This is a genomic window from Pseudomonas sp. GW823-FHT06B06 (assembly GCF_058795195.1).
The window spans coordinates 733-51,100 of the sequence record NZ_JBXAHO010000045.1; the positions used below are offsets into that span (position 1 = coordinate 733).

At 59.7% G+C, this 50,368-nt stretch carries 51 protein-coding genes and 1 pseudogene; 31 read left to right on the plus strand and 21 right to left on the minus strand.

Annotation, left to right across the window (positions count from 1 at the left end):
- Positions 1 to 484: 484 nt before the first annotated feature.
- The 3 genes from AC1Q8Q_RS27835 (at position 485) to AC1Q8Q_RS27845 (ending at position 2,931) form a co-directional block, all read left to right on the plus strand.
- A complete protein-coding gene (locus tag AC1Q8Q_RS27835; protein ID WP_492615771.1) occupies positions 485 to 1,144 on the plus strand; it encodes a phosphoribosyltransferase in 660 nt (219 codons plus the stop codon).
- Positions 1,145 to 1,269: 125 nt separating this feature from the next.
- Positions 1,270 to 1,839, plus strand: coding sequence for a YceI family protein (locus tag AC1Q8Q_RS27840; RefSeq protein WP_492615772.1), 570 nt, complete (start codon positions 1,270 to 1,272; stop codon positions 1,837 to 1,839).
- 39 nt (positions 1,840 to 1,878) lie between these two features.
- Positions 1,879 to 2,931: a T6SS phospholipase effector Tle1-like catalytic domain-containing protein gene (locus AC1Q8Q_RS27845; RefSeq protein WP_020796769.1), complete on the plus strand. Its 1,053-nt coding sequence runs from the start codon at positions 1,879 to 1,881 to the stop codon at positions 2,929 to 2,931.
- Positions 2,932 to 3,454: 523 nt separating this feature from the next.
- On the opposite strand, the gene paoC is transcribed toward AC1Q8Q_RS27845, so the two are convergent.
- From paoC to paoA, 3 genes are read right to left on the minus strand one after another with little or no spacing between them, the layout of a single operon-like run.
- Positions 3,455 to 5,653, minus strand: coding sequence for an aldehyde oxidoreductase molybdenum-binding subunit PaoC (paoC, locus tag AC1Q8Q_RS27850; RefSeq protein ID WP_492615773.1), 2,199 nt, complete (start codon positions 5,651 to 5,653; stop codon positions 3,455 to 3,457).
- The gene (locus tag AC1Q8Q_RS27855; RefSeq protein ID WP_020796767.1) at positions 5,650 to 6,606 is read right to left on the minus strand and encodes an FAD binding domain-containing protein; all 957 of its coding nucleotides are present in this window, start codon (positions 6,604 to 6,606) and stop codon (positions 5,650 to 5,652) included. The genes paoC and AC1Q8Q_RS27855 overlap by 4 nt, the downstream gene beginning before the upstream one ends.
- Positions 6,603 to 7,226: an aldehyde dehydrogenase iron-sulfur subunit PaoA gene (gene paoA, locus AC1Q8Q_RS27860; RefSeq protein WP_492615779.1), complete on the minus strand. Its 624-nt coding sequence runs from the start codon at positions 7,224 to 7,226 to the stop codon at positions 6,603 to 6,605. Before paoA ends, AC1Q8Q_RS27855 begins: the two co-directional genes overlap by 4 nt.
- 207 nt (positions 7,227 to 7,433) lie before the next feature.
- On the opposite strand from paoA, the pseudogene AC1Q8Q_RS27865 reads away from it, so the two are divergent.
- Positions 7,434 to 8,152, plus strand: a pseudogene (locus AC1Q8Q_RS27865) (GNAT family N-acetyltransferase).
- Positions 8,153 to 8,552: 400 nt separating this feature from the next.
- Here the strand turns inward: AC1Q8Q_RS27865 and AC1Q8Q_RS27870 are convergent.
- Together AC1Q8Q_RS27870 and AC1Q8Q_RS27875 are read right to left on the minus strand one after the other, a co-directional pair.
- Complete coding sequence (locus tag AC1Q8Q_RS27870) at positions 8,553 to 9,683, minus strand: DmpA family aminopeptidase (RefSeq protein ID WP_083349337.1); 1,131 nt, start codon at positions 9,681 to 9,683, stop codon at positions 8,553 to 8,555.
- Positions 9,684 to 9,848: 165 nt separating this feature from the next.
- Complete coding sequence (locus AC1Q8Q_RS27875; RefSeq protein ID WP_020796762.1) at positions 9,849 to 10,952, minus strand: extracellular solute-binding protein; 1,104 nt, start codon at positions 10,950 to 10,952, stop codon at positions 9,849 to 9,851.
- Between the two features lie 111 nt (positions 10,953 to 11,063).
- Between AC1Q8Q_RS27875 and AC1Q8Q_RS27880 the strand changes: the two genes are divergently transcribed.
- Complete coding sequence (locus AC1Q8Q_RS27880; protein ID WP_020796761.1) at positions 11,064 to 11,840, plus strand: helix-turn-helix transcriptional regulator; 777 nt, start codon at positions 11,064 to 11,066, stop codon at positions 11,838 to 11,840.
- Here AC1Q8Q_RS27880 and AC1Q8Q_RS27885 read toward each other — a convergent pair.
- On the minus strand, positions 11,824 to 12,765 hold the full coding sequence (locus AC1Q8Q_RS27885) for a class I SAM-dependent methyltransferase (protein ID WP_020796760.1): 942 nt from the start codon (positions 12,763 to 12,765) through the stop codon (positions 11,824 to 11,826). The two genes, AC1Q8Q_RS27880 and AC1Q8Q_RS27885, sit on opposite strands and share 17 nt — an antisense overlap.
- Positions 12,766 to 13,041: 276 nt before the next feature.
- Between AC1Q8Q_RS27885 and AC1Q8Q_RS27890 the strand changes: the two genes are divergently transcribed.
- From AC1Q8Q_RS27890 to AC1Q8Q_RS27915, 6 genes are all read left to right on the plus strand, one after another.
- The gene (locus tag AC1Q8Q_RS27890; RefSeq protein WP_492615774.1) at positions 13,042 to 16,608 is read left to right on the plus strand and encodes a hypothetical protein; all 3,567 of its coding nucleotides are present in this window, start codon (positions 13,042 to 13,044) and stop codon (positions 16,606 to 16,608) included.
- A gap of 221 nt (positions 16,609 to 16,829) precedes the next feature.
- The gene (locus AC1Q8Q_RS27895; protein ID WP_020796758.1) at positions 16,830 to 17,438 is read left to right on the plus strand and encodes a cytochrome b/b6 domain-containing protein; all 609 of its coding nucleotides are present in this window, start codon (positions 16,830 to 16,832) and stop codon (positions 17,436 to 17,438) included.
- Positions 17,435 to 18,220 carry a molybdopterin-dependent oxidoreductase gene (locus tag AC1Q8Q_RS27900; protein ID WP_020796757.1) on the plus strand — a complete coding sequence of 262 codons (786 nt, stop codon included), beginning with the start codon at positions 17,435 to 17,437 and terminating at the stop codon, positions 18,218 to 18,220. The genes AC1Q8Q_RS27895 and AC1Q8Q_RS27900 overlap by 4 nt, the downstream gene beginning before the upstream one ends.
- A gap of 52 nt (positions 18,221 to 18,272) precedes the next feature.
- Entirely contained in the window at positions 18,273 to 18,539 is a 267-nt protein-coding gene (locus AC1Q8Q_RS27905; protein ID WP_492615775.1) for a pentapeptide MXKDX repeat protein, read from the plus strand.
- A gap of 132 nt (positions 18,540 to 18,671) precedes the next feature.
- Positions 18,672 to 19,079, plus strand: coding sequence for a response regulator (locus AC1Q8Q_RS27910; protein WP_020796755.1), 408 nt, complete (start codon positions 18,672 to 18,674; stop codon positions 19,077 to 19,079).
- Positions 19,080 to 19,215: 136 nt separating this feature from the next.
- On the plus strand, positions 19,216 to 19,884 hold the full coding sequence (locus tag AC1Q8Q_RS27915; protein ID WP_492615776.1) for an HAD-IA family hydrolase: 669 nt from the start codon (positions 19,216 to 19,218) through the stop codon (positions 19,882 to 19,884).
- Positions 19,885 to 19,980: 96 nt separating this feature from the next.
- Here the strand turns inward: AC1Q8Q_RS27915 and AC1Q8Q_RS27920 are convergent, their stop codons facing one another.
- Positions 19,981 to 20,640 (minus strand): methyltransferase family protein, encoded by a 660-nt coding sequence (locus tag AC1Q8Q_RS27920; RefSeq protein ID WP_492615777.1) that lies wholly within the window; start codon positions 20,638 to 20,640, stop codon positions 19,981 to 19,983.
- A 65-nt stretch (positions 20,641 to 20,705) separates the two neighbouring features.
- The gene (locus tag AC1Q8Q_RS27925; protein ID WP_020796752.1) at positions 20,706 to 21,650 is read right to left on the minus strand and encodes a GlxA family transcriptional regulator; all 945 of its coding nucleotides are present in this window, start codon (positions 21,648 to 21,650) and stop codon (positions 20,706 to 20,708) included.
- Positions 21,651 to 21,773: 123 nt separating this feature from the next.
- Between AC1Q8Q_RS27925 and AC1Q8Q_RS27930 the strand changes: the two genes are divergently transcribed.
- Positions 21,774 to 22,565 carry an SDR family NAD(P)-dependent oxidoreductase gene (locus AC1Q8Q_RS27930; protein ID WP_033044187.1) on the plus strand — a complete coding sequence of 264 codons (792 nt, stop codon included), beginning with the start codon at positions 21,774 to 21,776 and terminating at the stop codon, positions 22,563 to 22,565.
- A gap of 86 nt (positions 22,566 to 22,651) precedes the next feature.
- On the opposite strand, the gene AC1Q8Q_RS27935 is transcribed toward AC1Q8Q_RS27930, so the two are convergent.
- Positions 22,652 to 22,972: a DUF2388 domain-containing protein gene (locus AC1Q8Q_RS27935; RefSeq protein ID WP_033044188.1), complete on the minus strand. Its 321-nt coding sequence runs from the start codon at positions 22,970 to 22,972 to the stop codon at positions 22,652 to 22,654.
- An 89-nt stretch (positions 22,973 to 23,061) separates the two neighbouring features.
- The gene (locus AC1Q8Q_RS27940; RefSeq protein ID WP_020796749.1) at positions 23,062 to 24,072 is read right to left on the minus strand and encodes a GlxA family transcriptional regulator; all 1,011 of its coding nucleotides are present in this window, start codon (positions 24,070 to 24,072) and stop codon (positions 23,062 to 23,064) included.
- 227 nt (positions 24,073 to 24,299) lie between these two features.
- Between AC1Q8Q_RS27940 and AC1Q8Q_RS27945 the strand changes: the two genes are divergently transcribed.
- The 3 genes from AC1Q8Q_RS27945 (at position 24,300) to AC1Q8Q_RS27955 (ending at position 27,981) form a co-directional block, all read left to right on the plus strand.
- Positions 24,300 to 25,238 carry a cyclase family protein gene (locus AC1Q8Q_RS27945; RefSeq protein ID WP_020796748.1) on the plus strand — a complete coding sequence of 313 codons (939 nt, stop codon included), beginning with the start codon at positions 24,300 to 24,302 and terminating at the stop codon, positions 25,236 to 25,238.
- A 159-nt stretch (positions 25,239 to 25,397) separates the two neighbouring features.
- Entirely contained in the window at positions 25,398 to 26,981 is a 1,584-nt protein-coding gene (locus tag AC1Q8Q_RS27950) for an aldehyde dehydrogenase (NADP(+)) (protein WP_168758495.1), read from the plus strand.
- 70 nt (positions 26,982 to 27,051) lie between these two features.
- Positions 27,052 to 27,981, plus strand: coding sequence for a LysR family transcriptional regulator (locus tag AC1Q8Q_RS27955; RefSeq protein ID WP_492615778.1), 930 nt, complete (start codon positions 27,052 to 27,054; stop codon positions 27,979 to 27,981).
- On the opposite strand, the gene AC1Q8Q_RS27960 is transcribed toward AC1Q8Q_RS27955, so the two are convergent.
- The 3 genes from AC1Q8Q_RS27960 to AC1Q8Q_RS27970 form a co-directional block, all read right to left on the minus strand.
- Positions 27,974 to 28,957 (minus strand): cyclase family protein, encoded by a 984-nt coding sequence (locus tag AC1Q8Q_RS27960; protein ID WP_020796745.1) that lies wholly within the window; start codon positions 28,955 to 28,957, stop codon positions 27,974 to 27,976. The genes AC1Q8Q_RS27955 and AC1Q8Q_RS27960 overlap by 8 nt on opposite strands.
- Before the next feature lie 152 nt (positions 28,958 to 29,109).
- Positions 29,110 to 29,424: an NIPSNAP family protein gene (locus AC1Q8Q_RS27965; protein WP_008054497.1), complete on the minus strand. Its 315-nt coding sequence runs from the start codon at positions 29,422 to 29,424 to the stop codon at positions 29,110 to 29,112.
- Positions 29,425 to 29,438: 14 nt separating this feature from the next.
- Positions 29,439 to 30,605 (minus strand): iron-containing alcohol dehydrogenase, encoded by a 1,167-nt coding sequence (locus tag AC1Q8Q_RS27970; RefSeq protein ID WP_492598722.1) that lies wholly within the window; start codon positions 30,603 to 30,605, stop codon positions 29,439 to 29,441.
- A gap of 156 nt (positions 30,606 to 30,761) precedes the next feature.
- Between AC1Q8Q_RS27970 and AC1Q8Q_RS27975 the strand changes: the two genes are divergently transcribed.
- The 5 genes from AC1Q8Q_RS27975 to AC1Q8Q_RS27995 all read left to right on the plus strand — a co-directional run bounded on the left by AC1Q8Q_RS27975 (position 30,762) and on the right by AC1Q8Q_RS27995 (position 34,974).
- Positions 30,762 to 31,550 carry an SDR family oxidoreductase gene (locus tag AC1Q8Q_RS27975; RefSeq protein WP_020796742.1) on the plus strand — a complete coding sequence of 263 codons (789 nt, stop codon included), beginning with the start codon at positions 30,762 to 30,764 and terminating at the stop codon, positions 31,548 to 31,550.
- 197 nt (positions 31,551 to 31,747) lie between these two features.
- On the plus strand, positions 31,748 to 33,061 hold the full coding sequence (locus AC1Q8Q_RS27980) for an MFS transporter (protein ID WP_492598721.1): 1,314 nt from the start codon (positions 31,748 to 31,750) through the stop codon (positions 33,059 to 33,061).
- Positions 33,061 to 34,167 (plus strand): NAD(P)/FAD-dependent oxidoreductase, encoded by a 1,107-nt coding sequence (locus AC1Q8Q_RS27985; protein WP_492598720.1) that lies wholly within the window; start codon positions 33,061 to 33,063, stop codon positions 34,165 to 34,167. The genes AC1Q8Q_RS27980 and AC1Q8Q_RS27985 overlap by 1 nt, the downstream gene beginning before the upstream one ends.
- A gap of 8 nt (positions 34,168 to 34,175) precedes the next feature.
- Positions 34,176 to 34,301 carry a hypothetical protein gene (locus AC1Q8Q_RS27990; RefSeq protein ID WP_492598719.1) on the plus strand — a complete coding sequence of 42 codons (126 nt, stop codon included), beginning with the start codon at positions 34,176 to 34,178 and terminating at the stop codon, positions 34,299 to 34,301.
- A 79-nt stretch (positions 34,302 to 34,380) separates the two neighbouring features.
- Positions 34,381 to 34,974, plus strand: coding sequence for a DinB family protein (locus tag AC1Q8Q_RS27995; protein ID WP_033044551.1), 594 nt, complete (start codon positions 34,381 to 34,383; stop codon positions 34,972 to 34,974).
- Here the strand turns inward: AC1Q8Q_RS27995 and AC1Q8Q_RS28000 are convergent.
- Positions 34,895 to 35,815: a LysR substrate-binding domain-containing protein gene (locus tag AC1Q8Q_RS28000; RefSeq protein WP_020796738.1), complete on the minus strand. Its 921-nt coding sequence runs from the start codon at positions 35,813 to 35,815 to the stop codon at positions 34,895 to 34,897. The two genes, AC1Q8Q_RS27995 and AC1Q8Q_RS28000, sit on opposite strands and share 80 nt — an antisense overlap.
- A gap of 179 nt (positions 35,816 to 35,994) precedes the next feature.
- The gene (locus AC1Q8Q_RS28005) at positions 35,995 to 36,897 is read right to left on the minus strand and encodes a LysR substrate-binding domain-containing protein (RefSeq protein ID WP_020796737.1); all 903 of its coding nucleotides are present in this window, start codon (positions 36,895 to 36,897) and stop codon (positions 35,995 to 35,997) included.
- A gap of 115 nt (positions 36,898 to 37,012) precedes the next feature.
- On the opposite strand from AC1Q8Q_RS28005, the gene AC1Q8Q_RS28010 reads away from it, so the two are divergent.
- Genes AC1Q8Q_RS28010 through AC1Q8Q_RS28020 form a run of 3 tightly spaced genes read left to right on the plus strand, consistent with a single transcriptional unit; the run spans position 37,013 to position 39,268 of the window.
- Entirely contained in the window at positions 37,013 to 38,029 is a 1,017-nt protein-coding gene (locus AC1Q8Q_RS28010) for an aldo/keto reductase (RefSeq protein WP_020796736.1), read from the plus strand.
- 2 nt (positions 38,030 to 38,031) lie between these two features.
- Positions 38,032 to 38,829 carry an SDR family NAD(P)-dependent oxidoreductase gene (locus tag AC1Q8Q_RS28015; protein ID WP_033044549.1) on the plus strand — a complete coding sequence of 266 codons (798 nt, stop codon included), beginning with the start codon at positions 38,032 to 38,034 and terminating at the stop codon, positions 38,827 to 38,829.
- A gap of 28 nt (positions 38,830 to 38,857) precedes the next feature.
- The gene (locus AC1Q8Q_RS28020) at positions 38,858 to 39,268 is read left to right on the plus strand and encodes an SRPBCC family protein (RefSeq protein WP_033044548.1); all 411 of its coding nucleotides are present in this window, start codon (positions 38,858 to 38,860) and stop codon (positions 39,266 to 39,268) included.
- 116 nt (positions 39,269 to 39,384) lie between these two features.
- Here AC1Q8Q_RS28020 and AC1Q8Q_RS28025 read toward each other — a convergent pair whose 3' ends face one another.
- Both AC1Q8Q_RS28025 and AC1Q8Q_RS28030 read right to left on the minus strand, forming a co-directional pair.
- The gene (locus AC1Q8Q_RS28025; RefSeq protein ID WP_020796733.1) at positions 39,385 to 40,779 is read right to left on the minus strand and encodes a sensor histidine kinase; all 1,395 of its coding nucleotides are present in this window, start codon (positions 40,777 to 40,779) and stop codon (positions 39,385 to 39,387) included.
- Positions 40,757 to 41,440, minus strand: a complete 684-nt coding sequence (locus tag AC1Q8Q_RS28030; protein ID WP_020796732.1) for a response regulator transcription factor — start codon at positions 41,438 to 41,440, stop codon at positions 40,757 to 40,759. The genes AC1Q8Q_RS28025 and AC1Q8Q_RS28030 overlap by 23 nt, the downstream gene beginning before the upstream one ends.
- 278 nt (positions 41,441 to 41,718) lie before the next feature.
- Here AC1Q8Q_RS28030 and AC1Q8Q_RS28035 point away from each other — a divergent pair, with 278 nt between their 5' ends.
- Positions 41,719 to 42,648, plus strand: coding sequence for a hypothetical protein (locus tag AC1Q8Q_RS28035; protein ID WP_042955307.1), 930 nt, complete (start codon positions 41,719 to 41,721; stop codon positions 42,646 to 42,648).
- A gap of 224 nt (positions 42,649 to 42,872) precedes the next feature.
- Here AC1Q8Q_RS28035 and AC1Q8Q_RS28040 read toward each other — a convergent pair whose 3' ends face one another.
- A complete protein-coding gene (locus AC1Q8Q_RS28040; RefSeq protein WP_020796730.1) occupies positions 42,873 to 43,484 on the minus strand; it encodes a glutathione S-transferase in 612 nt (203 codons plus the stop codon).
- Positions 43,485 to 43,848: 364 nt separating this feature from the next.
- Between AC1Q8Q_RS28040 and AC1Q8Q_RS28045 the strand changes: the two genes are divergently transcribed.
- The 3 genes from AC1Q8Q_RS28045 to AC1Q8Q_RS28055 all read left to right on the plus strand — a co-directional run bounded on the left by AC1Q8Q_RS28045 (position 43,849) and on the right by AC1Q8Q_RS28055 (position 46,469).
- Positions 43,849 to 44,253: a TraR/DksA family transcriptional regulator gene (locus AC1Q8Q_RS28045; protein ID WP_007935965.1), complete on the plus strand. Its 405-nt coding sequence runs from the start codon at positions 43,849 to 43,851 to the stop codon at positions 44,251 to 44,253.
- Between the two features lie 609 nt (positions 44,254 to 44,862).
- Positions 44,863 to 46,086, plus strand: a complete 1,224-nt coding sequence (locus AC1Q8Q_RS28050) for a methyl-accepting chemotaxis protein (RefSeq protein WP_492615780.1) — start codon at positions 44,863 to 44,865, stop codon at positions 46,084 to 46,086.
- Between the two features lie 173 nt (positions 46,087 to 46,259).
- Complete coding sequence (locus AC1Q8Q_RS28055) at positions 46,260 to 46,469, plus strand: hypothetical protein (RefSeq protein WP_432668313.1); 210 nt, start codon at positions 46,260 to 46,262, stop codon at positions 46,467 to 46,469.
- Between the two features lie 2 nt (positions 46,470 to 46,471).
- Here AC1Q8Q_RS28055 and AC1Q8Q_RS28060 read toward each other — a convergent pair whose 3' ends face one another.
- The 3 genes from AC1Q8Q_RS28060 to AC1Q8Q_RS28070 form a co-directional block, all read right to left on the minus strand.
- A complete protein-coding gene (locus tag AC1Q8Q_RS28060) occupies positions 46,472 to 46,711 on the minus strand; it encodes a DUF2789 domain-containing protein (protein ID WP_020796726.1) in 240 nt (79 codons plus the stop codon).
- Between the two features lie 140 nt (positions 46,712 to 46,851).
- A complete protein-coding gene (locus AC1Q8Q_RS28065; protein WP_008064250.1) occupies positions 46,852 to 47,082 on the minus strand; it encodes a hypothetical protein in 231 nt (76 codons plus the stop codon).
- A gap of 149 nt (positions 47,083 to 47,231) precedes the next feature.
- On the minus strand, positions 47,232 to 47,480 hold the full coding sequence (locus tag AC1Q8Q_RS28070) for a hypothetical protein (protein WP_080725390.1): 249 nt from the start codon (positions 47,478 to 47,480) through the stop codon (positions 47,232 to 47,234).
- 409 nt (positions 47,481 to 47,889) lie between these two features.
- On the opposite strand from AC1Q8Q_RS28070, the gene AC1Q8Q_RS28075 reads away from it, so the two are divergent.
- The 4 genes from AC1Q8Q_RS28075 to AC1Q8Q_RS28090 all read left to right on the plus strand — a co-directional run bounded on the left by AC1Q8Q_RS28075 (position 47,890) and on the right by AC1Q8Q_RS28090 (position 50,239).
- Complete coding sequence (locus tag AC1Q8Q_RS28075) at positions 47,890 to 48,360, plus strand: hypothetical protein (RefSeq protein WP_020796723.1); 471 nt, start codon at positions 47,890 to 47,892, stop codon at positions 48,358 to 48,360.
- On the plus strand, positions 48,360 to 48,563 hold the full coding sequence (locus AC1Q8Q_RS28080) for a hypothetical protein (RefSeq protein ID WP_020796722.1): 204 nt from the start codon (positions 48,360 to 48,362) through the stop codon (positions 48,561 to 48,563). The genes AC1Q8Q_RS28075 and AC1Q8Q_RS28080 overlap by 1 nt, the downstream gene beginning before the upstream one ends.
- A gap of 118 nt (positions 48,564 to 48,681) precedes the next feature.
- Positions 48,682 to 49,695: an ABC transporter substrate-binding protein gene (locus AC1Q8Q_RS28085; RefSeq protein ID WP_083349327.1), complete on the plus strand. Its 1,014-nt coding sequence runs from the start codon at positions 48,682 to 48,684 to the stop codon at positions 49,693 to 49,695.
- Between the two features lie 106 nt (positions 49,696 to 49,801).
- Entirely contained in the window at positions 49,802 to 50,239 is a 438-nt protein-coding gene (locus tag AC1Q8Q_RS28090; protein WP_033044544.1) for a DUF3995 domain-containing protein, read from the plus strand.
- Positions 50,240 to 50,368: the final 129 nt, after the last annotated feature.

Genomic DNA, 50,368 nt, shown 5'->3' on the forward strand with positions numbered 1-50,368 from the left:
GGCAAGCCTGGCTCCTACAGTGGATCGGTGCAGCCGTGAGAGATGGGTTGGCTGTGAGGCCGCCTTCGCCGGCAAGCCTGGCTCCTACAGTGGATCGGTGCAGCCGTGAGAGATGGGTCGGCTGTGAGGCCGCCTTCGCCGGCAAGCCTGGCTCCTACAGTGGATCGGTGCAGCCGTGAGAGATGGGTTGGCTGTGAGGCCGCCTTCGCCGGCAAGCCAGGCTCCTACAGTGGATCGGTGCAGCCGTGAGAGATGGGTTGGGTGTGAGGGCGCCTTCGCCGGCAAGCCTGGCTCCTACAGTGGATCGGTGCAGCCGTGAGAGATGGATCGGCTGTCAGGCCGTCTTCGCGAGCAGGCTCGCTCCCACAAGGAATTGCGGTTGAGCATTGTCCTCGTGTTCGAGCTTGCTGCCAGTCACCGTCGAACCGACAATTGATGATGTGATGCGAACCGACAGGTGTTGATCGCCCGGGGAGGTTTTCAAATGAATCAGTCATCGCAATCCATCCTGCGGGACCGCATCGACGCCGGTCGACGCCTGGTGGAGCCGTTGCTCCCCTATGCCCATCGCGCCGATGTAATCGTTTTGGCCTTGCCGCGGGGCGGGGTGCCGGTGGCCTATGAAGTGGCCACGGCGCTCGGCGTGCGCCTGGACCTGATGCTGGTGCGCAAGCTGGGTGTTCCGTCCCGCCCGGAGTACGCCATGGGCGCCATTGCCAGTGGCGGTATCGAAATTCGTAATGAACAGGCGTTGCGGGCTCACCCCATTGATAAGGCCGCGTTGGAGGCCGTGGTCGCCCGGGAAACCCGGGAGCTGTTGCGTCGCGAGCAGGTTTACCGAGGCACGCGGGCGCCGGTGCAGCTCAAGGACCAGGTGGTAATTCTGATCGACGACGGGTTGGCGACAGGGGCCTCGATGTTGGCGGCAGTGCAAGCGGTGCGTGTGCAGGCGCCGGCGCGCATCGTGGTGGCGGTGCCAGTGGGGCCGGTTGAAACGGTCCAGGCGTTGCGCCGTGAAGTGGATGAGTTGATCTGCCCGATCATACCCGACTGGTTCATGTCGATCGGGCATTGGTACATGGATTTTTCCCAGACGTCGGATGCCGAGGTCATCGGGTTGTTGCAACGGGCGTGGGCAATGTAGGGACGAGTGGTCGCAAATCGGTGCGGCCAGTGGAATAAACGGTCGTTCTTTGCTTTAGTCCTCCTGTTGCTGGCTTGCGTGTGTTCGACACTTGCCCATGAGGGCGCCCCGGCCCGGAGTGTTCCATGAACTCTCGATTCCTGCGTTTTTCGTCCCTGGTTGCCCTGCTTGCGTTGGGCGTTCCTGCGAAGGGTGGCGCTGTTGAATACTCGGATGTGAATGCCAAGGCCAGCACTATCAGGTTCACCTACAACCAGATGGGAACGCGAGCCTTCGGCACATTCAAGGAATTTGTCGGCACCCTTGATTTCGATACCGCCCGCCCCGAGGCAGCTCACGCCCATCTGACCATCGATCTGACCAGCATCGACGCCGGTAGTGAAGACGCCAATACCGAGCTGCTAAAGCCTGCCTGGTTTGACACCGAGCGCTATCCGCAGGCGACCTTCGAATCAACGCGCATCAAGGATTTCGGCAAAGACCGCTACCTGATTACCGGCAATCTGACGCTGCGAGGCCTGACGCGCAAGGTGGATGTGCCGGTCCTGCTCAAGGCCGAGGGCGGTGTCGGGATCTTCGTCGGCGAGCTGACGCTCAAGCGCAATGACTTCAAGATCGGGGAAGGTGAGTGGGCCGACAGTTTTGTTTCCAACGAAATCAATATCCAGTTTCGCATGGTCGCGCCACAGCGCTAGCGAGCGTGCAGGGGTAGTGAACAGTGACGGGAGATGAATATGCCAAAGAAAATCATCGTCGCATTCGACGGCACCTGGAACCTGCCTGATCAGGCTCCGGAGATCGATGGCGACGCCAGCACCAATGTGGTCAAGCTGCATGACGCGATCCTCCCCAGCCACAAGGACGGCACGCCGCAGAAGAAAATCTATGTCGCCGGCGTGGGCACCGACTGGTACGACAAGCTCGAAGGCGGGGCCTTCGGAGTGGGGCTGTCGAAGAAAATCAAGGAAGGTTATGTCGCCCTGGCCAAGCTGTACGAGGAGGGCGACCAGGTGTTCATTTTCGGCTTCAGTCGCGGTGCCTATTCCGCGCGTAGCCTGGTGGGGCTGATCCGCAACGTCGGCTTGCTGACGAAAAAGCACATCGATCGCATCGATGAGGCCTATACCTTGTACCGCACCCGCGATTCGAGCGCGGATACGGAAAACGCCCAGTTCTTTCGCCAGAATTATTCCCGGGAAATCGATATCCATTTCCTGGGTGTCTGGGACACGGTCGGCGCCTTGGGCGTGCCGTTCAAATCGGCCGAGTGGTTCAACCACAAGTACTACGAGTTTCACGACACCGAGCTAAGCGGGATTGTGCGCAATGCCTTCCATGCCGTCGCCATCGACGAGCATCGGGCCAACTACGAATGCACCTTATGGGACCCGATTGCCAAGCCAAATCAAGTGATGGAGCAGGTCTGGTTCTGTGGCGCGCATGCCAACGTGGGTGGCGGCTATGCCGATAACTCGCTGTCGGATATACCCTTGCGCTGGATGGCGAACAAGGCGATGGAGTGCGGACTGGAGCTCAATCCGAAAAAAATCCCCCGGCCGCCGAACGCGCTTCCGGAGATCACCGACTCCTATCAGGACTTCCTGGGTGGCACCTACCGACTGTTGAACGCGCGCTATTTCCGGCCGATCGGCAAGACATGTTTTGGCCAGGAATGCATCGATGACACCGTGCAGCAACGGGTGATCACAGTCAGCAATTATCGGCCGAAAAATCACGTGGATGTCTATCTGGCGGGGGCCTACAAACCCGTGAACAAGATCTGTTGATGGTGCGGTTGCGTGGCGCCCGGTCCACCTTGCATGGTCCGGGCGCCAAGCGCTTCAGTGCTCCACTGTCGGCACCGTAACCGTCTGCCCGAAGGCCGAACGTACGGTTGCGGTCGGGCTCGGTATCGGGAAGGCCGGAACCAGAAACCGGTGGCCAATCCTGTAAGCGCCGCTAGCAACAACGGCCAGCCGGTGACCATCAACGTGTTGGCCAACGACACCGACAGTGGCCAGCGATAGTCGTAGTACTGCCCCGGAAAGAAAAACGCATTGGCGCAGCCGTCAATAAATTTGCATGCGGCCATCGCAAACCTGATGGAAATGGGTGGCTTCGGGAAAGGTCTCGCGCGGTTGCAGGACACGCTCGAAAAAGTGACCTCAGGCATCGCTCGCCCTACCTTGGCCAGCGACTGTTCCAAACGCCGCATTGGGCTCAAAGTCCTGTCGATTCTGCTGAAGGCCTGCGGCACCGCAGGCTCCCACGCGAAGCGTAGATCGGTCAGCCATTCTCCGATACCGGCGCTTAAATCATCGGAGGCAGCTTATCCAGCAGCTTGTCCAGCGTGATCGGGTAGTCGCGTACCCGAATTCCCGTGGCGTTGTACACCGCGTTGGCGATGGCGGCACTGACCCCGCAAATACCCAGTTCGCCAACACCCTTGGCTTTCATCGGCGAGGACATCGGGTCGGTCTCATCGAGGAAAATCACCTCCTGGTGGGGGATGTCGGCGTGCACCGGCACCTCGTACCCGGCCAGGTCATGATTGACGAAAAAGCCCAGGCGAGTGTCCACCACCAGGTCTTCCATCAGCGCCGCGCCGACGCCCATGGTCATCGCGCCGATCACCTGGCTGCGGGCCGACGTCGGGTTGAGAATGCGCCCGGCCGCGCACACCGCCAGCATTCGGCGCACGCGGGTTTCCCCGGTGGCGCTGTCGACCGCGACTTCGACGAAGTGCGCGCCGAAGGTCGATTGCTGGTACTGCTTGCTCAGCTCGCCGAATTCAATGCTGTCTTCGGCGACGATTTCGCCCGACTTCGCCGCATCGCGCAACGGCACGCTTTTACCACCCGCGCGCACTTCGCCATCGGTGAATTGCGCTTCGTTGACCTTCACCCCCAGGCGTTGCGCAACGGCCTCACGCAGCTTGACGCAGGCGGCATACACCCCCGCCGTCGAGCAGTTGCCGCCAAACTGCCCACCGGAGCCCGCCGAAACGGGAAAGCTCGAGTCGCCCAGGCGCACGACCACGTTATCCAGGCTGACGCCCAGCATTTCCGCCGCTGTCTGGGCAATGATCGTGTAGCTGCCGGTGCCGATATCGGTCATGTCGGTTTCCACGGTGACGATTCCCTGATCATTCAGACGGACTCGAGCACCGGACTTCACCAGCAGGTTATTGCGAAAGGCCACGGCCACCCCCATGCCGATCAGCCAGCGACCTTCGCGCTGGGTGGCCGGTTGCGTGTGCCGTTGGCCCCAGCCAAAACGCTCGGCACCGGTGCGCAGGCATTCGACCAGGTGGCGCTGGGAAAAGGGCCGATCCGGTTTCGTTGGATCGACCTGGGTGTCATTGAGAATGCGAAATTCCACGGGGTCGAGTTTCAGCTTCTCGGCCATTTCGTCCATGGCAATTTCCAGCGCCATCATGCCCGGCGTTTCACCCGGTGCGCGCATGGCGTTGCCCTCGGGCAGGTCGAGTGTCGACAGGCGCATGGTCACGCGACGATTTTCCCCGGCGTACAGCAGTTTGCTCGGTTGCGCGGCAAGTTCCACCTTGCCGCCTGGCAAGTCACCGGACCAGCCTTCGTGGGCCATGGCGGTGATCTTGCCGTCGCTGCCGGCACCAATGCGGATGCGTTGGATGGTCGCCGGGCGGTGGGTGCAATTGTTGAAGATCAGCGGCCGCGCCAGCGCCACTTTGACCGGTCTGCCGGCCATGCGCGCCCCCAGGGCTGCCAGGAGCGCGTCGGCGCGGATAAACAGTTTGCCGCCGAACCCGCCGCCGATGTACGGCGAGATCAGACGCACATTTTTCTTCGGTATGCCCAGGGTGGTCGCCAGGTCGGCGACCGACCAGTCAATCATCTGGTTCGAAGTCCACAGGGTCAGGCGGTCGCCGTCCCAGGCGGCCATCGAGGCCATGGGTTCCATCATCGCGTGGGCCTGGTCAGGCGTGGTGTAGGTGGCGTCCAGTTGCACCGGTGCCGCCGCGAACGCCGTTTCAAAATCCCCATGCAGGGTGTCTTCCATCTGCTCCTTGGGTTCCACCGCTGAGCCGCGTGAGCTGGCCAGATCGAATGCGCCGTCGGTGCTTGTGTAGGTAATCTCCAGCCGTTCTGCGGCGGCGCGTGCCTGTTCGAAGGTTTCGGCGACCACCAGGGCCACGGCCTGGTGGTAGTGCTGGATCTCTGGCCCGCCGAGCAACCTGGCGGTGTTGTATTTGCCCTGGCCGAGCTTGCCGGCATTGGCGGCGGTGACGATGGCGATCACCCCGGGCGCCGACTCGGCGGGCGCAAGGTTCATCGTAGCGATGTGCCCCTTGGCAATGCCTGAACCGACCACCACGCCATAGGCCTGGTTCGGCACGGCGTCATGGTGTTCGTAGGCGTAAGGCGCTTGGCCAGTGGTTTTCAGCGGCCCTTCGATGCGCGGGGTGGGCTGGCCGACGACCTTGCCTTGATCGATGGGGTTGGTGGTGGCCGGGGTGTCGAATTTCATGCCTGGGCCCTCGCTTGCGCCATCACCGAAGCGAGCATGCGCTCGACCAGTGTCAGTTTGAAGGCGTTTTCATGGGTGGGGGTGGCGCCGGCCAGTAGTTGTTCCGAGAGCGCTTTTGCGCCTTTGGCCATCGCTGTTTCAGCGCTCTCCACACGCCACGGCTTGGGCGCGACGCCGCCCAGGGCCACGCGGCCGGAGCTGTCCTTCTGGATCACCGCGGCTACCGAGACCAGGGCGAATGCGTAAGAGGCGCGGTCCCGGACTTTCTGGTAAATGTGCGTGCCGCCAATTGGCGGCGGCAACGTCACGGCGGTAATCAGCTCGTGGGGCGCCAGGGCGGTTTCGATGTTCGGCGTATTACCGGGCAATCGATGCAGGTCGGTGATGGCAATGACGCGTGTCGTGCCATCGGGTCGAACCGTTTCAACCTGGGCATCGAGTGCGCGCATGGCCACGGCCATGTCGCTGGGATGGGTGGCAATGCAGGCATCGCTGACACCGATGATGCCCAGTTGCCGACTGAATCCGCCAATGGCGGCGCAGCCACTGCCGGGCTGGCGCTTGTTGCAGGCCTGATGGGTGTCGTAGAAGTACGGGCAGCGGGTGCGTTGCAGCAGGTTGCCAGCGGTCGTGGCCATGTTGCGCAGCTGGCCCGAGGCGCCAGCGAGCAGGGCGCGCGCGAGTACCGCGTAATCTTTCCTGATGCGCGGGTCGGCGGCCAGGTCGGTGTTCCTGACCAGCGCACCGATTCTCAAGCCACCTTCGGGCGTGGCTTCGATGCGATCCAGTGCCAGATGGTTGACGTCGATCAGTTGCGTCGGCGTCTCGATGTCCAGTTTCATCAGGTCCAACAGGTTGGTGCCGCCCGCAATGAATCGCGAGCCATGGACCTGCGCAGAGAGCGACGCGGCTTCGGCCGGCGACTGCGCACGCAGATAGTTAAAAGGTCTCATGCGCTGGTCTCCGCGACTTCGGTGATCGCCTCGATGATGTTTGAGTACGCACCGCAGCGGCAGATGTTGCCGCTCATGCGTTCCTGGAGTTCGCTGGCGATCAGCCTGGGTGGTTCGGTGAGATTCGGGCTGGCGTGGCTGGGAATGCCATCGCGGATTTCACCCAGCACCGCGACTGCCGAGCAGATTTGCCCCGGCGTGCAATAGCCGCATTGATAGCCGTCGTGCTTGATGAAAGCCGCCTGCATTGGATGCAGCTTGTCCGGCGTTCCGAGCCCCTCGATAGTGGTGACTTTCGCGCCTTCGTGCATTACCGCCAGGGTCAGGCAGGAATTGATGCGCCGGCCGTCGACAATGACCGTGCAGGCGCCGCATTGGCCGTGGTCGCAACCTTTCTTGGAGCCGGTGAGCTGCAGGTGTTCGCGCAACAGGTCGAGCAGGGTGGTGCGGGTGTCAAACTCCATTTCCTGCCGAGCACCGTTCACCCAGATCGACAGTTTGGTCTTGACCGGGTGCGCCGCGTTGGCGGCCGATGCCTGTGCAGAAATGAACGGAGGCAGGATCACGGCCGCTGCGGTTACCACGCCCACGATCAGGAGTTCTCGTCGGGAAATCGTCATGACGTCGAGCATCGGTGCGTTTCCTATGGTTGATTGGCGATTACAGCCCTCATCCATTGACTGACCTGCGCGATCAGGGAAAAGTTTTAGCGGTTTTCAACGGTAGAGTTATGCGTGTGGCTCATGAATCGATCAAGACAGGCGAGTAACGCGGCCCGGCACGCTATGATAGGCAGTCGCGACCATTCCCCGGAGTCAATCCCCGCAATGCCCCAGATCACCCACTACAAAACCCCGTGCCCTGAGTCGGTCAACAGTCAGATCCTGCAGATGGTGGTCGACAACCTGACCGACATCAGCATGGTCGCCATTGCGCCGAGCAACCTGTTGTACAACGTTTACCAGTACGCGATCGGCTACGAAGTGCATCTGTATCTGGAGGCCTTGAACGGGACGAAAGGCATTGAGGTGGAGTTGATCGTCGCCACGGACCTGGATGATCCGGACAAGGTCACAGGGTTCCTGTTGTACCTGCCGGTCAAGGATGATCCCGACGCGTGCAGCGTGGCCTATATGGCGGTGGTTGCCGGTCATCGGCGACAAGGGATTGCGCGCAGGATGCTGCGCGAGATGGTCGGTCGTTACCCGCATGCCGAACTGGCGTGCGCAGTGGCGAAGGTGCCGAACTGGCGTGCGCAGTGGCGAAGGTGCCGTACTTCGAGTCGATTGGCTTCGAGGTGGTGGGCGTGCGAGCCACCCAGGTGCTGATGAACACCCGTGATCATGGCAGCGACGGCTTGAGGGCGCTGCTGGATGTGGCGCCCATCTATAGCTCACTGGAGGTGCGGCAGATTCACACCTATCTGCTGCAAAAGCACGGCAAGCGGGCGATGCTCGATGCTGAGAAACAACGTGACCGGCATCTGGACCAGCTGACGCGCAAGGCCAACGAGTTTGTCCGCGAGCGATTGGAAAAACGCGTTTAACTTGTAGGCGCGAGCATGTCGAATCGTCGCACCGTCGCGATGGTCGTTAACGATAACGCTATAAGACTGACACCCCGCGGCGAGCTCAGGTTTTTCGCGAGCATGCTCGCTCCAACAGGGGGATCTGCGATGGGTATAAGAATGCACAAAGCCCGGCCAGGTGCCGGGCTTTTTCAGGTGTGGTTTTCGCGCAGTTAAAAAAGAGCCTCAAAGCTCTTTGATGGGGAGAAGTAGAGCCCTTGAGGCTCAAGATGCGCATGAAGCAGGCGGTGAGCTTGATAGGGGTTCAGTGCACTCACCACCTACGCAACGGCTTGGACAAGCAAGCGATTGCGCAACTCCATCGTAGGAAGATGGGGGGGCGGTCTCAAGTACCACTAGTCGAATCCCCCCACAAGTGTCAGCTTCTGCGATTGTGCTTCCCGGGCCAACCGGCCTGGTTCAGGGCCTCGAGCAGCGTTTCGGCATCCAGCCCCGGCACCGCATGGCCGTTACCTTCCGTCGTTTCGGCTGCGAGCAAGGCGTTGATGATGGCTTCTTCGACAACCTCGGTGGCCGCCAGGAACAATTCGCTGATGTGATCGTTATTGACCATGCTCAGGTTATCGCAGGTTGGCGCTTTTTTACTCTCGTAAGCCGCTGGCGGCACATGCTGGTTGCCGGTGGCGAACGCGATGAAGATGTCGCCGCTGTGGTCTTCATTGCCGCCACCGGTGCGGGCCAGGCCGAGGCTGGCGCGTTGGGCCAGGCGGGTGCATTGGTGCGGCAGCAAGGGCGCGTCGGTGGCCAGGCACACCACGATCGAGCCCATGCCCGGGTGCGGCAGTGCAGCCTTGAGAAAGGGTGAGTCGACCTGTTCCATGTAGCGCCCGACCGGGTAGCCATCGACGCGCAACTCATTGCGAATGCCATGGTTGGCCTGGACGATCGCGCCCACCGTCCAGCCACCCTGGGCACTGCTCAAGCGTCGCGAAGCGGTGCCGATGCCGCCCTTGAACTCGTGGCAGATCATGCCGCTGCCACCGCCGACATTGCCTTCGGCCACAGGGCCGCCGACCGCCGCGTGCAGGGCTTGGGCGACATGCTCGGGCTTCACGTGGAAGCCGTTGATGTCATTGAGCAAGCCGTCGTAGGTCTCCAGCACCACCGGCATGTTCCAGTAGAGCCGCCCGTCGTCAGGTTGCTGCTCACGGTCCAGCACGATCAAGGCATCGCGCACCACGCCCAGGCTATGGGTGTTGGTAAAGGCGATCGGGCTGGTCAACAGACCCGCTTCGCGAATCCACTCAAGGCCCGTGGCATCGCCGTTGCCATTGAGCACATGGACCCCGGCAAAACACGGTTGCTGGCTGGTGGAACCGGCACGGGGTTCGATCACGGTCACCCCGGTGACGATATCGCGGCCCTTGGCGGAGCGACCGCGTACATCGCTATGACCGACCCGCACGCCAGGTACGTCGGTGATCGCGTTGAGGGGACCGGGCTGCAGCTGGCCAAACTGGATGTTGAGATCGCGGGCACGTGGTTTCATGGGGGTTCTCATCTTCAAGGTAATGACAAAAAGGTAATCGTTCGGGCGCGGAACCTGTGGGAGCGAGCCTGCTCGCGAATGCGGTGCATCAGGCAAGGTTGATGTCGACTGACACTCCGCTTTCGCGAGCAGGCTCGCTCCCACAAGGGATTGGCGGTGGTGCAGCTACTGGCCGTTCTTGACCTTGCTCCAGATCCGCGTGCGCACACGCTCGGTGGCCGGCGGCAAGGGTTGCAGGGTGAACAACGTGGCCATGGCTTCGGCCGACGGATAAACAGCCGGGTTGGTCCGCGTCGCTTCGGCCACCAGCGCTGTCGCGTTACGGTTGCCGTTGGGGTAGTTGAGGTGATTACTGACCGGGGCGATGACCTCGGCGCGCATCAGGTAGTCGATGAAGGCCAGGCCTTGTTGCGGATGCGGTGCGTCCTTGAGCAACACCAGCGTGTCGAACCACACCGGTGCGCCTTCCTTGGGCAAGCTGTAGGCGATCTTCACGCCGTTGCCGGCCTGCTCGGCGGTGGCCTTGGCTTCGAGCATGGCGCCGGACCAACCCACTGCCACGCAGATGTTGCCGTTGGACAGATCACTGATGAACTTCGACGAATTGAAGTAGGCGATATGTGGCCGCAGCTTGAGCAGCAGCGCTTCTGCCTTTTTGTAGTCTTCAGGGTTAGTGCTGTTGGGCGGCAGGCCCAGGTAGTGCAGGGCGACCGGCAGCATTTCCGCGGGCGAGTCGAGCATCGCCACCCCGCATTCGCCAAGTTTGGCCAGGTTCTCTTCCTTGAACACCAGGTCCCAGGAATCCACCGGCGCCTTGTCGCCCAGCATGGCGCGCACTTTGTCCACGTTATAGCCGATGCCGTTGGTGCCCCACAGATACGGCACGGCGTACTGGTTGCCCGGATCGTTGTTGGCCAGTTTCGCCAGCAGATCGGTGTCCATATTGTTGAAATCGGGCATCTCGGCGCGGGGCAGAGGGGCGAGCGCGCCCGCCTTGATCAGGGTTGGCAGGCTGAAGTTGCTGGCCACGACCACGTCGTAGCCGCTGCGGCTGGTGAGCAGTTTGCCTTCGAGGACTTCGGCACTGTCGAAGGTGTCGTAGACCGGCTGGATACCGGTGTCCCGCTTGAAGTCATGCAGGGTATTGGGGCCGATGTAGTCGTACCAGTTGTACACGTGCACGGTAGGGCCATCGGCAGCAACCGCTGATAGCGAAGCCACCAGACAGGCGCCCAGCCCCAGATTGAAATACGAGCGGTGACCACTCATGATGCGGCACTCCTGGCCTGCTGCAGGCCGGTGATGATCAGGAGCTTGCAGCGTATCGACCGGGGTGGCCGTTACCCATTCCCATGATGGGTTACTCAAAAGGGGTAGTGCGTGGACGCGTTGTTGAAAGAGTTACCGCTGCACCAGGGATTGGCGCGGGTATTTGGCGTGTTGGGCCAGGACGCATTCTGGCGTGCGCTGGTCGACACCCTGCGCTTGCTGGTGCCGCTGGACAACGCCTTGGTCGCGGTGATGCGACCGGGACGGGTGCCGCGCCTGCTGATCGATTTCGACTCCAGGGGTAGCGGAGATGAGCATGAAGAACTGGCGGACTACAGCGCCGGCATGTACCTGCTCGATCCGTTTTACCTGGCCGTCTGCGCCGGCATCGCCGATGGCTTGCACAGCCTCGACTCGGTGGCGCCGGACCAGTTTCAGCAAAGCGAGTACTACCTGAGCTACTTTCGCACGGTGGTAGGCGGGGACGAACTGCAGTTCATGGTCAACGTCGACGGCGCCGTCCTCGGTTTGTCCCTGGGACGTGCGACACGCTTCACGCTGCAAGAGCAGGGACGCCTGCTGTGCGTACGCGACTGGGTGCTGGCGGCGATGCGTCGGCACCTGCAATTGCTACCGCCGGAAGGCCCGACGGTCGAAGCCGTAGCCGGGGACCTGGCGGCCTTGCTCGATCGCTTCGATGCACGTTTGTCGGTGCGCGAAATCGAAACCGCACGCCTGATTCTCCAGGGTTTCTCCAGCAAGGCCATCGCCCAGCGGATGGGAATTTCCCCGGAGACGGTGAAGGTGCATCGGCGCAATCTCTATCACAAGCTCAACGTGAACGGGCATGGGGAGTTGTTTGCTTTGGTGCTCAATCCGCCAGGGTAAACACCAACGCCTTCAACCCACACTCGATATCGGCATCCGGAAACTCCGGCGGATTGTCCAGGCGCTGCTCGAACCGCAGGCTCGGGGCTTCACGGGTGACGCCATCGATTAGGAAGTCCGCACCGAAGGCCGGGTCGTTCATGCACGCGAGCACCGTGCCCTCGGGGCTGAGCAGTTCCGGCAGGCGACGCAGTACCCGCTGGTAGTCCTTGGTCAGCAGGAAGCTGCCTTTCTGGAACGACGGCGGGTCGATGATCACCAGGTCATACGGACCCTTACCGATCACCTTGCCCCAAGACTTGAAGAGGTCGTGGCCGAGAAAAGTTACCTTGCCCAGGTCATGCCCGTTGAGCCGGTGATTGTCACGCCCGCGGCTCAGGGCCGGGCTGGACATGTCCAGGTTGACCACGTGGGTCGCGCCGCCCTCGATGGCCGCCACCGAGAAACCGCAGGTGTAGGCGAACAGGTTCAACACGCGCTTGCCCTGGGCATTGGCGCGCACCCAATCGCGGCCGTAGCGCATGTCGAAGAAAAGCCCGGTGTTCTGTTTACGCCCCAGGTCCACCCGGTACTTCAAGCCGCCTTCGACAATCGTCAGCTCGTCGATTTCTTCCCCGAGCAACCATTCGGTAGTGCTTTGCAGCAGGTAGCGGTGTTGCAGCAGCAGGGTGTGGGCGCCGGATTGCGTCCATGTCGCTGACTGGGTGATCTGCAGCAGCAGAGCTTTCAACGCCTCCAACTGCGCCGCTTCCGGCTCCTTGAACAGCGACACCAGCACTACGCCCTGCAACCAGTCGACGGTCACTTGCTCCAGCCCTGGCCAGCAGCGGCCGCGGCCGTGGAACAGGCGGCGGGTTTCCGCAGGTGCCGTTGCCAGGGCAGTCAGTAGATGGTCGTGGAGGGTGGTCAGCGCTTCTGAATTCATCGGGTCGGGTCGGCGATTTGAGGGGGCGGTATTTTAACCAAAATTGTGGCGAATGGATGGGTGCGTAATCAACGTGGGGTCCTATGGTGCAGGGCAACCCACAACTTCAGGTTGATTGATATTGCTTGACTTTTCATAAAGGTAAAAATAGGTGGCGGTATCAAATATTTAGATACAATAACAGAGTTGCTGTCATTGAGGGGGAGTTCAAACTGCGTAACAAACCAGTTCGCGGCATTAAAAAATCTGCATAAATTGACGGTGGAAATAAATAGCATGTTCCCTTCTCGCAGTTCTTCCAGCTCCGCAAACATTCAAAGTGTTCAAGCTAAAACTAACGAAACAGTCTCTACGAAAGCAGTGCCGGAAGAAAATTTTTGCTCTTCTTTTTCTGAAGCCAAAGGGGATCGTATATTAGGTCTGCCTTCGGTTACCAGCAAGGAACATCCCGCATGGACGCCAGCCCGTCTGCTGGAAAACCTGAGGGTCGCGTTTAACATAATGGCCGAACAGCCTGAAGCCTATGATTTTGAAGGCACGCCAGTCTCAAAGGTAAACGACAAGCCAGATACGATACTTGATGTGGAGGACGCGCTGGTTATCGTCGTGAAGGAAGAACAACGACGTAAGAAATCAGGCAGGGATGAAACGGTTGGAAGTGAAAATATCAAAGCTGACAAAACTGCTTTGTCGGATGTAACATCCACTGCCTCCGTGGAGGGTGTTATAGCATTTGTTTCTGGAGTTTTTGATTATATTGTTGAGCTGGAAGAGAAAGGCAAAGAGGGCGGAGGTACTAATAAAGATTGTTCCGAATTTTCAGATAAAAGCTTGGATGAATTATTTTCAGATTTAAGCAGGCATCCTCGTTACGCCCACGCATTCGGCCTGCTCGAAACAGAAAAAATTCAGGGAAAGTTTTCTGGAGGAGAGGCGTGGCGACGGATTCACGAGTCTGCCACCTATCTCTTTTCTAATAAAAGTAAAAGTATGATTGATGAGTTTGTTCAGCAAAAAAGTGGCGGTGGGCCAACAGCCTACCTGCACATTTTTCTGGATGATATTGAGATGGGAAGTGTGGTTGGTAATAAGGATTTAAAAGCAGGCGGAATAACGGCTGAGGAGTTGCGACATTTGTATCGATGCAGAGCGCAATTGGGCGATGCTGTCAAGTTTTATAAAAATAATAAAACAGTTTCCGCTCCGTGGGAACAGGATCCGAAGTCGTGGAGTGACAAACTATTTTCTACCGACTCAACTCCCACCTCTTCACCACAAGGAACCGATGATACTTCAAGAACTGGTAATCAAGAAGTGCCGCTATATGGACGTTTTGTACAGCCGCCTACTACAAATTTAGAACCAGTTGACGCATCGGTTTCGCCAATGTTGACAGGTTTGTTCTACGAGATGTTTCGTGATTTTAACCTAGGGGGAATTGAAGCTGAAAAGATGGTGGGTAGTCCCGAAGAGATTAACAAGTTGTATCAGGAGTCAGGGGTGGCGCCTATTATTTCTCAGGAAGAATTTGCGGCTATTAGAGCCTATACCCTAGGGTTCGATAAACATATCAATCCGAATTTGGGCAAGGTGAATCCATTCGAGAAGCGTAAAAATACATTCATAACCTACATAGCGTCCGGTTTGGATAAACTCAAGGGGGCGGGCTATAGGTATCCACTCAAAGAGACTGTCATTGAGAAATTATTTGATAAGAGTCCTGCGCTTAAAGTTAAGTTTCGTGATGAGAGCATTTTGACAGAGCTTATGGTGCCGATACCGCAAATTCCTGATTTTTATGTGGAAAAAGAAGCGGTGTTCGGTCAAATATTTTATGTGACGAAAAATGACGAAGATAAATATGAGCTAGTCCGCAAGGATAATGGAAGAAGGTACAACCTGAAAGGTGTTTTCTCATATGTCATCCTTCCAGATGAACCTGATCGTATTTATTGTGGTATGAACAATGGCCAACAGAATTCGAAAGGAGAGCTAAATGAATATCGACATCATAACCCCTACTATGTTGAAGGCCACAGCTCGCTAGCCCAAGGTAAGGATGTACTTTATGCGGGAGATTTTTTGTTTGAAGATGGACAGCTAAAGCTCTGGACTAATGGCAGCGGTCATTATAAACCGATCGCTGAGCGTCGTTTTGGAAATTTAACTGAAGCGGTTAAGCGCATACTTCCTGAGGAGCTATTTAAGGATCATGATGAGTTGACTGAAGTTGAAACGAAGACGCTAAATGCGTATATACAGATCTCGGAGGCAGAGGAGCGTCGTTTGAAAGAGTGTTACTCCAATTCGAGTGATGCCGATACCGACTCGGATTCGGATTCGGATGGCAACGATTTGAGTATCTTTAATAAGATTCAGGCGAAAAACGGTCGGCCTCAATTGCCAGGAAATCCGGGTTTGAAAGGCGGCGGGCCGGCACAACACATAACACAAGAAGAAGTTTGCGCTCCCATTGCCAACGCTCTTGACAAGAAACTCGGTGAAGACGGTCCAGACAAAGGCGGAGCCGGTGCGGTCGCTGGCGCGTTATCGGGAGCAATCCGATCTGGGGCAACATCTGACAGTGATAGCGAGGATGAGACAAAGCCAGACAGGCCATCCGGTTCGGCCAATGCAATCATCCCTCCCACTGCACCGGGGAGTAACCCTGCAGGTACTGTTGGTTCATCTAGCGCCGAATTACAAAAAAAGTTGAACATTGCTTTGAATTCAGGTGGGCAAATCAAGGCAATACAAATTGGACGCATGCTGGAGTTTACTAGTCTGCTTGCAAAGGCCTCGCCTGCGGTACAAGCCACAGCAATAAATTCTGAGGTTTTTAATCAGTCAAGTGAACTGTTAAAGATTCCGGGCTATTATTTTAATACTCGTTTTCCATCCCAGGGCGCAGCACAGGTGCCTGCGCAAATAAAAGATAGCTTGATGCAGTCTCTAGCTAATTGTGTGCGCGCTGGGACGATGGGTGAACAAGCAGCGCGGAATATTCTTCCTCCTGATTATCTAAGAATATTCGATGTTAAAGTCGAGACTGTTAACATATTTGCCGATATTAATAAAGAGGTGCGAGCCACTGCGGCAATCAATTTGCTGATAGGTACTGCTGATCAGCGAAGAGTAAAAATTGCAGCTGATAATTCTGATATCGCTGTTAGAGGTGCCGAAAAAGAGCGGGTAAAAAGAAGAGTTTATCAGGGGGCTGCTGAACTGAAGAAGTATTCAGTTGATGCAGGTGCCCGAGATTATAAAAATTTCTTGAATGAACGTGTTCAGGAAGAAAGGGAGCGACAAAATATGCTAAGGCAGAGTCAAGCGGAGAAACAGGAGAAGTATGAAAAAAACCGCGCAGCCAGGGGCGCTGAATGGTCCAGAAAACTTAATGAAATTGCGCTCTCTGAAACCGATAAGGCAAAGTTGAATCATGCAAGTCGTAAACAGGAACAAGAAGATAGCTGGCGTAGCGTGCAATTGTCTAAAAAAACGGGTGACTTAACCAGGGGGCGATCCGATAGCACTACAAGTTTTGACTCCGGTATAAACTCTCCTGGAGCGTTAAGTCGTTCATCTAGCCGGTCTTCAATTATATCTGAAGTCACCCGGGAAATATCAAATATGAGGGGGCAGCTCAACCCAGGCACAGAAAACAATATTTCGGCTCCGACAACCGGTTTTTCTCATGAAGAATGGCCGAGTAACAGAAGTACTGAAAAGGCGCAGAGCATACTTAATGTCTTGGAGGGGCGTGTGGCTAGCAGGGATCGTTTTGTAGAGCGTGAAATTGAAAGTATCGAAAATACATTAAAATCTTTACCCGGCTGTAAGTAAGTTATTTGGGCGATGTGTGGATGGGCCTTGGAGAAGAATGCCTGGCCCATCTCACCTAATGTTGCAGCACTGCGTCCTGATCTGATGGCGAGGGTAATGGGCGGAGAAAACACTTGGCGCACTACCTGCGCAGTTATCACGATTAATTTAACTTTACGTGAGGATTTGGCGATCTGTCGGCTCACATAATCGCTCCATCGATCAACCGTCGGGAGCCGACCATGCCGTGCCCACCTGTTTCATCTCATCCGCGCTGGCTGCGCCTGACCCACTGGCTCAACGCACTCGCCGTGTTGGTCATGGTCACCAGTGGTTGGCGCATCTACAACGCTTCCCCGCTTTACGATTTCAGTTTTCCCAAAGGCATCACCCTCGGCGGTTGGCTGGGCGGCGCCCTGCAATGGCACTTCGCGGCGATGTGGTTCCTGGCCGTCAACGGCCTCGTCTACCTGGCCTGCAACCTGTTCAGCGGGCGCCTGAAGCGGCGCTTTTTCCCGGTCTCGCCCAAAGGCGTGCTGCATGACTTCTGGGCCGCGTTGCGCGGCAAGCTGGGACATGCCGACCTGAATCATTACAACCAGGTGCAACGGCTGGCGTACCTGTTCGTGATGGTCGATATCACGCTGCTGGTGCTCTCCGGGCTGGTGCTGTGGAAGTCGGTGCAGTTCCCGCTGTTGCGTGAATTGCTCTGGGGCTACGAAGGTGCGCGCCATGTACATTTCATCGCGATGGCACTGTTGGTGGCGTTCGTCGCGGTCCACCTGGTGATGGTGGCACTGGTTCCCAAAACACTGTTGGCCATGATTGTCGGTCGCAAGGAGCCCATATGAAAAAGCCCATTCAAGACGCCGGGCTGGATGAGTCATCCATCCTGACCGACGCCCGTAAAATCCTCGCCCCGCAGATCGAAGACCGCTCGCGCCGTTCGTTCCTGCTGCGTGGCCTGACACTCGGCGGCGTGGCCATGTTGTCCGGTTGCAACCTCACCGACAACGACAGCGTCGAGACCGCGTTGTCCGCCATGTCGCGCTTCAACGACCGGGTGCAAGGCTGGCTGTTCAACCCCAATGCCATGGCGCCGACCTACCCGGCGTCGATGATCACCCGGCCATTTCCGTTCAATGCCTTCTACGGCATCGACGAAGCGCCGACGGTGGAGGAGGAGAGCTATCGGCTGGAGGTCACCGGCCTGGTGACGGACAAGCGCACCTGGCGGCTCGAAGAGCTGCGCGCCATGGCGCAAACCGAGCAGATCACCCGGCATATCTGCGTCGAAGGCTGGAGCGCGATCGGTCGTTGGGGCGGTGTGCGCTTCAGCGATTTCCTGAAACGGGTCGGGGCCGATACAGACGCCAAATACGTCGGTTTCAAGTGCGCCGACGATTACTACACCAGCATCGACATGGCCACCGCACTGCATGCGCAAACCCTGTTGACGCTGACCTATGATGGCGCTGTGCTACCGCGCGAATACGGCTTCCCGATGAAACTGCGCATGCCCACCAAGCTCGGCTACAAGAATCCCAAGCACATCCAGGCGATTTTCGTCAGCAACACCTACAGCGGCGGCTACTGGGAAGACCAGGGCTACAACTGGTTCGGTGGCAGCTGACGCAACCCCGGCAATTCCCCCGTCCACACCCCATGCATCAAGGAGTTTCACCATGAAAAAGTTGACCACTGTTGTTCTGTCCATGTGCCTGGCCATCGGCGCTGCCAGTGTTTTTGCTGGCGATACGATGAGCAAGGACAGCATGAGCAAAGACTCGATGTCCAAGGACGCCATGCATAAGGACGTCATGAAAAAGGATTCGATGGCCAAGGACACGATGAGCAAGGACACTATGTCCAAGGATGCCATGAGCGAGGACAGCATGAAGAAAGACGCCATGTCCAAGGACGCTATGAAAAAAGACCCGATGTCCCAGTAAACGTCTCGCAAACACCGATTTCGTCGTCTGTTTGTATCAAAAATGAATTTCCGCAGAGACTGCCGCTCATACCTGTAGGTAGCGGATTTCAAGCCCGCATATAAACTGGTGTGATCAGGGAGCGGCAAGGTCATGAGTCGAGAATCGACAGCGGGCGGACAGCTTCATGGCGGGTTGATTCTGGTGGTTGAGGACGACCCGCTGATCCTGGAGTTTCTTTGCGAAATTCTTCAAGAGGAAGGCTATGTAGTGCAAGCGCAAACCAGCGCGGACGCCGCATCGGAGTATTTGCAGAGCCACGCACCCGAAGTCGGGATGCTTCTCACGGACATCACCATGCCGGGAACGCTCAACGGCGCGGACCTGGCCAATCTGTTCGGAGATCGTTGGCCGGACAAACCGATCATGATCATGTCCGGCTTCGAAACCCCTGCAACTTCCGGGGTCCGGCATAATGTCTCGTTTATCAAGAAACCCTGGGCGGTGGGTCAATTGCTTGATTGCGTGGACGGCGCACTGAAATCACGCCGTCCCCTGTAGGAGCTGCCGCAGGCTCGGGCCGCGTTCGGACGATCTCTCGATCTTTCGATCTTGAAAATCGCAGCCTGCGACAGTTCGTTCGATCGTGTACATTTCTCGGGGCATCCCATCAGATCCTTGAGATAGGAAGGACCCTTTGTCTGCTCCCGAATCCGTCTTGAACGTTCCTTACCGTGCCTTCCTGTTCGACATGGACGGTACCATCCTTACGTCAATTGCCGCCGCCGAGCGCGTCTGGGCTGCTTGGGCCGTGCGTCACGGCGTCGATGTCGAGACCTTCCTGCCGACCATTCACGGTGCCCGCGCCATCGACACCATCAATCGCCTGGCATTGCCCGGAGTCGATGCCCAGGCCGAAGCGGCGTGGATCACCGAAGCGGAAATCGAGGATGTCGGGGGTGTTGAAGAAGTGGCGGGCGCGGCGCGCTTTCTCCAGTCTTTGCCAGCCGATCAATGGGCCATCGTGACCTCCGCCCCGAGGGCGCTCGCGTTGCGGCGGATGGCAGCCGCAGGGATTCCGGAGCCGGCTGTGCTGGTCACTGCCGAAGATGTCGCCGCTGGCAAACCTGACCCGGCCGGTTATCGATTGGCTGCGCAGCGGCTGGGTGTAGAAATATCGGATTGCCTGGTTTTCGAAGATGCAACGGTAGGCATTCTCGCAGCCGAGGCGGCGGGGGCGGATTTACTGATTGTCACGGCGACACATGAGCAGCCGATTGTGACCGCACACGCCACGTTGGCAAGTTATGAGCAAATTGTTGCCCTGATTGGCGCTGATGGCCTGATGCGCCTAAGCAACTCGTGACCGGCCCAACTTGTAGGAGCTGCCGCAGGCTGCGATCTTTTGACTTTGCTTTAAAAAAATCAAAAGATCGCAGCGGCAGCTCCTACAAGGTCGGCATCAATACACTCCGGGGATCAATCGCCAGCTCCGGGCGCAATAAGCCTCATATTCACTGCCAAATTGCGCCCGTAACAATGCTTCCTCGGCATGAATCCGCGCGATCAGCGGAATCACGGTCAGCGCGGCCAGCAGCAACCCGACCCCCGAACGAAACGCCAGCGCCCAGCCCACGGCAATCACCAACATCCCCAGGTAACTGGGGTTGCGCAAGCGACGATAAATCCCGTCGGTCACCAGGCGATGGCCAGGCTGGATCGCCACCAGCCCACTGAAGCGTTTGCCGAGCACGAACACCGGCCACATTCGCAGCACGCCGCCGATGATGAAGAGCAGCGCCCCGAGCCAACGCACGCCTTCGCCACCGAAGGTCCAGAAGTCGATGCGGTCGGTGTAGGCCGGGAAAAACCCACTCAATAACCCGATCACTCCGAACGCTGGCAGTACCCAGCGATTGGCCCTGTCCTCGCGCTCACCGGAACTCAGGTTGACCTCGGTAAACAGCGAAGCGATGGCCATGACCAGCGTCGCCAGGGCAACCACCACCAAGGCGGTATGGGAAAAAAACGCCGCGAAGCCGCCCAGCCCCCAAATTGCCAGCAAGAGGTAGGCGAGGGTGGAGACGATGGCGAAAAACGCCAGTTTGGCCGAGATTTTCATAGGCAATACCCCCGACACTCCCAGTGTAGCGCCGACCGTTCCCACGCGGAGCAGGGGAACGATCATCATTGTGCCGCTGATCGCGCATTGCGCCTGATCACCTGCGGTGGTTGCCCGAATGTTCGAAGGAATGCTTCGCGCATGCGCCGAGGATCGATAAACCCGCTTTCCAAGGCAATCTGCTCGAGTGTCAGGCGACCACCCTCAAGCATCTGCCGTGCCGCCTCCAGGCGCAGGTTCTCGATGGCCTTGGCGGGCGACTGACCGGTTTCGGTACGGAACGCACGGCTGAATTGCCGCGAGCTGAGGCTCGCCACTTGCGCCAGTTGTTCCACCGATAAGGTCTGCGCCAGGTGCTCCCGAGCGTAGGCGAGGACGGTCTGGATGCGGTCGGATTTCGGCGCCAGTTCCAGCAGCGCCGAGTGCTGTGATTGCCCGCCGGCACGGCGGTGGTACATCACCAGTTTCTGCGCTACGGCACGTGCGAGTTCGGCGCCGTGATCCTTTTCGACCATGGCCAGCGCCAGGTCGATGCCGGCGGTCATGCCGGCGGAGGTCCAGATCGCGCCGTCGATCACGTAGATTCGATCGGGTTCAACCTTGATCGATGGAAAGCGTTCTTGCAGTTGCCGTGCATAAGCCCAATGCGTGGTAGCCCGCCGGCCCTCAAGCAATCCGGCCTGGGCCATGACAAAGGCTCCAGAGCAAATCGACGCGGTACGGCGGGCGGTCCTGGCACTGGCACGCACGTAGTCGAGTACACCCTCGGGCGCCTGCTCGAGGATGGTGTCGCCGCCCACCACGATCACCGTATCGAACACCCGCTCGTCGAACGCCTCGGTGCCAACATTCAGGCCACCAGAAGCGCGCAAGGTGCGGCCGTCTTCGGACAGTACACGCACGTCATACAGGGCTTGCCCAGCACTGAAATTGGCATATTCGAATACCGGCATGGCAGCCAGCGCCATGGACTGGAAACCCTCGAACACCACAAACGCCACGCTGATCATCGCCCAATCCTCAAAACAGATGTCCTAAAAACGTAGGTTAAACGTCATTTGCGACGGACACGAGTCCCTTTATAACAGTTCCTGACTGGCGATTGTCTCGCCTCACTGTGAAGGAAAATGAACATGGCTCTCTCCTCCAAAGGCACTGCACTGGTCACTGGCGCCTCTTCGGGCATCGGCGCGGTGTATGCCGACCGTCTCGCCCGGCAGGGTTACGACCTGATCCTGGTCGCGCGCAGTCAGGCAAAACTCATCACGCTGGCCAACCGGCTGAGCGACCAGACCGGCCGTAATGTGGAAGTGGTCGCCGCGGATCTGAAAGACAAGGCCGACTTGTTGCGGGTCGAACAGATACTGCGAAGTGACGCGAGCATCACGTTGTTGGTCAACAACGCTGGAGTTGGCGCGGTCATGCCGTTGCTCGGCAGCCCCGTGGATGACATGGAAGACATGATCAGCCTCAACATCACCGCGCTGACACGCCTGGCCTATGCGACGATACCGGGCTTCGTCGAACGCGGTGCCGGGACCGTGATCAACATTTCGTCGATCGTCGCCATCGCCCCGGAAATCCTCAATGGTGTGTATGGCGGGACCAAGGCATTTGTCCTGGGCCTGAGCCAATCGATGCACCGGGAACTGGCGGATAAAGGCATTCGTATCCAGGCCGTGCTGCCAGGCGCGACCGCCACCGACTTCTGGAGCGAGGCCGGCAACCCGGTGGAGAATTTGCCGCAGGAGATTGTGATGTCCGCCGAAGAAATGGTCGATGCCGCACTGGTGGGGCTGGAGAAGGGGGAAGTGGTGACCATTCCGGGATTACACGACGGGGAGCAGTGGGATCGCTACGAAGCGCAGCGCCAAGTGCTGTCCGGGCTGTTCGGCAATTCCACGGCAGCAGCGCGTTATCGATAGCTTGACTGTGCTCTTTTGGTCCCCATCGCGGGCAAGTCCGCGATGGGGCCATCAACAACACCGCGCTACATAGATCATTACTGACATTACTGGCCAGCCGGAACGCCTTCCTGGACAAGAATTGCGCGAGCCAGGTCTTCGTCGCTGGCGCTGTTGAGGTCAGGATGCTGTTGGCGAATCCGCTGCAGTACCTGCTCCAGATAAACGCCACGAATCGCGCCGCCACTGGCCACGAAGCTGGAGGCGTCATCCCGGGCGGGAATCATCAGTTTGTCATCCTTGAACGTCGAATACAGCGAGGCGGAAACCCCGGCCGACGTGGCGACATCCTTTGCATCCACATCGGCCATCGCGGAGCCGACAGGTAAGCACAGCAAAAGGGAAGAAATGATAATCAGACGGCGCATGACGGTGTCCTCTGAAGACGTGAAGCAAAAAGGAAGTCTCTCACCCTTTAGGATGCATGGCGGTCGTCAGGAGTTCCCCTGGCAGGTTTTCAGCGCGAAAACCGGTTGCGATAATCCCGCGGCGAAACCCCGAGGTTGCGTTGGAAGGTCAGGCGCATGCGCTCTTCATCCCCGAAGCCGCACAACCGGGAAATCTGATCGATGTTGCGCTCCGAATCCTCCAGCAAGCGTCGCGCAGCTTCCACGCGCAGCACTTCCACGGCCTTGGCCGGCGTGCGGCCGGTCTTGAGTTTGTAGACCCGGGCAAAGTTGCGCGGGCTCATTTGAACCTGTTGGGCGAGTGTCTCGACGGTGAGGTTGGCGCCAGACAGGTTCTGCGTGATCCACAAATGCAAGTCGTCGAAGGCCGCACCTTCGCTGGTTTGCGATTGCAGCAACTGGCTGTACTGGGCCTGGCCACCGGGGCGCTTGAGGAACACCACCATTTCCCGCGCTGTCAGCAGTGCGAGCTCACGTCCGCCATCTTCTTCGACCAGCGCCAGCGCCAGGTCGATGCCGGCGCTGACCCCGGCGGAGGTCCAGACTGAATCCTGCTGGACAAAGATCGCATCATTGTCGACTTCGATGGATGGATGGCGCTCCTTGAGCAGGCCGCACATCGCCCAATGGGTGGCGGCGCGCCGACCTTCGAGCAATCCGGCCTCGGCCAGCAGGAACGTACCGCTGCACACCGACGCGGTGCGCCTGGCTTTGGTGGACGCCTGTTTGAGCCAGTCGACCAGGCCCAGGGTGTTGTTCATCGCCAGGATAATCGCCGGGGCACCGGGAACGATCAGCGTGTCGATCGTCTGGTCATCGAAGGTGCTCAAGGGCACGGTGTCGACGGCCAGGCCCTCTGCGGTGTGGATCAGGCCGCCGTTCAGGCTGGCGGTCTGCAGGGTGTAGCCGGGCAGATTGCTGCTGTTGAGGTAGCGCGAGGCCGCCCAGAACACGGTTTGTGCGCCGGTCAGGTCGAGCAGGCCCATTTCGGGGTAGGCGAGGAAGACAATCAGGCGCGGTTGGTCAGACGGTGAATCGGGAGAGCTGGCGATATCGTTCATAGGCTTCTGGTTTGACGCGTTGGAATAATGATAATTCGCAAACGGTATAAGCGTGATCGCAGCTGGTCGGCTGTCCGGATTTCAGGGTTTTATGTCACTCGCCCGGCAAAACTGCAAGTACGGCCACTCGTGACAATCCAGAACAATTGTATTGTCCATGGCTGTCTGTTTCCGCACAAAAGGGCTGCGTACCTTGGGTTCACTGAAACCAGACGCGGACCTCCTTCATGTTCAATCGATTGGCCCTGCCTTTTGCCCTGCTGCTCACCTTCAACGCCGCAAACGCCGCCGATGGCGAAAAATGGTACCCCTCAAAGTACGGCACCGATGACGAAATCGGTGCGTTGAACCTGCTCGATGCCAACTCGGTACTCAACGCCGCCAAGCTGATCAAGACCGGCAAGACCTACCCGTTGGCCGTGCCCATCGATAAAAACCTGCCGGCGTTCCGGCATCGCAGTTTTCACCTGACCAACGTCCAGCCGGGGGAAGCGGGCGGTACCACCATGGGCCCCAACAAATTCACCTTCAACGATGAACTGGTGGTGGGCTGGACCGGGGTCGGCACCCAACTCAACGGCATCGGCCACATTGGCATCGACAACGTCTACTACAACGGCAACCGCGCGGCGGACTTCGTGACCGTGGAAGGGGTGCAAAAACTCGGCATCGAAAAAGTCCCGCCCATCGTCACCCGTGGCGTGGTGCTGGACATGACCGCCGTGTATGGCAGCGCCATCGTACCGGAGAAAACCGAGTTCACTGTCGCCGATATCCAGAAAGCCCTGGATCTGCAAGGCGTCAGCATCGAGAAGGGCGATGTGGTGCTGTTCAATACCGGTTGGCTGGAGCTGCTGGGCAAAGACAACGAGAAATTCCTCGCTGTGGAGCCGGGCATCGGCATGGCGGCGGCCAAATGGCTGGCGGGCAAGCAGATCGTCGCGTTCGGCGGTGATACCTGGGCCTCGGAAATCTACCCTGGCACCGACGGCCAGGAGTTCCCGGTCAACCAGTTCATGCTGGCGAAAAACGGCATCTACAACCTTGAGCTGATCGACAGCCGCGCGCTGGTGCGGGACAAGGCCTGGACCTTCATGTTCGTGCTCGGACAGCCGCTGTACAGGGGCTCGACCCAGGTCAACATCAACCCGGTGGCGATTCGCTGAAAGGCAGCACCAAGCCGGGGGATGACAAACGCTCATCCCCCGGCCCGTTGTTGTCATTTGTTTGCCCCTGACCCCGGCCCATAGAGTGAAGCGTGCGTTTTTGGCGCATCCCTTTCATTCGAGTCATCGCCTGCCGAGCGCAGGCGAGGGAGATTTTTGATGTCCGATATTTTGGGCCAGCAGTTCATCGATGGGCAGCGCAGTGCCCTGGGCCGCGAGACCCTGCACAGCGTCGATGCCAGCACCGGCCATGCGCTGCCGTATGTTTTCCATCAGGCCACCGAGCAGGAAGTCGAGCTGGCGGTATCGGCGGCAACGCGCGCGTTTGCGCCGTTTCGCCAGCTGTCGCCTTTGCGCCGGGCCGAATTTCTCGACGCCATCGCCGAGGAAATCGATGACATGGGGGATGATTTCACCGCCCTGGTCTGCCAGGAAACCGCGTTGCCCGAGGGGCGGATTCGCGGTGAACGCAGTCGCACCAGCGGCCAACTGCGCCTGTTTGCCCAGGTACTGCGCCGTGGTGATTTTCTCGCTGCGCGGATCGACCAGGCGCTGCCTGAACGCACGCCGTTGCCACGGCCGGATATTCGTCAGTACCGCATCGGCGTCGGTCCGGTGGCGGTGTTCGGTGCAAGCAACTTTCCCCTGGCGTTTTCCACCGCCGGCGGCGACACCGCCTCGGCCCTGGCCGCCGGTTGCCCGGTGGTGTTCAAGGCCCACAGCGGGCACATGGCGACGGCCGAGCGGGTGGCGGGTGCCATCGTTCGCGCGGCGCAACGCACGGCCATGCCGTCGGGGGTGTTCAACATGATCTACGGCGCCGGCGTGGGCCAGGCGCTGGTCATGGCCGATGGCATCAAGGCCGTGGGCTTCACCGGCTCGCTCAAGGGCGGTCGGGCCCTGGCCGATCTGGCCGCTGCGCGGGCGCAACCGATCCCGGTGTTCGCCGAGATGTCTAGCATCAACCCAGTGATCGTACTGCCTGAAGCCTTGGGCCAACGAGGCCAGAAAATTGCCGAGGAGCTGACGGCCTCGGTCAACCTTGGCTGTGGCCAGTTCTGCACCAGCCCCGGCTTGATCATCGGTCTGCGCTCGCCGCAGTTCAGCGAGTTCCTGCAAGCCTTCGCACAGAACATGGGCAGCCAACCGCCCCAGACCATGCTCAACACAGGCGCGCTCAACAGTTATCGCGCAGGACTTGCGCACATCGCTGCGCACGACCTTGTCGATCACCTGGCCGGTCAGCCGCAAGAACATTCCAAGGCGCAGCCGCAGTTGTTCAAGGCCGATGTGCAGCTGTTGCTCGACGGCGATGCGCTGTTGCAGGAAGAGATATTCGGCCCGGCCACGGTGGTGGTCGAGGTGGCTGACCAGCCGCAGTTGCGCGCGGTGCTCGACCGTTTGCACGGACAGCTGACCGCCACGCTGATTGCAGAACCTGCGGATCTGGATCGCTTCAGTGGTCTGCTGCCGTTGCTGGAGGACAAGGTCGGGCGCTTGCTGCTCAACGGTTATCCCACCGGCGTCGAAGTCAGCGATGCGATGGTCCACGGCGGGCCTTATCCGGCGACGTCGGATGCGCGTGGCACCTCGGTCGGCAGCCTGGCCATCGATCGCTTCCTGCGCCCTGTTTGCTACCAGAACTATCCTGATGAGTACCTGCCGCCCGCGCTGCAAAACGCTAACCCTCTGGGTCTCGATCGACTGGTCGATGGCCAGTGGAGCCGGTTGCCCCTGAACTGACCCGCCGCCCACGTCGGCGCGGCTGGCGTGGGCCTTGATGGATTGCACATTGAATCGAGCACACACCGATATGGTTCCTTCCCTTGGCAGCATCGCTTCACGCTTGCGCCTCAAGCAACTGCGCTTGTTGATCGCACTGGATGACCGCGGCTCCCTGCACAAGGCCGCCGAGCAGATTTCGATTTCCCAGTCCGGCGCCACCAAGGCCCTGCATGAGGTCGAGTCACTGCTCGGCATGCCCTTGTTCGAGCGCCAGCCCAAGGGCTTGGTGGCCAATGAAATGGGGCGTTGCATGATTCGTTATGCACGGCTGATCTACAGCGATGTGGAGCATCTGCGCGAGGAAATGCTCAGCATCATGCAGGGGCAGGGCGGGCGGTTGTCGGTGGGGGTGATCATGGGGGCGGTGCCGCTGCTGACCCGGGCCCTGACCGAGCTGCGGCTCAAGCAACCGGAGCTGTCGGTGGAACTGGTGGAAAACACCAGCGCGACCTTGCTTGGGCTGCTGGATCAGGGGCGACTGGATCTGGCGATCTGTCGGACCAGCGTCGGCCAGCGCTCTGACGCCTATGACTGCATTGAACTGAGCGAAGAGCCCTTGGCCGTGGTCGCCAGCAAGGATCATCCGCTGGCCCGTACCGAGTCGTTGCAGCTGGCGCAATTGAGCGATTACCGCTGGGTGGTCTATCCCAAGGACATGCCGATGCGCCAGGCCCTGGAGCGCGAACTGAACGAGGCGGGGCTGGAAATTCCGCGGTATCCGCTGGAAACCTCATCGACCTTCGCCACCATTTTGCTGGTGCAACAGGACCCGACGTTGCTGGCGGTAATCCCGGTGGAAGTGGCGCAGTTCTGCGAGCAACACGAGTTGCTGGTGAAGCTGCCGGTGTCGATGCGTGCGCTGATCGAGCCTTATGGCGTGATCAGCCGGGCGGGCGCCGATTTGTCTCCGGCGACGACCCTGCTGATCAACGAATTGCAGCGGGATCTGCTTACTTGATGACGATCGGGTTCACCGGCGCCCCCGTGCCGCCCACGATCTTCAGCGGCGCGGCGGTGTAGAGGAACTGCCACTGACCGTCTTCGGCGCAATCGCTGGCCAGCTCATCGAGCATCGCGACTTCGGTGAAGGTCACGCCAAGGTTGCGCATCAAGGCGTTGTGCAGCGGGATCAACACCCCTGTGGCCGGGTCGACCGCCACTTCGTTGGCCATGGTATCGGTCACCAGGTTGGGGATTTCCATCTGGTGAAACCACTCCACCAGCTCCCGGCTGAAGGTCAGGCCCGGCTCGGCGAAATCCTTGTAGAACTCATCCGGTTCACGCTCATAGAACGAACCGATCCAGCCGGTGCGGATGATCAGGATGTCGCGTTTTTGGATTTCGATACCCTGGGCCTTCGCAGCGGCCAGCAGGTCGAGGTGATTGAAGGTTTCGCCCTTGTCCAGCACCGCTTTGCCGCGATGGCGGGCCATGTCGATCAGCACTGCGCGCCCGACAATCCCGCGCTCGGCAATCGGCAGGATGCTGGCCTTGTCCATGCCACCGATGGTGCTCATGGCGTCGTAGCCGTTCCACAGTTTGTTGTCGTGCCAGACGTGGCCGAGGGCGTCGTATTGGGTCGAGCCTTGCAGGTGCATGAAGATCACGTCGTCGGCGTATTCGACATGGCCGTCGAAGTGGGTCTTGCCGGCCAGGAAGTGGCCTTTGTCCAATACGTTGACCCGCATTGACGGGCGTCGGCCAGGCCACAGCGGCTCACCCTTGGGATGGCCGATCTGCACTTGCAGGGTGAAGGTCTTGCCCTGGCGCACGGCGCCGATACCGCGCAGGATCTCGGCGCTTTGCAGGTAGTTCAGGGCGCCGACCTCATCGTCCGGCCCCCATTTGCCCCAGTTGGTGGGCAGGCCTTCGAGCAAGGCCTTGATGTCGGGAGAACGGTCGGCGGCGGTGTTGTTGGTGTTGTGGTCGCACATGGGATCTGTCCTTGTTCGAGCGGCTTGCGCAGTCCCCTGTGGGAGCGGGCTTGCCCGCGATGAGGGAGTGTCAGTCGAAATTTTTGCTGTCTGACACACCGCTATCGCGGGCAAGCCCGCTCCCACAGGTTTAGTGTTGTTTGTCAGAAAGATTATTTGATCGGCGAAAACTGCGCCGGCATCAGCAGTTTCGACTCCATCTTTTCCAGCATGGGGAATGCGATCGGCACGAAGCCTTCGAGCCAGTCGGGGTCCTGGTACAGCGCGGCGCGTTTCTTGATGCGTTCGTCCAGGCTCTCGTAGGCCCAGATGTGAATCACCTGGTTAAGCTCGCCGATTTCGGTGTACCACCAGCCCACCAGCGTGGCATAGCGGGAGATCACCGGCAGGCCGTTTTCCTCGAAGTGCTTGAGGTAGGTTTGCATCTTGCCGATCTGCAGGGTGTAGGTGCGCATCTCGTAGAACATAGGGGTTCTCTCTCTCAGGAATGAAGGCCGTGGAAGGCGTTGCCGATGATCCGCTCGATGTCGGAAGCCTGGGTCAGGCGCGGGTTGACCAGCACGTTGCCGCTGCGCATCGAGTCGCTGACCATTTGCGGCATGTAGTCCAGGTCCACCCCCAGGTCCTTGATGTTGTCGGGAATGCCGATGGCCTTGTTCAGCGCCATCACGTGCTCCACCACTTTGTGACCGGCATGGGCGGGGCTCAGGCCGCTGACGTCTTCGCCCATGGCGATGGCGATCTCGCGGAACAGCTCAGGGCAGGCCGGCAGGTTGTATTCGATGACGTAGGGCAACAGCGTCGCGTTGGCGATGCCGTGGGGGATGTTGAACACGCCGCCGAAGGTGTGGGAGATCGCATGCACGTTGCCCAGTTTCGATTGGGCGAAGGCGACGCCGGCGAGGAACGAACCGAGCAACATCTGCTCCCGGGCGTGCAAATCGGAGCCGCTGAAAAAGGCTTTCGGCAGGTGGGAGCAGATCATCTTGATCGCTTGCAGGGCCAGGGCCTGGCTGACCGGATTGGCCTGCTTCGAGACGTAGGATTCGATGGCGTGGGTCAGTGCGTCCATGCCGGTGGCCGCGGTGATCGACGGCGGCAGCTTGAGGGTCAGTTCGGCGTCGAGAATCGCCAGTGTTGGAAACAGTGCCGGGCTGATGATCACGGTCTTGAACAGGGTTTTGGTGTTGGTGAACACCGTGGACGCCGTGCACTCGCTGCCGGTGCCCGAGGTGGTGGGAATGGCAAAGATCGGCAGGGGCGGGTGCAGCAGTTTGTCGTAGCCCTCGTAGTCGAGAATGTTACCGGGGTTGGTGGCCATGGCCGCGACACCCTTGGCGGTGTCGATGCTGCTGCCGCCACCTACGCCGATCACCGCGTCGCATTCGTGGTTTTTCAGGAAGGCTACGGCGCGCTCCAGCACATCCGTGGTGGGGTTGGGTTCGACGCCGGCAAACACTTCGTAGCCAATGTCACGCTCGGCCAGCGAGGCGAAAAAACTCTCCATCACTCCCGATGCCATCAAGCCTTCGTCGGTGATCACCAGCAGTTTTTTTCCAACATGGGGCTTGAGCAATGCGCCGGCCTGACGCGCCAGGCCGTTGCCGCTTTTCAAGGTTGTGGGGAAATAGAACTGGAACGGGTTCATGTGTGTCTCCGGTTTCTTATTGGGTCCCGAAACAGTAATGAGCACCGCCGCCTGTCGATAATGAAAAGACCTGATTCAGCGATCACCCTTTGTCATCCCCCGAGTGGCGGGTGCACGGTGGTAACGTGAGCCTTTCCAACCGTCAGGAGCATCGTCATGGATTTGGGTATTTCGGGGCGCTGGGCCATCGTCTGCGCCGCCAGCAAGGGCTTGGGCCTGGCCTGTGCGCGGGCCTTGGCGAAGGAGGGCGTGAACCTGGTGATCAATGCCCGTGGTAACGACACCTTGCAGGCGGCGGCCACTGAGCTGCGCACTCTGGCGCCGAACATCGAAGTGCGCACAGTGGCCGGGGACATCAGCACACCTGAGGTGCGCGCACAGGTGCTGGCGGCGTGTCCGCAGGTGGATATCCTGGTCAACAACGCCGGCGGGCCGCCACCGGGGGATTTTCGCGACTGGCAGCGCGAAGACTGGCTCAAGGCGCTGGATGCCAACATGCTCACGCCCATCGAGCTGATCAAGGCCTGTGTCGATGGCATGGCCGAGCGCGGTTTCGGACGCATCGTCAACATCACCTCAGGCGCCGTGAAAGCGCCGATCGATGTGTTGGGGTTGTCCAACGGCGCCCGCAGTGGCTTGACCGGTTTCATCGCCGGGCTGGCGCGCCAGGCCCGCTTGGCCGGCAACAACGTCACCGTCAACAACCTGCTGCCGGGGCCGTTCGAGACCGAACGGCTGCACAAGACCCTCAATGCCGCCGCCGAAGCCAAGGGCGCCAGCGTCGAAAGCATCGCCGAGCAACGGCGTAAAAACGTCCCGGCCCAACGCTTCGGCCAGCCCGATGAGTTCGGTGCTTATTGCGCATTCATTTGCAGTGCCCAGTCCGGTTTTCTCACTGGGCAGAACCTGTTGCTCGATGGTGGCAGTTACCCGGGAACGTTCTGACTAGTCTTCCGGTTTGGTGTTGACTCATCCGGCCCCTTCGACTTGCCCGCGAAGAGGCCATTGATCCAACACAAATCCTTCAGGCATTTCCAGGGGATGACATCCGGTGATCCCCCAATCAGATCCCATCATTATTCAGCACTCGGGGGCGTGATTAGAGTGGGGCCGCTTGTTCCACAACAATAAGAGCGCCCCACATGAACAATCCGAGTGCCGAAAGCCTGGCGTTGCCAGCAGCAAACGCAACGATGCGTGCCACCAACGTGCGCTGGCGAATTTTCCTCATCATGTTGTTGCTGACCGCGATCAACTACATCGACCGCGCCTCGCTGTCGGTGGCGTTGCCGCTGATATCCAGCGAGTTCCAGATCCCGCCGGCCCTCGAGGGCCTGATGCTCAGCGCGTTTTTCTGGTCCTACGCCTTGATGCAGATCCCCGGCGGCATGCTGCTGGATCGATTCCATACCCGCCGCGTCATCGTCGTTGCGACGGTGGCCTGGGGCGCCTTCCAGGCCCTGGCCGCCGGGGCGCATAACTGGATCACCCTGTTGCTCACCCGCATGGGCCTGGGCATTGCCGAGTCGCCGATCATGCCCGCCGGCGCCAAGCTCAACGGCGCGTGGCTGACGCCCAACGAACGCGGACGTGGCGCGGTACTGGTCGACGGCGGTGCGCCGCTGGGCAGTGCCTTCGGCGCGATCATCATTGCCGGGCTGATCGGCTGGTTCGACTCCTGGCGCATCGCGTTCGTGATCGCCGGGGTCGGCACCATGCTCGCCGGCGTGCTGGCCTGGAAGTACATTCGCAACCACCCCAGCGAACACCCCGGCGTCAATGCCGCGGAACTGGCGCACATCACCGAGGGCAACGCCACGGTCAACAAGCCCGGCGCGGTCACCAGCATCCCGTTCAAGGAACTGCTCAAGGACCGTTCGGTGCTGGCGATGTTCGCCGGTTACTGCTGCATCCTCAGCGTGTTCTACGGCCTGCTGACCTGGATGCCGAGCTACCTGCACCAGACCCACGGCCTGAACATTTCCGGCATGGGTGGCGCGACTTTCCTGATCTTCATGTGCGGCTTCGTCGGCGAACTGGTCGGCGGCTACCTGGGAGATAAGTGGAAATCCAGCGGCGCCTCGCCCAACCTGGTAATGCGCAGCATGTTCAGCGGTTCGGCACTGGTGGCGGCGCTGTGCATGCTGGGAACGGCGTACGCCTCCGAGGCCAGCCAGGCGATCGGCCTGCTGTGCGTGGCGATGTTTTTCATTCGCTGGTGCGGCATGTACTGGTGCATTCCGTCGATCCTCGGCGGCACGTCGAAAACCGGTGTGCTGGCCGGCACCATGAACTTCTGCGGCAATATGGCGGGGGTGATCGTGCCGATCCTGATCGGTTTGATCGTGCAGTTCACCGGCTCGTATTTCCTGGTGCTGATCTTCTTCGTGGTCATGGCCATGCTGCTGGCGATATTCTCCAGCCTGATCGATTACCGGGAGCGAGGGCTGGCTTGATGAGCGTTGATGTCGACTGCGTTGTGGTCGGGGCTGGTGTGGTCGGGCTGGCGGTGGCCAGGGCCCTGGCCATGGGCGGACGCGAAGTGATCCTGGTCGAGGCCGGCGAAGGGATTGGCGTGGGTATCAGTTCACGCAATTCCGAGGTGATCCACGCCGGTATCTATTACCCCAGTGGCAGTCTCAAGGCGCGGTTGTGCGTGGAGGGCAAGCAACGCCTTTACGCCTTCTGCGACGACCACGGCGTCAATTATCGTCGGCTGGGCAAGCTGATCGTCGCCATCGATGATGCGCAGCGTGTGACCTTGCAGGGTTTGCTCGAGCAGGGCCGGCGCAATGGCGTCGATGACCTGCAATGGCTGGAGGCCGGTCAGGCGCGGGCGCTGGAGCCTGAATTGTCCTGTGTTGCCGCGCTGTGGTCGCCATCCACCGGCATTGTCGACTCCCATGGCCTGATGCTGGCGTTGCAGGCCGATGCCGAGGCCTTGGGCGCATCGCTGGCCTTTCACACGCCGCTGTTGTCGGCGCGCTGCAGTGAACAGGGTTTCGAGTTGCACATGGGTGGCGCCGAGCCCATGACCTTGAGCTGCCGCGAGCTGATCAACTGTGCGGGATTGTCCGCGCCGGAAGTGGCAAGCCGAATCGCTGGCCTGCCAACGCAATACGTTCCCCAGGCGCGATTGTGCAAGGGCAGCTATTTCAGTTTCAGTGGCCGCGCGCCGTTCCGCCATCTGGTGTACCCGGCACCGGAAAGCGCCGGGCTGGGTGTGCACATGACCCTAGACCTCGCTGGTCAGGCGCGTTTCGGGCCGGATGTGGAATGGGTCGACAGGGTCGATTACCGCGTGGATCCAGCCCGGGCCGACGACTTTTACGCGGCGATCCGCCGTTACTGGCCGGGCTTGCCGAATGACAGCCTGCAACCGGCCTATAGCGGCATTCGCCCGAAAATCAGCGGCACGAACGAGCCGGCCGCCGACTTTCGCATCAGTGGCCCCGCCGAGCATGGCATTCCCGGGCTGGTCAATCTGTTCGGCATCGAATCACCAGGCCTGACCAGTTGCCTGGCGTTGGCCGCGCACGTGATGAACACCCTGCACCTGTAGGAGCGAGCATGTCGAATCGTCGCACCGTCGCGATGGTCGTCAACGATGACGCTGGCTGGCTGACACCCAACGCAGTATTCGAGTCCATCGCGAGCATGCTCGCTCCTACAGGTAAAGGTAAAGGTGCAGGGTGACCGATAATCAGTGCCCGCACCGCAACGCGCAGATAGCGCTATCCTTGGAAAATGTGCTCTTCGCCATCGGAGACATCTGATGATCAACGTACGCACTGCCCGCATGCTTGCCGATTACAAACAATGGGCCAACCAGCGCCTCTTCGATAACCTGGCGCTATTGCCACCCGGCGAAGTCGAAAAAGAACGCGCCGGGGTCTTCAAGAACATGATTGGCACACTCAATCACATCTATGTGGTGGACCGTATCTGGCAGGCTCACCTCGAAGGCCGAGGGCACGGCTTCAAGACCTCCCATGAACTGGTACATCCTGAACTGGCGGTGCTGCGCCTGGCGCAACAGGACGTGGATCGCTGGTACTGCAACTGGAGCGCAAGGCAGACCGATGCCTCGCTGGACAAACCCTTGAGGTTCACTTTCGTTTCCGGCGAAAGCGGCACCATGACTGCCGGCGCGATGCTGATGCACGTGGTCAACCACGCCAGCTACCACCGTGGCTGGGTGATCCAGATGTACTTCGAGATCCCGGCCATGCCGCCGATGACGGACATGCCGATCTACCTGCGCGAGACCGACCCGCACTTCAACGCGCTCAATGCCCCGGCAGTGGCGCCGACATGTGCTCCACTATTCGCGAGCGCAACCAACGTTCTGCCGGATCGTTATCGTTGACGCCGTTCCAGACCATGGACAGTTCGGACAGGTTGATCTCGAACGGTGGGTCGTCGGCACGCAACAGGCTGCTGCCCTCGATCAGCGCGCAGGCGGCGTAATCGGGCACCGAGGCCAGCATGTCGGTACCCGCCAGCAGGGCGCGCAGGCCCGAGAACTGCGGCACTGCCAGCACCACGCGGCGGGAGCGGCCGATGCGCGCCAGGTCATTGTCGATGGCGCCGCTCAAGTCCCCGGAAAACGACACCAGCGCGTGGGGACGCTCGCAGAATTCATCCAGGGTCAGGGGGCCGGGCTTGTCATCGCCACGCAGCACCTTGACGCTCAGGTCCCGTAGCTTTTTGCGTTTGGCGTTGGCCGGCAGCTCCGTGGTGTAGCTGATGCCGACGGAAATCTCACCGCTGGCAAGCATCGACGACATCAACAGGTAATTGACCCGGCGCACCACCACCACGACATTCTGCGCTTCTTCGCGAATCTGCTTGAGCAGCGGCGGAAACAGGCCGAACTCGGCATCGTCGGACAGGCCGATGCGAAACACATCGCGGCTGATGGACGGGTCGAAATCCTTGGCCCGGCTCACCGCCCCGGAAATGGTGTCCATGGCCGGTTGCAGCTCCTTGAGAATCACCAGCGCCCGCGGCGTCGGCTCCAGCACCCGGCCGTTACGCACCAGCAGCGGGTCGTCGAACAGATCGCGCAACCGCGCAAGTGCCGCACTGACGGCAGGCTGGCCGAGGAACAGCTTCTCGCCGGCCCGAGTGAGGTTCTTCTCGAACATCAGCGTTTCGAAAATCACCAACAGGTTCATGTCCACGCGTCGTAGGTCGTTGCGGTTCATGGTGCAGGCTCGCTGGGGTTGGGAACCTTTTCAGTAAAGCACCAAACCTTGTAGGAACGAGTTTGCTAGCGAAGACGGCAGGCCAGGCGACTTGAAGGGTGTATTTCGCGGTTTATAGTTTTGAGGCCGCTTTGCGCCCTGACGGGGATAAATCCCCTCGCCACACAGAGATTTCGGCCCTATGCGGGCAACGGCTCCGACTCCGTCAGCACCTTCCTGAACGTCTCCACCAACGGCCGCAGATTGATCCGGTGCCACGCCGCCCACAATGGTCTGGTGAGGGCAATCCACGGCACTTCCCGCAGTACCACGCCCGGGGGGGCGTTGCGGCTCAAGCCTTTCTGAATCATGGCGATGCCCAGTCCTGACGCTACCAGCGCCATCGCAGTGAAAGGGCCGGTGGCTTCCATACGGATATCCGGGGTGAAGCCTGCGCGGATGCAGGCGCTGACGAAGTTTTCGCGACTGCTGACATTCTGGTGGTGTTGCACGCCAATCCACTCCTGATCGGCGAGATCTTGCGGGGTCAGCACGGTCTTTCGGGCCAGCGGATGGTGCTCGGGCAGTGCCAGCAGCATAGGGTCGTCCAGCACCTGGAAACCCAGCAGGTCAGGGTCGTCATCGGTCGGCGGCTCACTGACCAGGGCGATATCCAGACTACGCTGACGCAGGCCTTCGAGTTGTTCGGCGGAGCTCTGGTTGTACAGCGCGATGTGCACGTTCGGGCGGCTTACACGCAGCACGCGCAAGGCATTGGGCAAGACGCCGGCGTGCATGGCGTTTTCGATGTAGCCGATGCACAGGCCGCCTTCTTCGCCACGCCCCAGGCGTTTACCGAGGGATTCCAGGCGGTTGGCGTGGGTCAGCAGGGCGCGGGTTTCGGCGAGGAAGGTCTGGCCGTCGCGGGTCAGGCGGATGCGTTGCTGGCTGCGCTCGAACAGGGTCAGGCCCAGGCGTTCTTCGAGCTGGGCGATCTGCCGGCTCAGGGGCGACTGGGAAATGTGCAGGCGTTCGGCGGCGCGACCGACGTGTTCTTCCTCGGCGACGGCGACGAAGTAGCGCAATTGACGGATGTCGATCATGTAAGACCTCCAAGGACTCAAGTGCTGCATATTATGTCTTGGACGGTCCGATGGTCGCAATCTAGGATCTGCTCAACGGTCACCACCTGACCACTGAACTGATGAGGATCTGAATATGAGCTTGAAAGACAAACTGCCCGGCGCACTGGGTTTCGGCACTGCACCGCTCGGCAACATGTTCCGCGCCATTCCCGAGGAAGAAGCGCAAGCCACCGTCCACGCCGCCTGGGATGCCGGTGTGCGTTATTTCGATACCGCGCCGTTCTACGGTTCGGGCCTGTCGGAAATTCGCCTCGGCCAGGCGCTGTCGCGCTACAACCGCGATGACTATGTACTGAGCAGCAAGGTCGGCCGGGTGATTCTCGACGAGGTCGAAGACGCCGCCGCTCGCGATTTGGGCGAGAAGAGCGGGGTGTTCGAGCATGGTCGCCCGAACAAGATCGTCAACGACTACAGCGCCGATGCGACCCTGCGTTCGATCGAAGACAGCCTCAAGCGCCTGCAAACCGATCGCCTGGACATCGTCTGGGTGCACGACATCGCCCAGGACTTCTACGGCGATCAATGGCTGGAGTACTTCAACCAGGCCCGTACCGGTGCGTTCAAAGTCCTGACTCGCTTGCGTGAAGAAGGCGTGATCAAAGGCTGGGGCCTGGGGGTGAACAAGGTCGAGCCGTGCGAATTGACCCTGGATCTGAGCGAAGCGCAACCGGACGGTTTTTTGCTGGCGGGCCGCTACACTCTGCTCGACCATGATCGTGCCTTGCAGCGTCTGATGGACGCGGCACTGGCGCAGAACGTCGAGATCGTGGTCGGCGGTCCGTACAGCTCGGGGATCCTGGCCGGTGGCGCGCACTTCGAATACCAGAAGGCCAGCCCGCAGATCATCAATAAAGTCGAGCAGATCAAGCGCATCGCCGCTGCCCACGGTGTCAGCATCAAAGCGGCTGCTTTGCAGTTCTCCCTGGCCAACCCGGCGGTGGCGGCGGCGATTCCAGGTGCCAGCCGTCCTGAGCGCATTGCCGAAGATATCTCGGCGTTGGCGGAGGTGGTTCCAGCCGCTTTCTGGCAGGACCTGCGTGACGCCAGGCTGGTCTCCGAGCGTGCCCCATTACCCATCATTGGAGCTTGAGCATGAAAATCGATCTGAGTGGAAAACTGGCGATTGTCAGCGGCAGCACGGCCGGCATAGGCTTGGGGATCAGCAAGGCGCTGGCCGAATGCGGCGCCACGGTGGTGGTGATCGGCCGCGATACGGCCAAAGTCGAGCAGGCGCTGGCGAGCATTCGTCAGCAAGTGCCCGGTGCTCAACTGCGCGGGCTGACCGCCGACCTGGGTACGGCTGAAGGCGCGGAAAAACTGTTCGCCGCCGAACCCCGTGCTGACGTGCTGGTCAACAACCTGGGGATCTACAACGACGTGGACTTCTTCGAGACCCCGGACAGCGAGTGGACACGTTTCTATGAAGTCAACGTGATCTCCGGTGTGCGCCTGGCCCGGCATTACGTGCCGGATATGGTCAAGCAGGGCTGGGGCCGCGTGATCTTCCTGTCTTCGGAATCCGGCGTGGCGATCCCCGCCGAAATGATCAACTACGGCGTAACCAAAAGTGCCAACCTGGCCGTGTCCCATGGCCTTGCCAAACGTCTGGCGGGCACGGGGGTGACAGTCAACTCGATCCTGCCGGGTCCGACCCTCACTGACGGCGTGGAGGAAATGCTCAAGGACGCCATTGCCGCCTCCGGACGCAGCGTTCGGGAAGAAGCCGACGCGTTCGTGCGCAAGGCGCGGCCGAGCTCGATCATCCAGCGCGTAGCGGATGTCGAGGAGGTCGCAAACCTGGTGGCCTACATTGCTTCGCCGCTATCCTCGGCCACCACTGGCGCCGCCCTGCGGGTCGACGGCGGTGTCGTCGACAGCCTGGCGATCTGAACCTTTTTGAATCTGGAGAGTATTTTTCATGGCAACAACCTCAGCATCCATCGACATCCCGGCCTCGGCCGATCAGGTCTGGCAATTGATTGGCGGTTTCAATTCGCTGCCGGACTGGCTGCCGTTCATTCCCAAGAGTGAGCTCAGCGAAGGCGGGCGGGTACGCAGCCTGCAAACGGCGGACGGCGCGGTGGTGGTTGAGCGCCTGCAAACGTTCGACAACGATGGCAAGACCTACAGTTACTCGATCTTGCAGGCGCCGTTTCCGGCCACTGATTATCTGGCGACGATCCGCGTTGAAGCGCAGGGGCAGGGCGCCCGGGTGACCTGGTCCGGTCGGTTTGAGCCGGTGGGTGTGAGCCATGAGGAAGTCGTGGCGTTATTCACCGGGATTTACCAGGGTGGTCTTGAGGCCCTGCGGGCGAACTACCCAGCCTGATCACTGATCGTTCCCACGCTCTGCGTGGGAATGCAGCCCGGGACGCTCCGCGTCCCTTTCGCAAGCTGGAACGCGGAGCGTCCCTTGAGGCATTCCTTTGCGGCGCGTGGGAACGATCATGCGGGGGTAATCAGACTCTCCCGACAATCGAGCACCAACCGCGCTCCACCCAACTCACTTGTCCCCACCTCCAGCGCAAATCCGTGCAAGCTGACAATCGCCGCGACGATCGACAGCCCCAAGCCGAAACCACTTTTCTGATTCCCCGCCTCGGCGCGGTAGAAGCGCTGGAACACCGCCTCGCGTTCAGCCTCCGCAATGCCGGGGCCGGAGTCGAGTACTTCGATGCGGGTATGCCCGTTCTCATTGACCCCACGCAAAATCACCTGGCCACCGGGCGGGGTGAATTTGATCGAGTTACTCAACAGATTGGCCACCGCTTCGAACAGCAGGGCGCGATCGCCATTGAGCGAAGGCAGCGATGTGGGCAGTTGCAGTTCAAACGTCAGGCCATCGTCCTCGGCCAATGGCAGATAAAACTCATGCAGTTCCTGTAGCAAGGACACCGCGTCCAATTGCACGAAACCGGACCGGCGCTGGCGATCCTCCAGTTCGGAAATCCGCAGCAGCCCGCGAAAACGCGCCATCAGGGTGTCGGCCTCGGCCAACACCGCGTCCAATTGCGTCGCTTGTGGCGAACCTTCGCCGGCCTGTTGTTGCATGCGGTAGAGCTGCGCGCGCAGGCGGGTCAGCGGGGTGCGCAAGTCATGGGCGATGTTGTCGCACACGCCCTTGACCTCGTTCATCAAGCGCTCGATGCGTTCGAGCATGGCGTTGACGATGGCGGCCAGCATGTCCAGTTCATCGCGGCGATTGGACAGCGGCAGACGCCGGGTAAGGTCCCCGGCGACGATGGCTTCGGCGCTGCCCTGGATCGCGCGAATCCGCCGTAGCGGTCGGCGGCGCAACAGGTGCCAACCAACGATGCCCGGCAAGATGGTCAGGGTCACGCCCCAGAACAAGGCATGGAGGATGATCCGGGTCACGGCAAACAACGAACCGTTGTCCCGCACCAGGATCAGCCAGCGACCATCTTTCGTCTGGGTTGCCACCGCGTCGCAGCTGTCGACGGGCAGGGTCGGGTCGTCGGACTCGGCGCAGTCGTTGAGCATGTGAATCTTGCCGTCCAGCGGCAGGCCTTTGGGAATGTGGCGCAAGGCGCCGCTGAGGTAACGATGTTCGGCATCGAACAGGCCGTAGGCGTCGATGCCGCGGATGTCGAAGGTCATGCTGACGGCAAGGGCGTCCGTCAGTTGATCGCCCTGGAAGTGCGAGAACAGATGCTGGCGTTGCATCAGCGAATGCTTGGCCAGGTTGTCGAGGTAAGCGGACACCTCGTAATACATGACCCCCATGAGTATCCCGCTCCAGACCACGAACAACGCACTGTAGAGCGCCAGCAGGCGACTGGTGGAAGAACGCCAGCCTTTAGACGGGTTCGGCAATGACATAACCCGAGCCTCGCACCGTTCGAATCAATGGAACATTGCCAGGTGGGTCGATTTTCTTGCGCAGGCGACCAATATGCACGTCGATCAAATTGGTGCCGGGGTCGAAGTGATAACCCCAGACCTCTTCGAAAATCATCATCCGCGAGAGGATCTGCCCTGTGTTGCGCATCAGGAATTCCAGCAGTTTGTACTCGGTGGGCAGCAGGGTGAGCAACTGGCCGTCGCGGCTGGCTTCGTGGCTGATCAGGTTCAGCTCCAGGTCTGCCACCCGCAGCGTGGTGGCCTGGGCCGTCACGGTGTTCTGCCGGCGCAGCAGGACTTCGACCCGGGCAGCCATTTCATCGGTGGCGAAGGGTTTGGTCAGGTAATCGTCACCCCCGGCACGCAAGCCGCGTACGCGCTCGTCGACGTCGGAAAGGGCGCTGATCATCAGGATAGGCGTGGCCACGCCCATGGTGCGCAATGTGGTGACAATCGCCAGGCCGTCGAGTTCGGGCAGCATGCGGTCGAGGGTGATCAGGTCATAGTTGCCGCTGACCGCACGCTCAAGTCCCTCTCGACCGTTGTCGACCCAATCGACGTCGAGCCCGTGGCTGCTCAGTTCGGCGACAATTTCCCGTGCGGTCACGGCGTCGTCTTCGATGGTCAAGATGCGGGTCATAAGGCTGGCCTGATTAGGTATTCACAACGTAGTGCAGCATTTTGCCAAGAAATGATCGAAGGCTTACTAAATAAAAGTTCATGGACACATCCATCGTCGTTTAATGCATAAAACCCGCTGCGACCAGCCGTTCATTGCAAATTGCATGGAACTGGGAAGTTCAAAGTTTCTAAATCTCTGAAACAAAAGGATTTATTGAAAATCCGCGACTGGCACGGTGACTGCAATTGCTCCTTCGAGACTTGTAACACCATCTTTCTGCCTGGAGCGATACAACAATGAATAGATCCTCTGAGGGTTTCTATCCCGCCACGGATGAATCGAGCACAGTGTCGGGCGTGTCCTGGGGGGCGATTTTCGCCGGGGCCGCGGCGGCGGCGGCGTTGTCGCTGATCCTGGTACTGCTCGGATTCGGCCTGGGGTTTTCGGCAGTTTCGCCGTGGGCCAATGAAGGCATGAGCGCCAAGGGCTTGGGCATATCGACGATTGTCTGGCTGGCTGTCACGCAAATCGTCGCTTCCGGCGCCGGTGGCTATATCGCCGGCCGGCTGCGGGTGAAGTGGGCTTACATGCATGGCGATGAAGTTTATTTCCGCGATACCGCCCACGGTTTTCTCGCCTGGTGCGTGGCGACGCTGGTGACGGCCACGTTGGTCGCCGGTTCGGTCAGCAGCATCGTCAGTGGTGGCGTGCAGGCCGGGGCGCAGGTCGCCGGTGGCGCCGCCACTGCCATGACAGCAGCGGCGGGCACCGCGGCAGCCAACACTGACAGCGATCAGTACGGCTACTACATCGACAGCCTGTTTCGTAATGACCAGCCGGCCGCCCTCAGCGACGACGCCGCCCGAGGCACAGTGACGCGCATTTTCGTGCGCTCACTGAAAGACGGTCAGCTGGCCGCTGAAGACCGTACTTACCTGGCACAACTGGTGGCGCAACGGACCAACCTGCCCCAAGCGGACGCCGAGCGTCGTGTCGACGAAGTCTATGCCCGCACGCAGAAAGCCGTGGCGGACGCCAAGCTGGCTGCGCAACAAGCTGCTGATACCGCCGCCAAAGTCGCTGCCATGACCACCTTGTGGATGTTTGTTGCGCTCTTGGCCGGTGCGTTCTTCGCCAGCCTTGCAGCAACATTTGGAGGTCGTCGTCGGGATGCCGTGGTGTATGTGGAAACCGACACTTATGTGAACACCACACCTGTTCGCTAACTCAGGAGAATCATCATGCGTTCATTACTGCTGTTCTTTCTCGGCATACCGATCCCGATCATCATTCTGATCGCGTTGTTTACATGAACTGATAGTTCCTGGCCTCGTGCCTGTGCCGCTTCTGCCTTTTTGGCAGAAGCGGCGTTTTTGCTGGTGGATGTAAAGGTGTGGAACGCACCTGTAGGAGCCGGCTTGCTGGCGATGCGATGGTGGCCGTAACGCCGTCAGTCAATCGGCGTGTCGATAAACACCTCAAGCCCCTCGGCATAGCGGGTGAACGCAGCGATTTTTGGGAACCGCTCAACCGGAACCTGATCCGGCACCACATACTGGGTAAAGCTCCACGCAACAGCGAGGGTAATACCAGCCTGGTCAATCGAGCCGTCATTTTTCAGCGGCTGCTTTTCCAGCTCTCGTTCCAGCGCCGAATAGGCGGCTGCCAATTGCCCCTCGACCCGTTCAACCCAAGGCTCGTATTGAATCTCTGCCGGGCGTAGGTTGCGTTCATAATAAAGCTGCACCGACTTTTCGCTGGCAGCCAATGCCAGGCCAATCAGGCGCAGTGACCGCAGGCGATGTTCGATACCCGCAGGCATCAAGCTGCGATCCGGGCCGGCCAATGCCTCCAGATAATCGATGATCAGCGTCGAATCCATCAACACTTCACCGTCATCCAGTATCAGGGTCGGCGCCTTGACCACCGGGTTGATTTGCCGAAATTGCTCGAAGGTCCTGAACACCGACACCGATTCGTGCTCCAGGGCGATGCCCAGGCGCTTGGCAGAAATGGCGACGCGTCGCACGTAAGGTGAATCCAGCATGCCGATCAGCTTCATTTAACCGCTCCTTGAGATAGCCATTACGCGAGCGACAACCTTAGCTGAGCCCGGTCGACCTGCAAACCGGGGCATGCAGCTCAGCGGTTTGTCTTTTATATAAGCTTCGCAGGATTGAATTTCTTGCTATAAACGCACTCCGATATCCGCCTGGATGCCTGTCTTAGAGCATTTTCGAGGCTTTGTCGGACAAATTCGCTGTCTTTTCAGTTGCTGAGGCCTCAAGTCGGCCTTAGACTGCCGCCCCTCGTAAATTGAGTGCCGGGTGGCGCTTGGTATAAACGGCGCCTTTGCGATGACCTTCGATGGTCCGCCGCAACGCTCCCTAATTCGCCTTAATGCACGTTTTTTTATAGAGATATCAATGACAAAGGACAAGTTGCTGGCCATGCCGGCGGATGACTACATGAATGCCGAGCAACATGCTTTTTTCTCTGAGCTGTTGCAAAACATGAAAGTCGAAACCCATGAGCGCATCGAACAGAACCGCATCGCCATCGAAAGCCTGGACACCCCAGCCGACCCGGCGGACGCCGCTTCCGTTGAAGAAGAGCGCACTTGGCTGGTGAACGCGATCGATCGTGATCAGCGCATGCTGCCTCAGTTGGAACAAGCCCTGGAACGCATCAAGGAAGACAGCTTCGGCTGGTGCGATGACAGCGGCGAGCCTATTGGCCTCAAGCGCCTGCTGATCAGCCCGACCACCAAGTACTGCATCGAAGCTCAAGAACGTCACGAGCAAATCGACAAGCACCAGCGTCAGGCCTGATTCTGTTGGGCAGCCCACTTAACCTGGGCTGCCTGGAAAAGATCGCAGCCGTCGGCAGCCCCCTGTAGGAGCTGTCGCAGGCTGCGATCTTTGCTTTTCGACGCCTGCACAATCCCCCCGAACTTCTATTGATCCACTGCAACGTCCCCGACTAAAGGCTCATGGATAATGGCCTTGTGCTGGCGTTTAATGCGAAGACAACAACTAGAAATTGGCGGGGTGAAAAAGATGACGAGAGACGGATCTCGGGTGGCGGCCGTGCCTGCACCCACGCTTTTGCCGAAAAACCGCTGGTTGACGCCGACACTGCAAAGCATCGCCCTGATGCTGCTGTTGTGTGGCATTACCCTGGGCGGCTGGCCGCTCTACCTTGGCCTGACTCTGGCCGTGTTGATCATCTGGCTGCCGCGCCTGCGCTCACGCGCAATGCCTGAAGTCGCGCCGGTCGATACGTCCGGCACACTCTCGGCGTTAACCCGCGAACTGTCCTACACCACCAGTCATAACGCTTTGTCCGCCGCCGGCGTGGCCTTCTCGGTCAAGCAGCTGGCCGACAAGTTGCAGTCGCAACTGGGGGCGGCAGCACAAATCGTTGGCAATGCCGAAGTCATGATCGCTACCGAGCAGGCCACCTCGGCCCTCAGTCACCAGGCCCTGAGTGCCGCGAGTGAAGCGCATCAAAGCGGCGTGGCAGGGCGTACCGAGTTGATCGAGTCCATTGCCCGCATGCACCAACTCAGCCAGCGGGCCAATAACAGCCGTGAGCTGATCGAAGCCCTGAGCCTGCGCAGCGATGACATTCAGCGGGTCACATTGGTGATCCAGTCCATTGCCAGCCAGACAAACTTGCTGGCCTTGAACGCGGCCATCGAAGCGGCGCGGGCCGGAGAGCACGGTCGTGGCTTTGCGGTGGTGGCCGATGAGGTGCGCGGGCTTGCCGCGCGCACGGCCACGGCCACCGGAGAAGTCGGCGACATGGTGGCCGATATCCAGCAGCGCACTGCACAAGTGGTCGAGCAGATCCGCCAGTTGTCCAGCGACCTCGACACCGGCGTAGGCCAGGTCGAACAGACGGGCCAGCACCTGGACAACATTGCTCGCCTGGCTGCCGGTGTCGAAAGCCAGGTCGGGGCAATCGCTCGCGGTGCCGAAACCAACCGCGAACAACTCGATAGCCTGTTTCACGCCATCGAGCAGATGCGCAGCGACCTTGCGATCAGTGACCAGCAGACCCAGCGCCTGGCCTTGGCAGCGGTGCAGATGGAAGGCCAGGCCGAGACCATCAGCGAGCGCCTCGCCGAAGTCGGCCTGGATGACTATCACCAGCGTATCTATGACCTCGCCCGGGAAGGCGCGAGCCAGATTGCCGCGCGCTTCGAGGCAGATATCGATGCGGGGCACATCAGCCTCGAAGACCTGTTCGACCGCCATTACCAGGCGATTCCCGATACCCACCCGGCCAAATACCGAACGCGCTTTGATCGTTACACCGATCAGGTCCTGCCGGCTATCCAGGAGCCACTGCTGCCACGCCACGAAGGCCTGGTATTCGCCATTGCCTGCACCCAGCAGGGCTACGTGCCGACGCATAACCAGGCGTTCAGCCAGCCACTGACCGGCGATATACAGCACGATACCCTGCATAACCGCAGCAAACGCAAATTCGCCGACCGAACGGGGATCCGCTGTGGCAGTCATCAGCAGGCCGTGCTGTTGCAAACCTACACCCGCGATACCGGAGAGCTCATGCACGACCTGTCAGTGCCGATCATGCTCAAGGGCCGTCATTGGGGTGGTTTGCGCTTGGGCTACAAGCCGGAAAACCCTCGATAATGTTCAAGCAATCTTCAGGCAAGAAACAAACCTGTGGAGAGGGGGCCCGATGATGGCGGGCGATTGTTACAATTTTGGTAACTAAGCTGTACAAAGTCGATATTGTTTTCGCGCCTGCGCTGTCGTTACCATAACTGTATTAGTTAGGTTGCTAACGGAATTGGAGGCGCAGCATGCACGGTAAAGTTGATGTCGCGGTCATGATCGGTAGCGGAGTACCCGCCAGTTTGCGGGCGATGGGGAAAAGCATCTGCTGGGTGGTGCTGCTCAATGGCGAACGCCGTGGCACGGCCTATTCCAGTCGCAATGAAGCCGAAGAGTGCAAGGCCGCCTGGCTGGCGCAATTGCGCGCCGAAACGCCAGGCAACCTGCACTGTGCCTGATCTTAGTGAACCTGATGCATGCGCAGGTTCAGGTCGTCGACCACTCGCGCCCAGTCGGCGTCTTCACGCAGTTGTTCTTTGAGGAAGCCTGCCTGTTGGGAGGTCCAGAACTCGGCATCAATGAGTTTTTTGTCTTGGGGCAGGGGGGAGTGGCTGGCAATGAAATCGTCAATGGCTTTTGGGCTGGAATCCAGCCCGAGCTGGTCGAACAAGCCTTTCAGGTCGTGGGTCGGTGATTCCATCTTGATCTCCTTGCAGGTCATCGGTCGTGTCGAGTGATAGAGATGAAGAACGTCTCTGCTGCATCTGAGGGAGCCGTGCTTCATTAAGTTCGCAAACGATGTTCCAACGCAGCAGTGAGCATAGACCGCAATGGCGCGTGTCAGGTTTTCAAGGCGCCTGCATCGACGGCCGCCTTCAGTTCCTTGGCCGACTCCTGCGCGGCGAGGGCGGCGATGTCGGAGGACTTGAACCAGCGATCTTTCTCAACCTGATGATAGGTCACGGTTTTCAGCGGTGGCTTGGCGCGCATCACGATCACGGCCTGGAACTCGCCGTCGATCTCTCTGGCTTCGCCCCTGATGAAAAACTCGCCGATATCAAATTCCGTCACGTTACAGCCTTCCCATGAAATTGTTGTTTAACGCGCCCGCCACGGGAAGGCGCGCTTGATTGGTCGGGGAGTATGGCAGTAGTTGGAGGCCGGCGGCTGAGTAAAGTCGCCGGCTTGACAAAACCTTCCGGGAAAACGGGATGAAAGTTTCACCTATGTGACTCGAGCGCGCGGGCGAGGGCGCAGGCCTGGTTATGATCGCCGCGGAAACCTCTTACGTGCCCCGTGGAAGTTTCTTTGATATGAAAGAAGGCGATACCCGCCAGAACCACGTGAAATCGTGGTGGCGAGGGGCAGTGAGGAGCGGCTTCGGTCGCAAGGAACAAGGCGGGGTGCAGGGAAGGTGGGGTGTTGGAGTAAGATGCCTGGGGATGGGCAAAGTGTGTCAGTGTGCACATGTGAAGTCCTTTTCTTGGGTTTGCCGACGTAATGTACGTCGTTATGGGTAGTCTCGGTGAGCATCGCTGCTCTAGAATCAGCGTCACTGGTGGGTGGACAAGGCTTATCTAAAGCAATTTCTGGCTGGCGATATGTAAGAAAAGTGCTTTTTTATAAGAGTTTTTTCCCTAAAGTTGATAGTCCGTATTTCTCTGGCGGTTCCAAGGGCGTTTTCCTTCAGCCTTTGTCGAATGCCGGGCGAGACGACGTGAGCAGCATCCAGTAATCTGCTCAAGCTTCGAGAGGGATGAGCGCTCTGCGCATCCAGGATCTCAACCCGGGTTATCTGGCTTCACCTCGGCATTGCCGCTTTTTTGGCCGTGCGCTTTTTTCGCGTGCGGCGTCATTTTCAGATGTGGGGATGTTTCCTTGGCAGTAAGTAATCTCGATATGCATGCTTTGTTCGTGCTGGGCGATTTGCGCGCAAAGCTGGTTAAACAGTTTCAGTCACGTTTTGTTTACATTACCGAACAGAGCGCCGAAGGCATTTACATTGCCGAGATCGACACCGAGACAGCGCTCGTGGTGGACGATAAACCGGGGCTCAAACTTAAGGTCGGCGATCATTTCAGCGCGTCGGTGTTGCCCAGCCGCGAAGGCGGCAAACTGGAAATCAAGTTCCGCGACATCAAACTGACAGTCTATGGCCTGGGCGATTACGCCTTCGTGACCACGGCCGACGGCCAAGCTATCCTGTTCAAGGAAGGGCACAACGTGGTGACGGTATTCGCCGCCCACCAGCAGTTGCAGGAAGGCCTGACCAAGACCCTCAAGGCCGTGACCGGCAAGGCCGCCAAGTGGCGCAAGGGCGAACTGGTGACGTTCAAGGCCAGTGAATAGTGGTCCTGCCCCGTGCCGATTTCCACCAACAGCACCAGGCCCGTGCGCAAGCCGAGGCCCAGCGTCTGTTTGAGCAAAAGGCGGTCCTGCAGGGTGCCTGGCTGAACTGGGTGGCCTCGCAAATCTACGCGTTGCAACCTGCGGCGTACGCCAGCATGGTCAGGAGAGAGCTGGCCTGTCTGCAGCAATCCTGTGAAAAGTGATCCTCGTCCCTCGAAAGCAGGAACCTCTACTACAGTCAGTTGACTGAGTATTCAGAGGCTTTGCGGTCTTCTGCCAGGCCATCCTGCTATTGCTGTGAACAGCACGAGGTGCACAAGCATGAAAGGCATTCGCCGGTTGCTGGCCGCTGTCGTGGCCACGTTCGGATTGTTGGCGTCACCCGCTGCGGTGCTGGCTGCCAGCGCGCCGATCCACTTCGCCGACCTCAATTGGGAAAGCGGCAGCCTGATCACCGATGTCCTGCGGATCATCGTCGAAAAAGGGTATGGGCTGCCGACCGACACCTTGCCAGGCACTACCATCACCCTGGAAACCGCACTGGCCAACAATGACATCCAGGTCATTGGCGAGGAGTGGGCGGGGCGCAGCCCGGTCTGGGTCAAGGCAGAGGCGGAAGGCAAGGTCGTGAGCCTGGGCGATACGGTCAAGGGCGCCACGGAAGGCTGGTGGGTGCCTGAGTACGTGGTCAAGGGCGACCCGGCCAAGGGCATCAAGGCGCTGGCGCCGGACTTGCGCAGTGTCACCGACCTTCCCAGGTACAAAGACGTGTTCAAGGACCCTGAAGCGCCGAACAAGGGGCGCTTCCTCAACAGCCCTATCGGTTGGACCTCGGAAGTGGTCAACAAGCAGAAGCTCAAGGCCTATGGGCTCGATGACAGCTATGTGAATTTTCGCAGCGGTTCGGGAGCGGCGCTGGATGCGGAGATCAGCTCGTCGATTCGCCGGGGTAAACCGGTGTTGTTCTATTACTGGTCGCCCACGCCGCTGCTCGGTCGCTTCAAGCTGATCCAGCTGGAGGAGCCGCCCTTCGATGCGCAGGCCTGGAAAACCCTGACCGACGCCGACAACCCCAACCCGCAACCGACCCGATCGCTGCCCTCGAAGCTGTCTATCGGCGTGTCCACGCCGTTCCAGAAGCAGTACCCGCAGATTGCCGCGTTCTTTGCCAAGGTCGATTTTCCCATCGACGCGTTGAACAGGGCGCTGGCTGAGATGAGTGAAAAGCACACGCCACCGCGTCAGGCCGCCGAAGCGTTCATGAAGGCGCATCCGCAGGTCTGGAAGGCCTGGTTGCCCAAGGATATCGCGGACAAGGTGTCAGCCGCCTTGTAGGCGGCAGCCGCAAACGCGTTGGTCGGGTCGTTGGCATGAGCGCGTGCACGGCGAAAAAAGCCGACTAGGATGAGTCTGTTCAAATCCCTTTCAAGGATTTCAGACCATGACCTTCGTGTTGGCTCAATGGCTGGCGACGGTAATTGCGGCAATCGCCCTGGCACACGTGTATTGGGCGTTGGGTGGTAAATGGGCCGTCGTGGCGGTGGTGCCGCAGGTGCCGGTGGAGGGCGAAGCGCGATTGCAGCCGGCCTTCAAGCCCCGTGGCTGGATGACGATGCTGGTGGCGGCGGCGTTGCTGACCATTGCCCTGTTGGTGTGCTTGCGGGTTGGCTGGTGGCTGCCGCAGGTGGATCATCGCGGGTTGCAGTGGGTGATCAGCGCCATTGCGCTATTGCTGTTCGCCCGGGCGATTGGTGATTCGGAACTGGTGGGGTTTTTCAAGGAGGTCAAGGGGTCGCGGTTTGCCCGCTGGGACACTTGGGTTTATTCGCCGTTGTGTGTGGTGCTGGGGGCTGGGTTGTTGGCGGTGGCCTGGGTCTAAGATGAAAAATCGCAGCCGACGGAGTACATATCCATTCCTGCGGTAACGGCCACCTATGGTTTCGCCCTTACGGCGAGTCCCTTTTTCAAACGCCAAAAAGGAACCAAAAGGCTTTGCCCCACCACTCGG

Bases quoted from the DNA above. Each gene is read 5' to 3' on its own strand.
- AC1Q8Q_RS27835 (WP_492615771.1), top strand. From the start codon at position 485: ATGAATCAGTCATCGCAATCCATCCTGCGGGACCGCATCGACGCCGGT.
- AC1Q8Q_RS27840 (WP_492615772.1), top strand. From the start codon at position 1,270: ATGAACTCTCGATTCCTGCGTTTTTCGTCCCTGGTTGCCCTGCTTGCG.
- AC1Q8Q_RS27845 (WP_020796769.1), top strand. From the start codon at position 1,879: ATGCCAAAGAAAATCATCGTCGCATTCGACGGCACCTGGAACCTGCCT.
- paoC (WP_492615773.1), bottom strand. From the start codon at position 5,653: ATGAAATTCGACACCCCGGCCACCACCAACCCCATCGATCAAGGCAAG.
- AC1Q8Q_RS27855 (WP_020796767.1), bottom strand. From the start codon at position 6,606: ATGAGACCTTTTAACTATCTGCGTGCGCAGTCGCCGGCCGAAGCCGCG.
- paoA (WP_492615779.1), bottom strand. From the start codon at position 7,226: ATGACGATTTCCCGACGAGAACTCCTGATCGTGGGCGTGGTAACCGCA.
- AC1Q8Q_RS27870 (WP_083349337.1), bottom strand. From the start codon at position 9,683: ATGAAACCACGTGCCCGCGATCTCAACATCCAGTTTGGCCAGCTGCAG.
- AC1Q8Q_RS27875 (WP_020796762.1), bottom strand. From the start codon at position 10,952: ATGAGTGGTCACCGCTCGTATTTCAATCTGGGGCTGGGCGCCTGTCTG.
- AC1Q8Q_RS27885 (WP_020796760.1), bottom strand. From the start codon at position 12,765: ATGAATTCAGAAGCGCTGACCACCCTCCACGACCATCTACTGACTGCC.
- AC1Q8Q_RS27890 (WP_492615774.1), top strand. From the start codon at position 13,042: ATGTTCCCTTCTCGCAGTTCTTCCAGCTCCGCAAACATTCAAAGTGTT.
- AC1Q8Q_RS27895 (WP_020796758.1), top strand. From the start codon at position 16,830: ATGCCGTGCCCACCTGTTTCATCTCATCCGCGCTGGCTGCGCCTGACC.
- AC1Q8Q_RS27900 (WP_020796757.1), top strand. From the start codon at position 17,435: ATGAAAAAGCCCATTCAAGACGCCGGGCTGGATGAGTCATCCATCCTG.
- AC1Q8Q_RS27905 (WP_492615775.1), top strand. From the start codon at position 18,273: ATGAAAAAGTTGACCACTGTTGTTCTGTCCATGTGCCTGGCCATCGGC.
- AC1Q8Q_RS27910 (WP_020796755.1), top strand. From the start codon at position 18,672: ATGAGTCGAGAATCGACAGCGGGCGGACAGCTTCATGGCGGGTTGATT.
- AC1Q8Q_RS27920 (WP_492615777.1), bottom strand. From the start codon at position 20,640: ATGAAAATCTCGGCCAAACTGGCGTTTTTCGCCATCGTCTCCACCCTC.
- AC1Q8Q_RS27925 (WP_020796752.1), bottom strand. From the start codon at position 21,650: ATGATCAGCGTGGCGTTTGTGGTGTTCGAGGGTTTCCAGTCCATGGCG.
- AC1Q8Q_RS27930 (WP_033044187.1), top strand. From the start codon at position 21,774: ATGGCTCTCTCCTCCAAAGGCACTGCACTGGTCACTGGCGCCTCTTCG.
- AC1Q8Q_RS27935 (WP_033044188.1), bottom strand. From the start codon at position 22,972: ATGCGCCGTCTGATTATCATTTCTTCCCTTTTGCTGTGCTTACCTGTC.
- AC1Q8Q_RS27940 (WP_020796749.1), bottom strand. From the start codon at position 24,072: ATGAACGATATCGCCAGCTCTCCCGATTCACCGTCTGACCAACCGCGC.
- AC1Q8Q_RS27945 (WP_020796748.1), top strand. From the start codon at position 24,300: ATGTTCAATCGATTGGCCCTGCCTTTTGCCCTGCTGCTCACCTTCAAC.
- AC1Q8Q_RS27950 (WP_168758495.1), top strand. From the start codon at position 25,398: ATGTCCGATATTTTGGGCCAGCAGTTCATCGATGGGCAGCGCAGTGCC.
- AC1Q8Q_RS27955 (WP_492615778.1), top strand. From the start codon at position 27,052: ATGGTTCCTTCCCTTGGCAGCATCGCTTCACGCTTGCGCCTCAAGCAA.
- AC1Q8Q_RS27960 (WP_020796745.1), bottom strand. From the start codon at position 28,957: ATGTGCGACCACAACACCAACAACACCGCCGCCGACCGTTCTCCCGAC.
- AC1Q8Q_RS27965 (WP_008054497.1), bottom strand. From the start codon at position 29,424: ATGTTCTACGAGATGCGCACCTACACCCTGCAGATCGGCAAGATGCAA.
- AC1Q8Q_RS27970 (WP_492598722.1), bottom strand. From the start codon at position 30,605: ATGAACCCGTTCCAGTTCTATTTCCCCACAACCTTGAAAAGCGGCAAC.
- AC1Q8Q_RS27975 (WP_020796742.1), top strand. From the start codon at position 30,762: ATGGATTTGGGTATTTCGGGGCGCTGGGCCATCGTCTGCGCCGCCAGC.
- AC1Q8Q_RS27980 (WP_492598721.1), top strand. From the start codon at position 31,748: ATGAACAATCCGAGTGCCGAAAGCCTGGCGTTGCCAGCAGCAAACGCA.
- AC1Q8Q_RS27985 (WP_492598720.1), top strand. From the start codon at position 33,061: ATGAGCGTTGATGTCGACTGCGTTGTGGTCGGGGCTGGTGTGGTCGGG.
- AC1Q8Q_RS27990 (WP_492598719.1), top strand. From the start codon at position 34,176: ATGTCGAATCGTCGCACCGTCGCGATGGTCGTCAACGATGACGCTGGC.
- AC1Q8Q_RS27995 (WP_033044551.1), top strand. From the start codon at position 34,381: ATGATCAACGTACGCACTGCCCGCATGCTTGCCGATTACAAACAATGG.
- AC1Q8Q_RS28000 (WP_020796738.1), bottom strand. From the start codon at position 35,815: ATGAACCGCAACGACCTACGACGCGTGGACATGAACCTGTTGGTGATT.
- AC1Q8Q_RS28005 (WP_020796737.1), bottom strand. From the start codon at position 36,897: ATGATCGACATCCGTCAATTGCGCTACTTCGTCGCCGTCGCCGAGGAA.
- AC1Q8Q_RS28010 (WP_020796736.1), top strand. From the start codon at position 37,013: ATGAGCTTGAAAGACAAACTGCCCGGCGCACTGGGTTTCGGCACTGCA.
- AC1Q8Q_RS28015 (WP_033044549.1), top strand. From the start codon at position 38,032: ATGAAAATCGATCTGAGTGGAAAACTGGCGATTGTCAGCGGCAGCACG.
- AC1Q8Q_RS28020 (WP_033044548.1), top strand. From the start codon at position 38,858: ATGGCAACAACCTCAGCATCCATCGACATCCCGGCCTCGGCCGATCAG.
- AC1Q8Q_RS28025 (WP_020796733.1), bottom strand. From the start codon at position 40,779: ATGTCATTGCCGAACCCGTCTAAAGGCTGGCGTTCTTCCACCAGTCGC.
- AC1Q8Q_RS28030 (WP_020796732.1), bottom strand. From the start codon at position 41,440: ATGACCCGCATCTTGACCATCGAAGACGACGCCGTGACCGCACGGGAA.
- AC1Q8Q_RS28035 (WP_042955307.1), top strand. From the start codon at position 41,719: ATGAATAGATCCTCTGAGGGTTTCTATCCCGCCACGGATGAATCGAGC.
- AC1Q8Q_RS28040 (WP_020796730.1), bottom strand. From the start codon at position 43,484: ATGAAGCTGATCGGCATGCTGGATTCACCTTACGTGCGACGCGTCGCC.
- AC1Q8Q_RS28045 (WP_007935965.1), top strand. From the start codon at position 43,849: ATGACAAAGGACAAGTTGCTGGCCATGCCGGCGGATGACTACATGAAT.
- AC1Q8Q_RS28050 (WP_492615780.1), top strand. From the start codon at position 44,863: ATGATCGCTACCGAGCAGGCCACCTCGGCCCTCAGTCACCAGGCCCTG.
- AC1Q8Q_RS28055 (WP_432668313.1), top strand. From the start codon at position 46,260: ATGCACGGTAAAGTTGATGTCGCGGTCATGATCGGTAGCGGAGTACCC.
- AC1Q8Q_RS28060 (WP_020796726.1), bottom strand. From the start codon at position 46,711: ATGGAATCACCGACCCACGACCTGAAAGGCTTGTTCGACCAGCTCGGG.
- AC1Q8Q_RS28070 (WP_080725390.1), bottom strand. From the start codon at position 47,480: ATGTGCACACTGACACACTTTGCCCATCCCCAGGCATCTTACTCCAAC.
- AC1Q8Q_RS28085 (WP_083349327.1), top strand. From the start codon at position 48,682: ATGAAAGGCATTCGCCGGTTGCTGGCCGCTGTCGTGGCCACGTTCGGA.
- AC1Q8Q_RS28090 (WP_033044544.1), top strand. From the start codon at position 49,802: ATGACCTTCGTGTTGGCTCAATGGCTGGCGACGGTAATTGCGGCAATC.